Annotated in this window: 58 protein-coding genes, 2 tRNA genes and 1 pseudogene (1 of these 61 only partly in view); 30 read left to right on the forward strand and 31 right to left on the reverse strand. The window is 61.9% G+C overall.

From position 1 onward, the window contains the following. The 7 genes and pseudogenes from ACYG9Z_RS26180 to ACYG9Z_RS26210 form a co-directional block, all read left to right on the forward strand. Window positions 1-278, forward strand: the 3' portion of a protein-coding gene (locus tag ACYG9Z_RS26180; RefSeq protein WP_023715436.1) for a sugar ABC transporter substrate-binding protein. It extends 664 nt beyond the left edge of the window; only the last 278 of its 942 coding nucleotides appear in the window; its start codon lies off the left edge, out of view; its stop codon occupies window positions 276-278. Between the two features lie 61 nt (window positions 279-339). Continuing rightward, window positions 340-1,344: an ABC transporter permease gene (locus ACYG9Z_RS26185; RefSeq protein ID WP_050586906.1), complete on the forward strand. Its 1,005-nt coding sequence runs from the start codon at window positions 340-342 to the stop codon at window positions 1,342-1,344. Further along, on the forward strand, window positions 1,341-2,123 hold the full coding sequence (locus tag ACYG9Z_RS26190; protein ID WP_198020737.1) for an ATP-binding cassette domain-containing protein: 783 nt from the start codon (window positions 1,341-1,343) through the stop codon (window positions 2,121-2,123). Before ACYG9Z_RS26185 ends, ACYG9Z_RS26190 begins: the two co-directional genes overlap by 4 nt. A 10-nt stretch (window positions 2,124-2,133) precedes the next feature. Continuing rightward, window positions 2,134-3,318: an aldose 1-epimerase family protein gene (locus tag ACYG9Z_RS26195; protein WP_023753249.1), complete on the forward strand. Its 1,185-nt coding sequence runs from the start codon at window positions 2,134-2,136 to the stop codon at window positions 3,316-3,318. A 109-nt stretch (window positions 3,319-3,427) separates the two neighbouring features. Then, window positions 3,428-4,522 (forward strand): fatty acid desaturase family protein, encoded by a 1,095-nt coding sequence (locus tag ACYG9Z_RS26200; protein ID WP_460222860.1) that lies wholly within the window; start codon window positions 3,428-3,430, stop codon window positions 4,520-4,522. A gap of 27 nt (window positions 4,523-4,549) precedes the next feature. Beyond that, a pseudogene (locus ACYG9Z_RS26205) lies at window positions 4,550-4,860 on the forward strand (Rieske 2Fe-2S domain-containing protein). Window positions 4,861-5,266: 406 nt separating this feature from the next. Further along, complete coding sequence (locus tag ACYG9Z_RS26210; protein ID WP_156929821.1) at window positions 5,267-5,467, forward strand: hypothetical protein; 201 nt, start codon at window positions 5,267-5,269, stop codon at window positions 5,465-5,467. Window positions 5,468-5,721: 254 nt separating this feature from the next. Here the strand turns inward: ACYG9Z_RS26210 and ACYG9Z_RS26215 are convergent, their stop codons facing one another. The 5 genes from ACYG9Z_RS26215 to ACYG9Z_RS26235 all read right to left on the reverse strand — a co-directional run bounded on the left by ACYG9Z_RS26215 (window position 5,722) and on the right by ACYG9Z_RS26235 (window position 8,064). Continuing rightward, on the reverse strand, window positions 5,722-5,934 hold the full coding sequence (locus tag ACYG9Z_RS26215) for a DUF3606 domain-containing protein (RefSeq protein WP_031244313.1): 213 nt from the start codon (window positions 5,932-5,934) through the stop codon (window positions 5,722-5,724). 327 nt (window positions 5,935-6,261) lie between these two features. Next, on the reverse strand, window positions 6,262-6,468 hold the full coding sequence (locus tag ACYG9Z_RS26220) for a hypothetical protein (protein ID WP_023753254.1): 207 nt from the start codon (window positions 6,466-6,468) through the stop codon (window positions 6,262-6,264). Window positions 6,469-6,663: 195 nt separating this feature from the next. Further along, window positions 6,664-7,104, reverse strand: coding sequence for a hypothetical protein (locus ACYG9Z_RS26225; protein ID WP_023749387.1), 441 nt, complete (start codon window positions 7,102-7,104; stop codon window positions 6,664-6,666). 38 nt (window positions 7,105-7,142) lie between these two features. Next, entirely contained in the window at window positions 7,143-7,499 is a 357-nt protein-coding gene (locus ACYG9Z_RS26230; protein ID WP_023739471.1) for a hypothetical protein, read from the reverse strand. A gap of 52 nt (window positions 7,500-7,551) precedes the next feature. After that, window positions 7,552-8,064, reverse strand: a complete 513-nt coding sequence (locus ACYG9Z_RS26235; protein WP_023753255.1) for a DUF4142 domain-containing protein — start codon at window positions 8,062-8,064, stop codon at window positions 7,552-7,554. 648 nt (window positions 8,065-8,712) lie between these two features. Between ACYG9Z_RS26235 and ACYG9Z_RS26240 the strand changes: the two genes are divergently transcribed. From ACYG9Z_RS26240 to ACYG9Z_RS26250, 3 genes are all read left to right on the forward strand, one after another. Next, entirely contained in the window at window positions 8,713-9,210 is a 498-nt protein-coding gene (locus ACYG9Z_RS26240; RefSeq protein ID WP_031244315.1) for a hypothetical protein, read from the forward strand. 36 nt (window positions 9,211-9,246) lie between these two features. Continuing rightward, the gene (locus tag ACYG9Z_RS26245) at window positions 9,247-9,639 is read left to right on the forward strand and encodes a hypothetical protein (protein WP_023753256.1); all 393 of its coding nucleotides are present in this window, start codon (window positions 9,247-9,249) and stop codon (window positions 9,637-9,639) included. A gap of 417 nt (window positions 9,640-10,056) precedes the next feature. Further along, window positions 10,057-10,266 carry a hypothetical protein gene (locus tag ACYG9Z_RS26250; RefSeq protein WP_023753257.1) on the forward strand — a complete coding sequence of 70 codons (210 nt, stop codon included), beginning with the start codon at window positions 10,057-10,059 and terminating at the stop codon, window positions 10,264-10,266. Here ACYG9Z_RS26250 and ACYG9Z_RS26255 read toward each other — a convergent pair. From ACYG9Z_RS26255 to ACYG9Z_RS26265, 3 genes are all read right to left on the reverse strand, one after another. Then, a complete protein-coding gene (locus ACYG9Z_RS26255) occupies window positions 10,263-10,595 on the reverse strand; it encodes a hypothetical protein (protein WP_156931639.1) in 333 nt (110 codons plus the stop codon). The two genes, ACYG9Z_RS26250 and ACYG9Z_RS26255, sit on opposite strands and share 4 nt — an antisense overlap. A 472-nt stretch (window positions 10,596-11,067) precedes the next feature. After that, window positions 11,068-11,319 carry a hypothetical protein gene (locus ACYG9Z_RS26260; protein WP_023708906.1) on the reverse strand — a complete coding sequence of 84 codons (252 nt, stop codon included), beginning with the start codon at window positions 11,317-11,319 and terminating at the stop codon, window positions 11,068-11,070. Between the two features lie 421 nt (window positions 11,320-11,740). Further along, entirely contained in the window at window positions 11,741-12,202 is a 462-nt protein-coding gene (locus ACYG9Z_RS26265) for a Ros/MucR family transcriptional regulator (protein ID WP_023753259.1), read from the reverse strand. A 270-nt stretch (window positions 12,203-12,472) separates the two neighbouring features. On the opposite strand from ACYG9Z_RS26265, the gene ACYG9Z_RS26270 reads away from it, so the two are divergent. Then, window positions 12,473-13,222 (forward strand): Crp/Fnr family transcriptional regulator, encoded by a 750-nt coding sequence (locus ACYG9Z_RS26270; RefSeq protein ID WP_023708903.1) that lies wholly within the window; start codon window positions 12,473-12,475, stop codon window positions 13,220-13,222. Between the two features lie 177 nt (window positions 13,223-13,399). Here ACYG9Z_RS26270 and ACYG9Z_RS26275 read toward each other — a convergent pair whose 3' ends face one another. Both ACYG9Z_RS26275 and ACYG9Z_RS26280 read right to left on the reverse strand, forming a co-directional pair. Then, on the reverse strand, window positions 13,400-14,596 hold the full coding sequence (locus ACYG9Z_RS26275) for an IS256 family transposase (RefSeq protein WP_023700062.1): 1,197 nt from the start codon (window positions 14,594-14,596) through the stop codon (window positions 13,400-13,402). Between the two features lie 572 nt (window positions 14,597-15,168). Next, window positions 15,169-15,507 (reverse strand): hypothetical protein, encoded by a 339-nt coding sequence (locus ACYG9Z_RS26280; RefSeq protein ID WP_023751430.1) that lies wholly within the window; start codon window positions 15,505-15,507, stop codon window positions 15,169-15,171. Between the two features lie 34 nt (window positions 15,508-15,541). Here ACYG9Z_RS26280 and ACYG9Z_RS26285 point away from each other — a divergent pair, with 34 nt between their 5' ends. Continuing rightward, complete coding sequence (locus ACYG9Z_RS26285; protein WP_245259863.1) at window positions 15,542-15,718, forward strand: ATP-binding protein; 177 nt, start codon at window positions 15,542-15,544, stop codon at window positions 15,716-15,718. A 143-nt stretch (window positions 15,719-15,861) separates the two neighbouring features. On the opposite strand, the gene ACYG9Z_RS26290 is transcribed toward ACYG9Z_RS26285, so the two are convergent. From ACYG9Z_RS26290 to ACYG9Z_RS26310, 5 genes are all read right to left on the reverse strand, one after another. Then, complete coding sequence (locus ACYG9Z_RS26290; protein ID WP_084566257.1) at window positions 15,862-16,155, reverse strand: helix-turn-helix domain-containing protein; 294 nt, start codon at window positions 16,153-16,155, stop codon at window positions 15,862-15,864. 324 nt (window positions 16,156-16,479) lie between these two features. Further along, the gene (locus tag ACYG9Z_RS26295; protein WP_023669226.1) at window positions 16,480-16,779 is read right to left on the reverse strand and encodes a DUF1236 domain-containing protein; all 300 of its coding nucleotides are present in this window, start codon (window positions 16,777-16,779) and stop codon (window positions 16,480-16,482) included. A gap of 383 nt (window positions 16,780-17,162) precedes the next feature. Then, window positions 17,163-17,429 (reverse strand): hypothetical protein, encoded by a 267-nt coding sequence (locus tag ACYG9Z_RS26300; protein WP_198020701.1) that lies wholly within the window; start codon window positions 17,427-17,429, stop codon window positions 17,163-17,165. Window positions 17,430-18,072: 643 nt separating this feature from the next. Further along, entirely contained in the window at window positions 18,073-18,303 is a 231-nt protein-coding gene (locus ACYG9Z_RS26305; RefSeq protein ID WP_023751432.1) for a hypothetical protein, read from the reverse strand. Window positions 18,304-18,710: 407 nt separating this feature from the next. Beyond that, complete coding sequence (locus ACYG9Z_RS26310) at window positions 18,711-18,887, reverse strand: hypothetical protein (RefSeq protein ID WP_023708898.1); 177 nt, start codon at window positions 18,885-18,887, stop codon at window positions 18,711-18,713. Window positions 18,888-19,768: 881 nt separating this feature from the next. On the opposite strand from ACYG9Z_RS26310, the gene ACYG9Z_RS26315 reads away from it, so the two are divergent. Beyond that, a complete protein-coding gene (locus ACYG9Z_RS26315; RefSeq protein ID WP_156931494.1) occupies window positions 19,769-19,978 on the forward strand; it encodes a hypothetical protein in 210 nt (69 codons plus the stop codon). 73 nt (window positions 19,979-20,051) lie between these two features. Then, window positions 20,052-21,239, forward strand: coding sequence for a hypothetical protein (locus ACYG9Z_RS26320; RefSeq protein WP_050586818.1), 1,188 nt, complete (start codon window positions 20,052-20,054; stop codon window positions 21,237-21,239). A 45-nt stretch (window positions 21,240-21,284) separates the two neighbouring features. Here the strand turns inward: ACYG9Z_RS26320 and ACYG9Z_RS26325 are convergent. Continuing rightward, a tRNA-Asp gene (locus tag ACYG9Z_RS26325) sits at window positions 21,285-21,361 on the reverse strand. A gap of 218 nt (window positions 21,362-21,579) precedes the next feature. Here ACYG9Z_RS26325 and ACYG9Z_RS26330 point away from each other — a divergent pair. Next, window positions 21,580-21,655 (forward strand) — tRNA-Val (locus tag ACYG9Z_RS26330). 42 nt (window positions 21,656-21,697) lie between these two features. Here the strand turns inward: ACYG9Z_RS26330 and ACYG9Z_RS26335 are convergent. Together ACYG9Z_RS26335 and ACYG9Z_RS26340 are read right to left on the reverse strand one after the other, a co-directional pair. Continuing rightward, window positions 21,698-22,168, reverse strand: a complete 471-nt coding sequence (locus ACYG9Z_RS26335) for a hypothetical protein (protein ID WP_023694092.1) — start codon at window positions 22,166-22,168, stop codon at window positions 21,698-21,700. Window positions 22,169-23,078: 910 nt separating this feature from the next. Then, window positions 23,079-23,642 (reverse strand): hypothetical protein, encoded by a 564-nt coding sequence (locus ACYG9Z_RS26340; protein WP_031203220.1) that lies wholly within the window; start codon window positions 23,640-23,642, stop codon window positions 23,079-23,081. A gap of 87 nt (window positions 23,643-23,729) precedes the next feature. On the opposite strand from ACYG9Z_RS26340, the gene ACYG9Z_RS26345 reads away from it, so the two are divergent. Beyond that, window positions 23,730-24,551 carry a M15 family metallopeptidase gene (locus tag ACYG9Z_RS26345; RefSeq protein WP_198020703.1) on the forward strand — a complete coding sequence of 274 codons (822 nt, stop codon included), beginning with the start codon at window positions 23,730-23,732 and terminating at the stop codon, window positions 24,549-24,551. On the opposite strand, the gene ACYG9Z_RS26350 is transcribed toward ACYG9Z_RS26345, so the two are convergent. The 5 genes from ACYG9Z_RS26350 to ACYG9Z_RS26370 form a co-directional block, all read right to left on the reverse strand. Further along, window positions 24,552-25,322 (reverse strand): SDR family oxidoreductase, encoded by a 771-nt coding sequence (locus ACYG9Z_RS26350; protein WP_023706421.1) that lies wholly within the window; start codon window positions 25,320-25,322, stop codon window positions 24,552-24,554. It lies immediately after the preceding gene. A 12-nt stretch (window positions 25,323-25,334) separates the two neighbouring features. Continuing rightward, the gene (locus ACYG9Z_RS26355) at window positions 25,335-26,330 is read right to left on the reverse strand and encodes an ABC transporter permease (RefSeq protein ID WP_023706422.1); all 996 of its coding nucleotides are present in this window, start codon (window positions 26,328-26,330) and stop codon (window positions 25,335-25,337) included. A gap of 159 nt (window positions 26,331-26,489) precedes the next feature. Next, a complete protein-coding gene (locus ACYG9Z_RS26360; protein ID WP_023684845.1) occupies window positions 26,490-27,530 on the reverse strand; it encodes a sugar ABC transporter substrate-binding protein in 1,041 nt (346 codons plus the stop codon). 41 nt (window positions 27,531-27,571) lie between these two features. Then, window positions 27,572-28,336 (reverse strand): ATP-binding cassette domain-containing protein, encoded by a 765-nt coding sequence (locus ACYG9Z_RS26365; protein WP_023706423.1) that lies wholly within the window; start codon window positions 28,334-28,336, stop codon window positions 27,572-27,574. Continuing rightward, complete coding sequence (locus tag ACYG9Z_RS26370; protein ID WP_023697545.1) at window positions 28,333-29,499, reverse strand: ROK family transcriptional regulator; 1,167 nt, start codon at window positions 29,497-29,499, stop codon at window positions 28,333-28,335. The genes ACYG9Z_RS26365 and ACYG9Z_RS26370 overlap by 4 nt, the downstream gene beginning before the upstream one ends. A gap of 211 nt (window positions 29,500-29,710) precedes the next feature. Here ACYG9Z_RS26370 and ACYG9Z_RS26375 point away from each other — a divergent pair, with 211 nt between their 5' ends. Further along, a complete protein-coding gene (locus tag ACYG9Z_RS26375; protein WP_023706424.1) occupies window positions 29,711-30,892 on the forward strand; it encodes a M24 family metallopeptidase in 1,182 nt (393 codons plus the stop codon). Window positions 30,893-31,314: 422 nt separating this feature from the next. Here ACYG9Z_RS26375 and ACYG9Z_RS26380 read toward each other — a convergent pair whose 3' ends face one another. Further along, on the reverse strand, window positions 31,315-32,598 hold the full coding sequence (locus ACYG9Z_RS26380; RefSeq protein ID WP_023708648.1) for a M23 family metallopeptidase: 1,284 nt from the start codon (window positions 32,596-32,598) through the stop codon (window positions 31,315-31,317). Window positions 32,599-32,762: 164 nt separating this feature from the next. Next, complete coding sequence (locus tag ACYG9Z_RS26385; protein ID WP_023706427.1) at window positions 32,763-33,230, reverse strand: peroxiredoxin; 468 nt, start codon at window positions 33,228-33,230, stop codon at window positions 32,763-32,765. A gap of 184 nt (window positions 33,231-33,414) precedes the next feature. Between ACYG9Z_RS26385 and ACYG9Z_RS26390 the strand changes: the two genes are divergently transcribed. Further along, the gene (locus ACYG9Z_RS26390; RefSeq protein WP_023706428.1) at window positions 33,415-36,801 is read left to right on the forward strand and encodes a YhdP family protein; all 3,387 of its coding nucleotides are present in this window, start codon (window positions 33,415-33,417) and stop codon (window positions 36,799-36,801) included. A 17-nt stretch (window positions 36,802-36,818) separates the two neighbouring features. Here the strand turns inward: ACYG9Z_RS26390 and tyrS are convergent, their stop codons facing one another. After that, window positions 36,819-38,072 carry a tyrosine--tRNA ligase gene (tyrS, locus tag ACYG9Z_RS26395; protein WP_023706429.1) on the reverse strand — a complete coding sequence of 418 codons (1,254 nt, stop codon included), beginning with the start codon at window positions 38,070-38,072 and terminating at the stop codon, window positions 36,819-36,821. 254 nt (window positions 38,073-38,326) lie between these two features. Here tyrS and ACYG9Z_RS26400 point away from each other — a divergent pair, with 254 nt between their 5' ends. From ACYG9Z_RS26400 to ACYG9Z_RS26415, 4 genes are all read left to right on the forward strand, one after another. After that, the gene (locus ACYG9Z_RS26400; RefSeq protein WP_023751436.1) at window positions 38,327-39,061 is read left to right on the forward strand and encodes a glycosyltransferase family 2 protein; all 735 of its coding nucleotides are present in this window, start codon (window positions 38,327-38,329) and stop codon (window positions 39,059-39,061) included. Beyond that, on the forward strand, window positions 39,054-39,386 hold the full coding sequence (locus ACYG9Z_RS26405; RefSeq protein WP_023669132.1) for a lipid-A-disaccharide synthase N-terminal domain-containing protein: 333 nt from the start codon (window positions 39,054-39,056) through the stop codon (window positions 39,384-39,386). The genes ACYG9Z_RS26400 and ACYG9Z_RS26405 overlap by 8 nt, the downstream gene beginning before the upstream one ends. A 39-nt stretch (window positions 39,387-39,425) precedes the next feature. Further along, window positions 39,426-41,069 carry an ArnT family glycosyltransferase gene (locus ACYG9Z_RS26410; RefSeq protein ID WP_023751437.1) on the forward strand — a complete coding sequence of 548 codons (1,644 nt, stop codon included), beginning with the start codon at window positions 39,426-39,428 and terminating at the stop codon, window positions 41,067-41,069. Between the two features lie 201 nt (window positions 41,070-41,270). Beyond that, entirely contained in the window at window positions 41,271-41,996 is a 726-nt protein-coding gene (locus ACYG9Z_RS26415; protein ID WP_245259852.1) for a phosphatase PAP2 family protein, read from the forward strand. Between the two features lie 38 nt (window positions 41,997-42,034). Here the strand turns inward: ACYG9Z_RS26415 and ACYG9Z_RS26420 are convergent, their stop codons facing one another. Both ACYG9Z_RS26420 and ACYG9Z_RS26425 read right to left on the reverse strand, forming a co-directional pair. Continuing rightward, window positions 42,035-42,682 carry an FMN-binding negative transcriptional regulator gene (locus ACYG9Z_RS26420; RefSeq protein WP_023748557.1) on the reverse strand — a complete coding sequence of 216 codons (648 nt, stop codon included), beginning with the start codon at window positions 42,680-42,682 and terminating at the stop codon, window positions 42,035-42,037. A gap of 210 nt (window positions 42,683-42,892) precedes the next feature. Further along, window positions 42,893-43,567, reverse strand: coding sequence for an alpha/beta hydrolase (locus ACYG9Z_RS26425; protein WP_023669128.1), 675 nt, complete (start codon window positions 43,565-43,567; stop codon window positions 42,893-42,895). A gap of 256 nt (window positions 43,568-43,823) precedes the next feature. Here ACYG9Z_RS26425 and ACYG9Z_RS26430 point away from each other — a divergent pair, with 256 nt between their 5' ends. The 7 genes from ACYG9Z_RS26430 (at window position 43,824) to sufA (ending at window position 51,060) form a co-directional block, all read left to right on the forward strand. Next, window positions 43,824-44,987: a cysteine desulfurase family protein gene (locus tag ACYG9Z_RS26430; RefSeq protein WP_023751439.1), complete on the forward strand. Its 1,164-nt coding sequence runs from the start codon at window positions 43,824-43,826 to the stop codon at window positions 44,985-44,987. A gap of 188 nt (window positions 44,988-45,175) precedes the next feature. After that, window positions 45,176-46,693, forward strand: coding sequence for a Fe-S cluster assembly protein SufB (gene sufB / locus ACYG9Z_RS26435; protein WP_023743149.1), 1,518 nt, complete (start codon window positions 45,176-45,178; stop codon window positions 46,691-46,693). Between the two features lie 29 nt (window positions 46,694-46,722). Next, entirely contained in the window at window positions 46,723-47,478 is a 756-nt protein-coding gene (gene sufC, locus ACYG9Z_RS26440; protein ID WP_023751440.1) for a Fe-S cluster assembly ATPase SufC, read from the forward strand. A gap of 40 nt (window positions 47,479-47,518) precedes the next feature. Next, the gene (sufD, locus tag ACYG9Z_RS26445) at window positions 47,519-48,787 is read left to right on the forward strand and encodes a Fe-S cluster assembly protein SufD (RefSeq protein ID WP_460222861.1); all 1,269 of its coding nucleotides are present in this window, start codon (window positions 47,519-47,521) and stop codon (window positions 48,785-48,787) included. A 137-nt stretch (window positions 48,788-48,924) separates the two neighbouring features. Then, window positions 48,925-50,166 carry a cysteine desulfurase gene (locus tag ACYG9Z_RS26450; RefSeq protein ID WP_023751442.1) on the forward strand — a complete coding sequence of 414 codons (1,242 nt, stop codon included), beginning with the start codon at window positions 48,925-48,927 and terminating at the stop codon, window positions 50,164-50,166. A gap of 21 nt (window positions 50,167-50,187) precedes the next feature. Further along, window positions 50,188-50,574, forward strand: coding sequence for an SUF system Fe-S cluster assembly protein (locus ACYG9Z_RS26455; RefSeq protein ID WP_023751443.1), 387 nt, complete (start codon window positions 50,188-50,190; stop codon window positions 50,572-50,574). Window positions 50,575-50,679: 105 nt separating this feature from the next. Next, a complete protein-coding gene (sufA, locus tag ACYG9Z_RS26460; RefSeq protein ID WP_013532156.1) occupies window positions 50,680-51,060 on the forward strand; it encodes a Fe-S cluster assembly scaffold SufA in 381 nt (126 codons plus the stop codon). A gap of 149 nt (window positions 51,061-51,209) precedes the next feature. Here the strand turns inward: sufA and ACYG9Z_RS26465 are convergent, their stop codons facing one another. After that, window positions 51,210-51,707 carry a GFA family protein gene (locus ACYG9Z_RS26465; protein WP_023706439.1) on the reverse strand — a complete coding sequence of 166 codons (498 nt, stop codon included), beginning with the start codon at window positions 51,705-51,707 and terminating at the stop codon, window positions 51,210-51,212. Window positions 51,708-51,790: 83 nt separating this feature from the next. Here ACYG9Z_RS26465 and ACYG9Z_RS26470 point away from each other — a divergent pair, with 83 nt between their 5' ends. Further along, window positions 51,791-52,114, forward strand: a complete 324-nt coding sequence (locus ACYG9Z_RS26470; protein ID WP_023669120.1) for a TfoX/Sxy family protein — start codon at window positions 51,791-51,793, stop codon at window positions 52,112-52,114. 203 nt (window positions 52,115-52,317) lie between these two features. Here ACYG9Z_RS26470 and ACYG9Z_RS26475 read toward each other — a convergent pair whose 3' ends face one another. Continuing rightward, on the reverse strand, window positions 52,318-53,235 hold the full coding sequence (locus tag ACYG9Z_RS26475) for a pseudouridine-5'-phosphate glycosidase (RefSeq protein ID WP_023751444.1): 918 nt from the start codon (window positions 53,233-53,235) through the stop codon (window positions 52,318-52,320). Window positions 53,236-53,305: 70 nt separating this feature from the next. Then, complete coding sequence (locus ACYG9Z_RS26480; RefSeq protein ID WP_023669118.1) at window positions 53,306-54,250, reverse strand: carbohydrate kinase family protein; 945 nt, start codon at window positions 54,248-54,250, stop codon at window positions 53,306-53,308. Between the last annotated feature and the right edge of the window lie 215 nt (window positions 54,251-54,465).

A 54,465-nucleotide genomic window follows, 5' to 3' on the forward strand; every position in this document is an offset into this window, starting at 1 on the left:
CCGTGGCAGCAAGCATCAAACGCGTCTTCGACGGGGCCGGTGTGTCGGCCGGCAAGGTCCCGGTCGTCGGCTGGGGCAACTCAAAGGAGACGGCCGAGGCGGTCAAGTCCGGCTTAGTCAATGCTGCGGCCTGGCAGTACCCGTCGGCGCAGGGCTTCATGCCGGTGGCGCTGCTCGGGCTTGCGGCCTCTGGCGAGCCGATCGGCTACGACATTCACACATTCAGCCTCTACGACGCCTCGAGCGTCGAGCCGATCCTGAAACTCTACAACAAGTGACGACAATCAGCGCCCGCCCCGAAATGGCGGGCGCCGGACGAAACGCATGGTCCTGACAGATATGGCAATCACAGCAGACGACGACACGCAGCGAGCGAAGGGCAGGTCTGCGCTGCTGCGTTCGCCGCAATTCTCCTCGCTCATCATCCTCATCGTGCTGCTCGTGGTATTCGCCATCGCCGACGGCAACTTCCTGTCGCCGCTCAACATATCCAACATGATGGCGTTCCTGCCCGAGCTCGGCATCATCGCTCTCGGCATGACGCTGCTGCTGACGGCGGGCGAGTTCGATCTGTCGGTCGGCGCCGTGTTCGGCCTTGCGCCCGTCGTGGTGATGCTGCTGGTGCAGAATGGCGGTATCGACATCGGCGTCGCCCTCCTGGCCGGGCTTGTGCTGTGCATCGCGATCGGCGCCATCAACGGGCTGATCGTCACCAAGATCGGCATTTCCTCCTTCCTGGTCACGCTGTCGATGCTGCTCGTCGTGCGCGGCGCGGCGCTCTACATCACGCAGGGATTCCCCCTGAAGTCGTGGGACCAGCCCGGCTTCTTCGTCACGCTGCTTGCCGGCAGCTTCAATGTAGGCTCGTTCCGGTTCTACACCTCGCTCTGGTGGTTCATCGGCCTGTCGCTGCTGGCGATTTACATCCTGCGCTACGCCAAGCTCGGCAACTGGATCAGCGCCATCGGCAGCAACCGCAACGCAGCGGTGGCGCGCGGCGTGCCGGCCGACGCGGTCAAGATCTGGCTGTTCATCCTGACCTCGGTGGTGGCCGGGCTGGCCGGCATGATCAGCGCGTTCCGGATTTCGGCCGCCTCGCCGGTGGCCGGCACCGGCTACGAACTCGAAGTGATCGCCATGGTGGTGGTCGGCGGCACGGCGCTCACCGGCGGGCGCGGCACCATCCTCGGCACCATCGTCGGCGCGCTGATGCTGCGCGCCATCCGCAACGGCATCGTGCTGATCGGTGTGCCGGGCTTGGCATACAACATCTTCGTCGGCGTCATTATCCTCGCCATGCTCATCCTGCACGCTTTGCTGCAGAAGAACGCCGCAAGGAGCTGAGGATGGAAGTGCTGCGTCTGCAAGACCTGCAAAAGTCCTTCGGCAACGTGCGTGCGCTGAAGAACGCCTCGTTCACCCTCAACGAAGGCGAGGTGGTTGCCCTGCTTGGCGACAATGGCGCCGGCAAGTCGACGCTGATCAAAGCGATCTCCGGCGTCTTCCCGGCCGACCACGGCGACATCTTCGTGCGCGGCGAGAAGGCGTCGATCCGCTCGACGCGCGACGCGATGGACCTCGGCATCGAGACTATCCATCAGGACACATCGCTCGCGCCGGACCTCAGCATCGCGCGCAATCTTTTCTTGGGTCGGGAGCCGGTCAATTTCGGCTGGCTCGGCGTGTTCGCGCCCCTCGACCTCGCCAAGCTTCGCAACGCCGCCTCGGCGCTGCTGAAGCGGGTCGGCATTTCGAAAAAGCTCGATGCAGATGCGCTGGTGAGCACGCTCTCGGGCGGTGAGCGGCAATCGATCGCGATCTCGCGCGCCATGCAGTTCGCCGCCAAGGTGATCATACTCGACGAGCCGACCAACAATCTTGGCGTCGAGGAAACCCACGGCGTGCTGCGCTTCGTCAAGGAGGTGCGCGACGCCGGCCACTCGGTGCTGTTCATCACCCACAACATCCACCACGTGTTCCAGGTCGCCGACCGCATCATCGTCATGCGCGGCGGCGAAATCGTCGCGGAACAGACGGTCGCCGACACCGACCTGTTGACGGTGGAAAGCATCATCACCGGCGCCGACATGTCGGCCTTGCTCAAGGAGGCGAGGGCAAAGTGAAGGACGTCGCATGGTAGAGCTTTACGGCAAGACGCTGTCGCGAAGGCAGGTGGCCGAGCGGTCCGGCATGCTGTCGCAGTTCGCCGGCGTGCGGCTGATGACGCTCGGCGACGGCGTGGAGCGCGGCATCCGGATGCTCGAGTTCCGCACCGGCTCCGGCCTGCGCTTCACGGCGCTGGTCGACCGGGCGCTCGATATCGCCGATTGCGACTTCCGGGGCCAGGCGATCGGCTGGCATTCGCCGAGCGGCTTTCGCCACCCCGGACTGCACGAGCATGAAGGGGAGGACGGCTTCGCCTTTGGCCGGTCGTTCTCGGGGCTGCTCGTCACCTGCGGCCTCGACCATATACTGGGCCGGGAAGACGTGCCGGCCGAAAGCTACAATTATCCGGGGCGCAAGCGGGTATTGCATTCGCTGCATGGTCGCATCGGCACCGTGCCGGCGCGGCTGACCGGCTACGGCGAGGCCTGGGACGGCGACCGATGCGTGCTGTGGGCGGAAGGCATTGTCCAGCAGGCAACTGTTTTCGGCGAGGATCTCCATTTGCTGCGCCGCATCGAGGCCGATGTCGGCGGCAGCGAGATCCGCCTGTCGGACCGCGTCGTCAATCACGGTTTCAGCCGCACGCCGCATATGTATTTCTATCACGTCAATGTCAGCCATCCCTTGCTCGACGAGGGTTCGCGCTACCTGGCGCCGATCCGGGATGTCGTCTGGGCGGCGCACGCCGGCGAACGCTACGAGGCGCAGAAAGTCGGCTACCGAACCGTGCCGGCGCCGCAACTCGGATTCAGCGAGCAGGTCTGGGAGCACGAGCTTGGTGCCGATGCGGCGGGCGAGGTGCCGGTGGCCGTCGTCAATGACCACCTGGGCCTCGGCTTCGAGGTCGTTACCCGCAAGGATCAGCTGCCCTGCACCTATCAGTGGCAGAACTTCCAGGCAGGCCTATATGCGTTGGGAATCGAACCCTCGACGCATCATGTTCTCGGCAATCTCGCCGCGCGCGAACGGGGCGAGATGATCTGGCTGGACCATGGCGAAAGCCGCTCCTATGACGCCGTGTTCCGGGTGCTCGACGGTGCCGGCCAGATCGCCCAAGCGGAAGCGAGGATAGCGTCGATCGCCCGGCAGCCGCAACAGGACTACCCTGCGCTGTCGGGCGCTTTTGCGAGACTGCAGGCGGGACAGGCTTGAAACGCACGATCGGTTGCCGCGGCGGGCGAGAAGTGCGCCGGAATACGGAAGCAGGCGCGGCCCGGCCGGCCCCAGGCGGCCCTTGCGGAGCGCAGGCGGGAAAGCGGAGATGACGATGACGGCAAGCAGGAAGCGTGACTACAGCCTGGTCGGTGAAAGCACCAAGCGCGCCATCGAGACCGGATTGGCTTCGGCCGAATGGTATCACACCGATGTCCCGCGCAAGGCGATCAAGGAGTTGATGCAACGCTCCGACGGGCCGGCGATCCGCGACACGATCATCTGGGTCGCGGCGATCCTGGTGTCGGCCGCCGGCATCGTATGGTTCTGGGGCACGTGGTGGGTGGTGCCGTTCCTGTTAGTCTATGGCGTGCTTTACGGCTCGTCGAGCGACTCGCGCTGGCACGAATGCGGCCACGGCACCGCGTTCCGGACGCGCTGGATGAACGATGTCGTCTACCAGATCTCAAGCTTCATGCTGATGCGCAACCCAGTGCAATGGCGCTGGAGCCATGCCCGCCATCACACCGATACCATCATCGTCGGCCGCGATGCCGAAATCGCCGTCATGCGCCCCCCAGATCTGCTGCGGGCGGCGCTCGCCTTCACCGGTATTCTCGATTTCCGCTATTCGCTGCCGGCGCTGGTGCGCCAGGCGTTCGGCAAGCTGTCCGATGAAGAGAAGAGCTATATCCCCGAGATGGAGCAGCACAAGGCGGTGATCGCTGCGCGCTGGCATGTCGCCATCTATGCGGCGACAGTCGGGCTGGCGTTGTTCACCTGGTCACTGCTGCCGCTGGTGCTGATCGGCCTGCCGCGCCTCTATGGCAGCTGGCACATGGTGCTGACAGGGTTGCTGCAGCATATCGGCCTGGCCGACAATGTCGTCGACCACCGGCTGAACACGCGCACCGTCTACATGAACCCGGTCAGCCGCTTCATCTACTGGAACATGAATTACCATGTCGAACACCATATGTTCCCGATGGTGCCCTATCATGCGCTGCCAAGACTGCACGAGCTGATCAAGCACGACCTGCCGGTGCCGAACCCGTCGATGTGGCATGCCTATCGCGAGGTCTGGCCGGTGCTGCTTCGACAGCTGAAATATGAGGATTTTTATCTCGAGCGGAAATTGCCGCCGACAGCCAGACCCTATCGCGGCGAATTTCACCAGGTGGATATGTCGGCGGCCGCTGAATAGCGATAGCGAATTTTGCCGGAGCCGGAGATGGCTGACTGGATGAAGCGTGCGCGGTGGACGACATCTCGAAAGAGGATGTCATCTGCTTCGATCCTCGCGGCCGCAGTTTCGCGGTTTGCCGCTCGCCCAATGACGAGTTCTTCGCCACCGACGGATATTGTACGCATGAGAAGGCGCATGCGGCCGAAGGGCTGGTGATCGACGACGTCATCGAATGCCTTGAAGCATATTGGCCGCTTCAATTGCGGCCGGCCAGGCCAAGGGCGCGCCGGGTCTGCGTCAATCTCGCGATCTATCCGGTGAGAATCGAGGCCGGCAAGGTGATGCTACAGATCTGACGCTTGGTAACCGGTCCAGCACCGCGTTTAGCAAAGCAGAGTGACGTTTTCATAGCCGAAAGAGACGGACCGTGGCCGATCTGCGCCATGAAGGCTAAGCCAGCTGACCATGCTGCGCGTGCTGGTCATTGACGTGGCCGAGGGGCGCCGAGCGGGCAGGGGTCGATCGTCTCGGTACCGCTGGAGCTGTGCTGAACCCTATATCTCGATGCGGCCCCCAGCCTGTTCACCGTGCGGGCTAGAATTTCTTCGAGATCGGCACCGCCGGCGGTTTTCTTAGTTGGGCTTTCCGCCTCTGATCGACGAGGTCCTGATTCACTGCTGCTTCTTCTGATCAGCTTTGAGGTGCTGATTGTGCGGTTTGATCTGGCAGCGTTGATACTGGGCGCCACCGCGATCGAAGCGGATGGACAGCGCCTACCGCAGCGGCAAAACGACCGCTGAGCAAGATCAGTGTGAGGGAAGGAGATGGAATTTATTGGTGCGCAGCAAGCGCGGCAAAGCTGCGCAGCTGATCGTGGCTGGAAAGCGTCGCTACAAAGGCGGTGCGTTTGTCAGTTTGGAAGCCGACACGCGTCCGGCAGGCGACGGCGATCTCGCTGGCTGACTGCGGCACGGGATTATTGTTGAACGACGGCAGGAAGTAGGCTCGGTCCGCCGTGCGTCCAGGACTCGCGTTCGAGTGGATTATGGTTCGGGGTGACGATAGCCGATCTGCGCAGCCCCGAACCTCCAGCGCTTTCCGCATGTTGGGCAGGGGTAGAATTGTCACTTTCACGCTCGATCTGCTCCGCGTGTGCGTCAGGATGATGCTACACTCAAACTCTCGAAGGTTCATGATCCTCTTCGGTAGCGACGGATTCATGCCGTAAGCGAGCCGCCCCGGGAAACTGATTTCAATTCCTTCGCAGCCGCGGTCAACGAGGCGCGGTCATTCCCGGCGGCTTTGATGAGCTCCATCACCTGCTCAGGCGTGATGCCGTTCTGCTGGGCAAAATGCTCGACTTCGTTGCGTTCGTTGGACGAGACCCGGTTCCTGTGGCGAAAATCACGCTCGGTTTTATTGTCCGTCATCATCTTCTCCTTTCAACCTCAATTCGCCGGCCCCAACCGCCCGCTGGAGCAAAAGTTCCGAAACCGCCGTACGCGAAGGCCCATCGAGCCTCGCTAGGGCTGCTGTGAGTAGAAGTAAGCTCCAGCTGGCGAAAGCTGGGGGAGCTTGTCCAATGCCGGGTGGGCTCGGCGCACGCCGTGGCATCGCTCCGGCGACTTTCACCACCCGCCCAGAACACGGATGGGAGCAGCCTCGGAATGTTTGCCCGACCGCCAGGCAATGAAGATGGAACTACGCGACACCGAGTTCCTCGTCCTGTGGCATCAGCAGACGCTCTCGTGGATGTCTTACCCGGCATTCTCGCCCGAATGATCGAAGTGGATGGCGAGGCCAAAGGCGAGCGCTCGCTCGGCGATCATATTGACAAGATGGCTTTCGCCGATCGACAGCGCCGGAAGGGCCTCTTTCAACGCCTCGAGAGCATGCCGTGTCGACAAAAGACCCCGCTGCTTGCGGCTGCTCACATATTGATCGATCAGGGACTCCAGTGGCATCTGCCTGCCTCCGCTTCGGACAGGATCTCGTAGCGTGGCTGCGGAGCGACAGCATTCACATTGGTTAAGAGACGGCGGCGAACGCCATCATGCATGCCGCCAACAGACGGCGGTGGGGCTGATTTACGCCGGGTTGGAGCGCTATCCTAGGGTAAGCATGGCGCGACCGTCGCGCCGGGTTCGGACATTTCGATGCTACTGCTCCGGTACCGCGGAGGTTTGTGGATGGTTGCGTGCCGCCTCGGCGATTTCCGGAATGAACTTCGTCGCGGTGCAGCTTCGGTTTACATTGGCGCGGGCGGTAAATACCTCTTGCCCGCAGACTTGCGAAGCGAGCGCGATCGGCACATGCACCGCCAGTGGTAACTCGGTCTCAGCCACTCCTAGATGTCTTGCAACCTGTTGCTTCACCTCCGGCCGGCCGAGCGAGACGTCAACGCCGACATCATCCTTGGCGGTCGGCGACGATCCTTGCGCCGGCAGACGATCGTGCTTGCCTGTTTGCGATGAGTCGCCGGATTGTTGAGCCGGCTGACTTGTCTGCGCAGATGCCTGGGCGCCCAAAATCAGCGAGGCCCCCAGCCCCAAAAAAGCCCGGAGCCCCAAAGACACAATCCGAAGTCCGAATGTGCTCATTGTCATGTTCCTCACCGTGGGTTCAAACTTGGCGCCGCTCAGAGGTCGGTGTTGCTTCGGCCTCTTTCGAAGACAGGGATGTCTTCTTCGTCCTCATCATTGTCACCGGTTGGTATGTCCTCGGCGTAGCTGCGGGTCAGTTCCTCGGTTTCGCTTAAGCCGTCCATCGTCTCATTGGCGCCTGCCCCTTCATCATGACGACCGGTAATTTCGCTGCGGGGCCTTGCGCCGATCGACTGGTCGACATCGTCGGCTCCCACGAAACCTGGCTCCGCGCCGTGCCTGTCTTCGTGGCCCACGGGGCTGTCCAACACGGCGGCATCCTCCGGGCGAATGGGTTCATCATTGGCGAAGTCACTTCGTCTCGAATGCGAGGTCTCGTTTTGCTTTGGCATGTCAGGTCTCCTGTACAGCGCCGCGAAGAACCAATGTCGTGGCCAGATCCACTCAGCCCTGAGAACCGCTCTTGCTCAGTTGCTGGGAATGTTTGAAATGCTGCCGGATCACCGGCGCGGTCTTTTTCGCATGAGCCGCCAGATGTTTTGCCTGACCGTTTTCTGCATAGGAGGTCATCAGCGTCAGGGCTTCCTGGTGCGCTGCCACCTGGGCGTCGATATAGGCGTTATCGAACGCCCCGCTGCTGTCGTTGCTCAACGCTTCCAATTGGGCAGCATGCTTGCTTGTCATCTCCGGCGCCACTGCGACGTCGTCCTTCTTTGCCGCCGCAATGAGCCGCTTGGAAGAAGTCGTGTGGTCCTTGATCAGCATGCGAGCGAATTCCTTCACTCGTGATGTCTTCGATTTCCGCAGCGCCAACTCACTCGACTGGATCTCGAACATGTCTGAACTCGCAGCTGCTTTGACAAATTCCTGCGGGGACGTCGTCGCGGTCTGAGCCATTGCCCCCGGGCTGATGAGACCGATGGCGATCGCAGCCAAAAGCGCTTTGACGAAATGCATGTTGTGCTCCTGCAATATTGCTTAACTGGCCCAACACGGCCGAGCTGCCGTTGTTCCCCTTGTTGTGACAATAAATACGGGGCGGCAGGCGTAGACCCCGGATGGCTCCGGCTCAGGGCTTTGATCATAGATCCGGCCGTAGCCAAGACCGGTGACTGCGCGGAGCTCAGCGCGGCGGTCGGCTTGGTGGGCAGCACGTTGTGCGACATTCAAATCTCCGAAAGAAATCGTCGGCCATCGTCGCGATGCTTCAGGCAGACCAGTGCGATTTTGTAGGGTTGCGCTGACGGGATTCTGATTCCGCCCGCCGGTCGGGTTCGTCAAGAGGAGGTAATATAGCATTGTATGTCAGATCGGCGGTATTAGCCGCTTACTGATCGTCGCATGGTCCATCTCTGAATCTTGTTGCACCGCACAATATTATTGACGATGGGGTGCTTAGGCAAGGATATTGAATGACAAGTAGAGGAATCACGTCCGAGTCAAAGTAAAATTTTATTATATCTGACTCTTGCTAATTGCCAAGTAATGACCCAAGACGCATCTTTCGCGGGCCGTTAGCTTGTTTTTAAAATCTAGTGCGACACTATCGGGTCGGTAAATGCCCAAAAATGTCCCATCCTTTGAAGGGCAACAAGGAGGCGTACTATGGGAAGAATTTTTGAAATTCTTATGGGCAGTCTGACTGCCGGATCTGTTCTCGCAATTCTTTGCATGCCAGCGACTGCAGCTGGAATTAATGTCGGAGGCGTCGGCGGGGTATCCGTCGGCAGCGGAGGCGCCAGCGCTAATGTGGGCGGCAACAGCGGCGCTACGGCTAGCGTGTCCCTAGGCGGTTCTGGGGCAAATACCGCAGCCTCCGTCGGCGACACTGGCGGAGCGACTGCTTCCATCGGAACCGGCAGCGCCAATGTCGGTGTCGTCACCGGGGTTGGTACCGACGTAAATGTCGGCGTTGGAACCAATCCAGCCGCCAACCCCAGCAACCCGACCGCTTCGAGCAACCCGAATCTGGCTAGCGTTGTCGGCGATATGTCGAACGCCCAGGTCACTCGGATGAAGAAGCGCTGCGTCGAAGTGCTTAGCAACGAAGACACCTATGATCGTGACCTGCGCCGGCTCTGCCTGCTGATCTCGCGCCGCTAACCAGCGACCCCTTTCCGACCTGTCGGGGCTGTCGACATGACACTCTCCAGTTCCGACAGTGGAAGCCCGCCCGCCGAAAGGTTGGGCGGGCTTTTACAGTCAGCGTCCTTCCATCCGCAGCAGACAATCGCGCTTGGCGTCAGCGACCTGGCCGAGCAAGCGATGGATGACCGCGCGGACAAGCTGGGCATATCCTGCGCAGAGGAAGTCGGCAGCGTGTACGCGGCGATTCTCGGTGCTATCGTGCACCGCGATGCCGCTTGGCTGACTGACCGAGGCCGCGCTATATCGCGCCCGGCGGGCGTATTCAGTTCAGCGAGCCTCTGCCGGGGGGAAGCCAAGACCATCTTTCACTTGCTCGACAAGGCCGGACTTGAAGGCAAGGTGTCGAAGCGCAAGGACAGCAAATACCGTCGACCAACTGGCTGAAGGCCAAGTGCTTTGCGAACGACGAGTTCGATCTGCTCGGCGTCGAGCGTGAAGCGGGCAAGCCGGCGTTCGCTGAGGATGACACAAATCGCCGTGCCTAAGAAAGATCAGGAGCGCGCCACCTACGCCTGGATGTACGGCGCCCAAGCGCGCAAGGATGGCAAGGAGCGTGAGGTGCCATTACTGGCAGGAACATGCCGACGGGTGGCTGCAGGGTTTTGACGGTGTGCCGATGGCTGGTTTTGGATAGACCAAGACCGTCAACGACGAGATGGAAGCCGAGGTCGACGAAGCCGCCGTCGAGCGGCCCGACGAATAGCCATTTTGCCATGTGCCGTATGTTCGTTTTTGATTGAAGAAAGGGTTTCGTTGGGCCTATAAAGATTGCGTTTACCATTGCCTTTTTGGGAGGATGCGATGGTTGCAACGCCCATAGATATCGCTCAAGCGGCCACTGCGACTACGGCCACCTTGCTGAAGTGGCAGAAGTCCATGGAGGAACGCGCCACGTTTCGCCAGAACATGGATCAATCGCGCAGGGCGATCCAAGCCTCACGCGAACTGCTGAAGCGCCTTCGTCAACGTCATCGCGACGACGATAGCGGCGCGGATGCGCTAAAGGATTAGCCGCCAGGGCAGATGTGAGACGGAGGTCCGGCAACGGATTGGGGCCACGTGCGGCACCTAATGTCGCGATGGTGATGGCCGATGATGTGCTTGAACAGGAGATTGCCCATCTCCTGCATTGCCGTCATATCCGGGTAAGCCGCTAAAACGGAGCCTTCACCACCGACGCTGCCGAGCCGCGGGATCAACACGAAGCTGTCATCCCGAAACTTGCTTATGGTGGTGATCGTGAAATCGTAGTCGGGATAGGCCTCATCAAGCAGGGCGCTGATCTCGGCGAGGAATTCAGGCGTCTCGAACTGTGCGCCGATCGGCGGCACCACAATCATGTCTTTGCATACTTGCATCTCGCGCCTTCCCAAGCCGTCTCATCGTGAGCGGCTGTTCCGCCAAGGTCAAATCACGTCTTCCCTGCCGATGATCTGGAGTCAGCAAAGTTATTCACACGTCGACAAGATGGTTAGAATTGTCGCGGTTCGGTTAAGACCTCGATCATGAGGCGTGGCGCATCGTGTTGTTGGGTCTACATATTGCCTTCCTGACCCTACCCGGTAGCTCAAGCCCGTTGCCATAATTGGCAACGGGTTTTTTTACGTCTTCATCTGGCACAGTTGATCTAATGGTATGGAACCGCGACGACAACCAAGCAATTCTGCCTTAAGCGGTCGATTCCTCGGATGTAGCCGTGACTACGAAAACCCGCTGTTGCGCGCGCGGCGGGGTTTCTTGGCATCAAGCCGCTACCCCGCCCTCAGGCCCGTTGCTTAATTGCGGCGGCCTTTACAGGTCCGGCGCCGCTATCTACTGCTGAATAGGTGGAGTCACGAGACCCGGAAAGGGCAACACGTTGCCGCCCGTCCCCCGCCGGCGGCGCAGTTCAATCTCGCGATAGACCAGGGTGCCCATCACCATTTCCGCGCTGGCGATTTCCGATCTCGATGGCAACGACTTGAGCAATTGGTGCAGTTGTCGCGTTTCCATGGTCGCAATGTGGGCGGCAATGGCTTCGATGCTATCGCCCAAATTCGCCAGTAACCCTGCGGACATCTGCATCGCGCTACTCTACAGCCGGGAAAACGTGTTGAGATGCAGACGCGACCTTTGGCCTTCTGCAAAGGCCAAAGCATAGGATTCGAGCTTGAATGATCGGGTGAGTTCCTGGTCTTCCTCGACCACGCGAACAAACCACTCGCCACAGGCTTCGCCAACTTCGACACAAGGGCGTGCTTTGCGAATTGGAATGATGTCAGCCAGGGCGTTGCCTCCCAGCAATCAGGCCAAACGGGATTGTAACGTCGTAAGCGGTCTTCAACAAGAAGAGTTTGGGCAGCAATACGAAACTGAGGTGTGGGCCACAAATGGCCGGCGCCATGGGTTGGGGAACCTGGGTGGGCACCGGCCAAGAGCGGACAGGTCCGCCGCGATGCATACATCGTCGATTGGTGCCGCGGTGGTAATGGTGTGATCGCCGAAGCTACGCTTTAGCCTTAGCCGCCGGCCTTGCCTTGCCCGTTACAGTTGCCGTGGGCTGCGGTGCCTTCCTACCCAGACCGATCGACTTCGCCATGGCAGACCGTGAGGCCGCATAGTTGGGAGCGACCATCGGATAAGTGGATGGCAAGTTCCACTTTGTTCGATACGCGTCAGGAGTGAGACCGAAATCCACGCGCAGATGTCGCCGAAGGGTTTTGAACCGCTTACCATCTTCAAGACAGATGATGTAATCGGGAAATATTGACTTCTTTGGATTTACCGCAGGCACTGGTTCTTCGGTCGCGGCAGCCACGCGTTGGCCAATCCCAGACAGCGACGCGTGCACTGAGGCTATCAGGTCCGCCAAACCCGCGACCGGCACGGGATTGTTGCTGACGTACACGGATACCACATCCGCCGTGAGTTCTACCAGTTCAGGGGCGTGGTCGGGGGCGTCGGTCATGGTGTGAGTCCTCGAATTTGAGAACGATCTATTATAGCTGCTGCCGCAGCTGCGCAACTCGAGGCCCGATGATGGGCCGCTTCCCTCGTAAGCACCAATCCTGTTGAGCCTGTGTTTGCCGATGGAGGAAAGGACCATCCGAAGCAGTGCCAGACTTATCACAGGTTAAGTCGGTCCGGTGTTTATGATATAAGGTCGGGCATCATTCGCGTTCTGCTGGCCGCGGGTGACTGAGAGACCATAGCGCTCCCGCCCAAACGGAGAGCCGACATGCTTTATCAAAGCCCATTAACCGCCAAGTTCCATCGTGCCTTCACCCTCACGTCAGGTGAGCGTCAAGCTCTCGACGCGGTAAGAATAAGGATCGTTGCGATTGGCGCAAACCAGAACTTGGTTCGGGAAGGCGACCAGCCGTCCCGGTGCATAATGGTCCTGGCTGGCTTAGCCAGCACCTCGAAGGTAACAGGAGACGGGAAGCGTCAGGTCACTGCTTATCATGTGCCTGGCGACATGCCCGATCTGTTGAGCCTGCACCTCGATCTGTTGGATAGCGACGTTCGAACGGTGAGCGCTTGCAGTGTTGGCTTCATAGATCACTCGGCTATCCGGCTGCTCTGCGAACGCCACCCCAGGCTGGCGGCAAATCTTTGGCGAACGACACTGGTTGATGCATCGATTTTCCGCGAATGGGTGGTCAATGTCGGGAAGCGCCAAGCGCTTGGCCGAGTGGCCCACCTTCTCTGTGAAATCATGCTACGTATGGAAGACGCCGGACTCGCGTCCGATCAAACCTGCGCTTTTGCTGTGACTCAAGCTGACCTTGGCGAGGCGACAGGGCTGTCGGCAGTCCACATCAACCGCACGCTCAAGTCTCTTCGGGAGAAGCGCCTTACATCACTTGTGAATGGCCAATTGACCATCCATGATTGGGAAGGACTGGCCTTTCTTGCTGAGTTCCGGCACGATTACCTGCACTCAGCAAGGACCAATAAAACGGCCGAGTTCATGTCAATGCACTGATTGCTCCAGGGGAAAATCGCCAGAAATGCGGATTGGCTCCAAGGGTAGCCGGACCACTTGTTGGCCTTCGCTGACCATCAGCGGTGCGATCGCCCCCCAAACATGTTTTGCCATGGTGGCGCGGCGGAAATGGGTTGTGTGCGTCAAGTTCTGCAAAATGGGCGATCATGAAACTGGTCATGCGGCTTGGCGTAGAGCGAGCTTCTTGTGCTCGCGCAGATCATCCATGTTGATATAGCGGTTGGCCTCCATCCAGTTTTCGTTGGTTTCGACGGCCAGCGCCCTGACCAGGCGCAGGCAGCTTTCGGCGTTCGGGAAGATGCGCACGACATAGGTGCGCCGGCGGATTTCCTCGTTGAGCCGTTCAAGCATGTTGGTGGACTTGAGGTGCTTGTGATGCTGACGCGGTAGCCGGAAGAAAGTCAGCGTCTGTTCTATGGCTTCTTCCGCCCAGGTGGTCAGCCGCGGGTAGCGGGCGGACCATTTGGACAGCCACGCGGCGAGATCGGCCTTGGCCTCGGCGAGATCGCGCCGGTCGTAGAGCCAGCGCAGTTCCTGCAGACAATCGTCGCCGTGCTTCCTGGGCAGGTGATCGAGCGCGTTCCTGAGGAAGTGGACGTAGCAGCGCTGCCATGCTGCTTCCGGGATCACCTCGCCGATCGCCGCGACCAGGCCGGCATGGTCGTCGGACACGGCCAGTTCGACGCCCTTGAGACCGCGTCGTTTCAAGCCGACGAGGAAGTCCTTCCAGGCCGAGCGGCTCTCGCGATTGGCCATCTCCACGGCCAGGATCTGCCGACGCCCGTCCCAGTCGATGCCGACCGCGATCAGCACCGCCTGGCTCATCACGATGCCGGCTTCGCGCACTTTCTCGTAGCGGGCATCGAGAATGAGGTAGGGGAATGGCTCCTGAAGCGGTCGTTCGGCAAACGCCTTCAGGCTCTCGTCCAAGCGCTTGTTGATGGCCGAGATCGACGAGGCCGAGAAGGCATGGCCGCACAGTTCTTCCGTGATCGCCTTCACCTTGCGGGTCGACACGCCCTGCACATACATCTCCGCAAGCGTCGCAACCAAGGCCCGCTCCGAACGCTGGTAGCGCTCGAACAGCTCGGTGGAGAAGTGACCCGCCCGGTCCTGTGGAACCCGCAGCTCAAGCTTGCCCACCCGGGTGACCAGGGTGCGGCCGTAGTAACCCGAGCGATACCCAAGGCGCTCAGGCGTGCGTTCGCCCTTCGAAGCACCCAGCGCCTCCTCCATCTCGGCCTCGAGAACCTCCTGCATTACCGCACGGATCACTTCGTGCAGCCCCTCCGGGTTCGAAAGCAGAATGTCTTTGACGGCAGCGCTGGTCGATTTACCTTCTGTCTTGGTCATGGTGGCGTTCCTTCCAGGGAATCGGTGACGTTGAACATCACCAGCCTGCCATGACCGCCCTCTCTCAGCGAATTTGCAGAACTCTCAGCACACTACACGGAAATGATCAGCAGGTTGATACCAAGCCTGTCTGGCTTGCTTCTTTTTGATGCGGCAGGCGGGGCCGCCTTGCCCCAGGCCAAACGCAGGCCCCAAACGAACCCGGCCTCACTTGGTGCACGCTCCTTTTACCGCGCGGTCAATGCTTTGATGGCGCGTCGAAGCGTTAGCGCAAGGGGTTCACTTGCGCGCAGAGTGCATTCGAATGCTTACCGGCCCACACGGGCGTTGACTATCATGGCCGTCTGGGTCGTGGAGGTTAACTGGGACGGGACACCTGCTCTCCTTGCCAGCCTTCGGGACGTTTCCTCGCAGCGTGCGCAGGAGGAACGTCGACGTCAATCCCAGAAGCTCGGAGCAATTGGCCGCCTCGCAGCGGCATAGTTCACGATATCAACAATCTGATAGCAGCGTTCGACTCGGGCCTGCGGCTCCTGCAAAAGCAACTCGCCGAAAATCCCGGCGATCCGAAATCAGCCATCCTGATCGAAGAACTGCTCAGACGAACACAGAACGGCGGGGCACTTACGCAGCAATTGCTTGCGTTCTCTCGGCGCCAGTCGCTTACGCCCGAAAGCACTGATCTGAACGGACGGATCGAACAGCTTTCGATGCTGCTGGGATGAACGCTCGGGAGTGGAATCAGAATTGAACGCAACTTGGACGCGGCGCTTGGCCCTGTTCTGGTCGACCCCAACCAGCTCGATGTCGCCATGCTCAATCTGGCGGTGAACGCCAAGGACGCCATGGCCGGCGTGGGAACGCTCACAATCGAGACTAGCGATGTCCCGGACGACATCGACGATGTGCATTCACTGTCGGGTTCGTGCGTTCGTATGACAGATTCTGGCGCAGGTCTTCGAGCCGTTCTTCACCACCAAACCCGATGGACGCGGGACCGGACTTGGACTTAGCCAGGTTTATGGCTTCGTCAAACAATCCGGTGGGCACATTCGGATCGAGAGCGAAGCTGGTGAAGGAACAAGCGTCCATCTTTTTCTGCCGCGTGTGCAGAAGCAGTAACCAGGCTCTGCCGGTATCGCTTTGCATTGGGTATGGCGGAAGTGACGTGGCCAGTCCGCCAAAGCAATCCCGTAGAGCGACATAATGGGTGGTTAGCGGCCGCTTTAGAGATCGGGTGCAGAGGGTACACGGGCTTTTCCCCTTTATCCTTTTTTCTCCCGGCCGCGCCACCGTCTATTATCGGCGGCTAGGCCGCTATCACCTTCTGAGCGGGTTAGCGATGGAGTGCCTTGGACGGTGAAAACGATTCCGGCATCCTCAAACGCTTTGCGGATGGCGGCGATGTTGTGGGGACGCGGTTTCCTGTATCCGTTCTCAAAAGCGCTGATCACCATCTCGCTAAGATTGGCCTTGGCGGCAAGTCGCACACGCGGCCAGTTCAATAGGGCTCGTGCTGCTCTGACTTGATCTGCTGAGAGTACGGTTCGGCTGTCCATAGCCAGTCGAACATTTAGTATCGCTAAACTGTTCCTCTTGACCTTCTGCGATTTCTAACGGTGTGAGGCCGGCCTGTCGCAAGCCGTCATCGATTGTAGCTGCAACCTTTCGGACGGTTGTTACCTCGGCTCCAACAAGACGTGCTGCCTGCATTCTTGCTTGGAGATCAGCCAAGCGGGCAACCAGGGCTTGCGTCCTCTCGAGTTCAGGGTTCGTCATGTTCAGTGTCCAGCTGAGTGGCAATTTGAATTTGTCCGGCTGAGTAGCGTTTGAATGCACACACTCGCCACCCAAGGGTGGCGAGCGTGGGTTCGTTCGAAATCTCAGTCGTAAACTTTCACGATCTTGCGGGTGCCCGGATCGACCAGGACCGTGCGGTTGTCGACCACCACGTAACGGTATTTGACGTTCGGGACCTCGTGGATCTCCACAGTTTCCGGCAGAGCTGTCCCGACGTTCAATTCCACGCCGGGAAGGTTCACCGAAGCTAAGGGCTGCTTCTTGACATACTCACGGATGACCGTGTCCTGTTCCGGCTGGATGATAATGTCGTCAGCGGCGGCGGAGCCGATCCCCGCCAAGAGCAACATGGCTGCGGCGGTGTTCACAAAGTGCATCTTCATATCTTCTCTCCTGCAAGGACCGGCACACGACGATCATCGTCCCGCACTGCCCGGCAACCAACTTTGAACCGGGGTAAACGTTCCCGCCTACGCACCTTTGTCTAATCCGATTGGTCTAAAGTCCGACCGTACAACGCAATGGTCTTACCTTTGGACTAGGCGGAACGGATTAGGGCTTCAGGTTGTTGGTTCTCCACAATGGGAGAGCACAAATGGATCAAAGTGTTGGCCAGGCGCGATGGTTGCTCGCACCGATTTTTGCAACGGCCGTTACCTTTCTGGTAATGGCGGTCGTCCTTAGCTGACATGTCTTGGATCGGCGCAGCCAGGTCCCTTCCTGCGCTGATAGGATTCGCGAGTTGCTTGAGCGGCTGGCGAAACCTCTATTTTACCGTGCGCTGGGCCTGCTCCTTCAGCAGGCGGGGCGCTTCGTTCATCTCATGTAAGTTGGGAGGTTTACTATGGATCGGCGATCCTTTTTGACAGCGATATTTGGCGTTGCAGGGGCAGCAGCCTTTGCAGGCGCGGTCCGGCCTATCAACGCATTGGCCGGTGTTCCAGCGGCCAAAAGCGGCATTCTCGAAGAACTCGACGCGCCAGACGCCTTCGACAACGAAGGTACTCACGCGGAAGTGGAGCCGGTCAACCATCGGCGCTACTACGACCAAGATTACGACCCAGACTACGACCCAGATTACTACCACCGGCGCCGCCGCCGCCGGCGGGGCTGGAGAAGAGTCTGCCGTAGTTACTGGCGACACGGGCGCCGTCGGGTCCGGTGCTATCGCCGACGTGGTCCTTCGGTCGTCTTGCGATTTTAGCTAGTCGGCTGCTTCTGCCCATGGCCCGTTCCGGCTGACGTGCTGAGAACGGGCCGGTACGATTCCTTTTTCGTGGCAAACGCAATCCATCTGAGGGCACTCATCAGCAGCGCCGATGGACCTGACTTACAGCTTGGTGGTGTCGCTGTGGTGCGCCAGGAGCGGTCTGACGATCCCTCTTGTGCAGCCCTTCGGCTGCCGCCAGCCTGGGAAAGCTTTTCGGAACGTTTGGTTCTGGCCGTTAGGCCACGGGGCCAAGCTCAGCCATCAGGACACCCCGCAAGCGATGAGCAGCGGGGCCTGGTAAGGCCCGGCGACCTCCTTTTGACATACGGGGAGAAACCAAGAAGGGCGCCGAGCCTTACCGGCGCTGCTTTGAGGCAGACGACGCCGGACGAGATGAGAGTAGGCGATCATGCTAATTTCTGCGGACCATGCGAATGAGGGAAAGCCGTGTGCGATTCTTCGCTATCTAGCCACGAACCTCTGCCTTTCGGACATGGCGGTCCGTCGCTCGATCGATGATGAAGAACGCCTGATGTAGCTGCTCGACTTCGTAGAGCCCGACCCGGATCTCGAACCCTGTCTGGCCAGTGGCATCGAAGTCACCGGGACCAATGACAGGGAAGGCGACGACGATGGCGAAGCGGACGACGAGCGCGATGCCAACGATGCCGATTATGGCTCCATAGAGGGAGGGCAAGGCCTATAATTGTCCGGTCGAGAATGAATATTCCGCTGCCTCACGGTGGACTGGCTTCAGTTTTTGTGCGGCACGATGTAGCGACTGCTCACCGCACCCGCCCCTGTGCCCCGCGTGACGACAATCGTGCTATACCCGGCTGGAACGGAACCTGTAGCGGAGGGGTCGATCGAACTGCATCGCCCGACGATCTCCCCGTTGGGAGCGCCCTCGAGCCTCACGGCTAACGCCAACTGGCATGTGTCAAGGATCCGAACATGGCCGGTGATGTATCGAGTGGCTTGCAGACTCCCTGGGCGGGACTGCAAGAAAGCAAAATCATCACAGCTGCAGTTGCCGGATCCATTCGTGAAGCTCCGTTGTTCGACGAGCCTCAACGCAGAATAGCGAGCTTTGTTTCGTCGGTGCTAAAATACGAGTTTTCTGGTCTGGCTCACGGTGGCGGGCTTTTCATTGTCACAGCTTTCGCCTCTCAATTGTCCCGATCCCGAACGGTAAAACAGCCATCCGACGAGACACACCGAGGGGATTGCAATGGCCAGAAGGATGCCGCCGGCAATGTTCACCATCAACATGAAATCCATCGGACCTCTCCCTCTTATATGCCGACAGTCGGAAACTCGTGAAATCAACATGGGTGAACAGGTTGCGAACATGCTGCTACGGTTTTTGCAGAGCCACGACATGAGACGAGACGGACCAGCAGGACAGGGACTAGCTCTCGTCGCAACAAATTGACAGACAAGGACTGGACGGAGTCGAACGGCAAGGGCAGGGACGCCATCAAGCGAATTTCAAAACAGATGCCTTGGCCGACGGGTAATCGCTGATAAGATCAAGGTATGCCCTGAGGTGACGTCACAAGGCAGTGTGCTTGGGTGTCGATCGGGCGGGCGGGTCGGAGAGGAACGGCAAATTCGGTGATGTCGCAATCGTCGGCATCACGAGCCCGCTGTATGGCGCTTAGAGCTTCGAACTCCCGCTTCGGCGCGGTGTCCATTTCGTTGCCGAAGCAAGTTCGTGACCGTGAAATCAGCTAACCGGCGCCGAAGGAGCGTCAGCATGGCGACGCCGCAGGCGAGACGCCGGGCCGCCGCCCCAAACGAGGGTGCCGTTTCAAGGCTGGTGATTTGGCCAGAGCACAGGGTGCGATTCTGACTACGCACAAGCCAGACGCTGTCATGGCGATGCTGGGTGGCCGGGCGTAGCGGCTTCGAAGCCGCCGATTACAAGTATTCTCGCTCTGTGGCTGCCGATTCTGCGATTAAGGATTGGATGAATAGGCATGGGGGAGAAAGGCCGCTATTCTAAGCCTCATTCCCCCTCGATGCAGGAATAACGAGATCATGGAGTAGGAAAATCTCATGCTATGCGGCGGAGGTGCTTACACGGGCGAGATTCACACCCGCCCAACGACAAGGCGCCCATCCGCTGCCCGATGGACGGTGGATAGAGTTTTGGTGCCATGAGCCAAACCCACACATTACAACCGTCATCTATCCGCGTCCCGGTACAACCACGGCTGGTGCCGGCGATCAAGGCGGCGCGTTATCTCCACCTGACGCTGCGGGAATTCATGGAATTTCTGCCCGCGTTGCAGGATCAAGGCTTTCCCAAGGCCTGCCCAATCGCCGGCAACTACGACATGGTTGCGATCGACGCCTGGCTCGGTTAACGCTCGGGTCTTGCAGGATCAGGATCCGGCGCGCAGTCTAGCATTGACATTGCAAGAGCGAGGCTGGCGACCCTTGGGTAAGATCAAGTTGAAGCACTACGTCATCCGTAAGGGCAAATACGGCTACTGGCTGCCGACGCCGAAGATGGTCGAAGCTGGCTTCAGATGCATTTCCTGTGGAATCGACGGGCCTGAGGCTTGGACGATAGCCCGGGAGTGGGAAGACCGCTGGCAGGAACTCCGCAAGGGCAGGGAGCCGTCGCGCCTGCATGTATGGCCAAAGGATTCCATCGGAGACGCCTTTGCACGCTATCGCCGCATGGATGCATGGAAGCGCAAGCCACCGCGCACCCGCGAGGATTGGGAGCGCGGCTGGACCTTCATCGAGCCGTACTTCGCCGACCTGCCGCCAGCCGACATCACCCTCGAGCTGCTCGACGACTGGTATGGCCGTCTGCTGCGGGTCAAAGGTGTCGACATCGCCTACCGCGCCGTAAAGACGTGGCGTTCGCTCTATAATTTCATGGCCGGCATGAAGCTATGCCCGGCCGGCTCCGACCCATCGCAGGCGATCCGCCGCCAGACGCCACCACCGCGCCACCAGACCTGGACGGCAGGCGAGGCGGTGCGCATGGTCAAGTGCGCCTGGCGCTCCGGCTACCGCGGACTGGCCTGCATCATCGCCGTTTCGTGGGACACGAGCTTCTCACCCGTCGACGTGCGCACGCTCACACCGGCGCAGGCAATGCAGACAGCACAGGAATGGGGTTTTCTGATTGCACGCAGCAAGAGTGGCGAGGCGGCTTTCGGCACGCTGTCGTCACGCACGCAGCGCCTGGTGCTGGCCTATGTCGAATCACTAGGCGTCACCCTGCTTGACGATGCGCCGATCTTTCGCTCGCGCGGTTTCGCGCCGGGCCCGAAGGGCGGCCGGCCGCGCGCCGGCGTGCCTTACACGAAGGATTCTCTGGTCGACGACTTTGCCGATCTGCGCACGCTGGTGTTCGGGACATCGGAGAAGCGGCGGCTGATGGACATGCGGCGTTCCGGCGCGGTCGAGGCGAATGCCGGAGGCGCGTCGGTCGAGGCGATCTCGGCCAAGATGGGCAATTCGATCGACGGGAACAAGGCGCTGCAGAAGACCTATATGCCGGTCAATCTGGCCGCCGTCCGCTCAGCCGATGCCAGCCGCCGCAAGGGCAGAAAGCTGCTTCGCCTGGAACGGAACGAATACAGAAAGTTGAAACTCTCCGGAGAATGAGAGTTGAAACTTTTCAAGGGGCGGTAGCTAACCCCTTGAAATTAATGGCGCGAGTGACGGGGCTCGAACCCGCGACCTCCGGCGTGACAGGCCGGCACTCTAACCAACTGAGCTACACCCGCGCATTGGACGAGCACGTGTCAGCCGTGTTCGTCGTTGGGGCGGTGGATAAGGGGTTCGCCACCGGGTGTCAAGCGCAGCTGGACAGCATAAACGCAAACAGGAGAAGGTTTTTTGACGGGCGGCACTTTGCCCGCGAAAACCACTGTGCGGCTAAGCTCGCAGCTGTTCATTTGGCCTTGCGAAGCCGGTTCCGACCGCTTAAAGGTCCGGCCGGAGCGGGCGATTAGCTCAGTTGGTAGAGCGCTTCGTTTACACCGAAGATGTCGGCGGTTCGAGCCCGTCATCGCCCACCACTCAAGCTCTTGATAAATCGGTGCTTGCCTGGAGTTACGGTCTCATATCCGGTTGTATGCGTTGTCGGCATTCTGCTTCCTGGCCTTGTCGCGTTCGAAAGGGGTGACGCAGACCAAGTCGCTCTCGAACGCTTCACGCCAGACGTAGCCGTCGCGGCAGGTGCTGTCGCCGTAAGGTCCGCCGGTCGGCGAACGATTGTTGCGGGCATTGGCATTCTGCGCCTGCACCTCGCCGTAGTCGGCAGGACTCACGCACACGCTGTCGCCGAAGATCGCCGATCGCCAGACGAATCCTTCCTTGCACCCTTTGGCCTCGATCGCTGCGGGCTCGATAGGCGACGGCAAAGGGGAGGGCCTCGGCCACAACGCCACCGTTGTCCCGCCGATGCCGAGCGCGATCATTGCGACCAGCCCGTGCAGCAGCCAGAGCCTCGGCCGCCGCGCCGCTGGCTTCGCTATCGCCGACGCAATCGCCGCCATATCGTCGTTGAAGCGCTCGTGGCGGACCTCCATGGCTTGACGCTTGGCTCCTGCAGATCGGGTGGCAAGGCGCTTTTCTTTGGCATGCTGGCGCCGTTGACGAGCACGGGGATGACGCGCACCCCAGCCTGGATGCCGTACGGATCTCCTTGCGCACGAAATCGTCGGGGGACTCCAGCCGAACCTGGCCCTGCTCATCGGTAAGCGCGGCCCACTGCGGCCCCACGATCGCCAGCATGATTTTGCAGCTGGCCAAACTGCGGGCAAGCGCCACCTCAAAGTCATCGCCGGGGTTGAGCTTGTCGACCATGAAGATGGATGCATCAGGAAGCGCGCGGTTCAGATTATCGTAGACGCGGCCCGCCACGCCGGAATCGGTCTGCCGTCGGTAGTTGATGAATACGTCGCCAAGCAAGGCCTGCCTCTCCCACATCAACGCGAAGGCCCCAAAATAGCATGAGCGGTGACCTCGCAGCTAGTCTGGCGATAGACTGGCCATTACTGCGGGTGCAGTCCGTTTCATGTCTCGCCAGAGGACACATGCACCGGCCCTTCGCGTCGCACGGTGGACTAAGTACAAGAGGCCATTACGGCGCGTCGCCAAAGCGGAATATACACAAATGTCTTCCGTCTGGATGGCAGCTGCAGAGCAAGTTCGACCCACGCCCGCGACGATCGGCTCCGCCACTTCTTCCTGTTTCGGCTCGCAGATGCGGGCAAGCGTGTACTTGTCGACGTTGTTCGCATACGGCTTCGATATCGGCGTAGGTGCCGTGTCACCGTGCCGCGATAAGGGTTCACAGCGGTCGAGTTGACGATAGCGTTCTCAGCGAAGATGTCGGCGGTTCGAGCCCGTCATCGCCACCATATCCGGCCCGCATATCCCGAATGCCGGGCGCGGCCGCAATGAGCCGCACCCGCCGTTCTTTCCCGGCGCGCTAGCCTATCGTTTGACGTAGCAGTTCTTCTTCACGCGGCGGATGGGATCCTCGCCAAAGGCGTCGACGCTGCATGTGACGCCGTTCCTGAATACGCCCTGGACGTACTGGCCACGCGCCCCGTATCTCACCACTTTGCGGCCACGGAACTCGCAGAACCGCCCCTCCGAGGCGCAGGCCACCCATCTGCCGCGGCCCTGGCCGTAATCATTATCGCCGTAATTGTCATCATTGCCGTAATTGTCGTCGTCGTTGTCACCATAATCATTACCGCTATCGCGCCTCGCAATATAGCAGGCCTTGTCGCGGCCGGGCGCCGGGTCGCCGAAGACGCGATTCGAGCAAGGCACGGAACGACGATCGAAGAAGCGGGAGGTGGTCTGGCCGCGCGCGCCGTAGACCACTTCCGAGGGGTAGGGCAGGCGGCACGTGCCGCCTTCATCGGCGCATTTCTGCATGCGCTGGGCCGACGCGGTGGCGGGGAAAAGGATAGAAACTGACGAGGCCAGGCCGACCAGGCAAATGAATGTAAACGTCATCCGGATCAAAGCAGTGAAGGTTTTTGACATGATTTTGTCTCCCGTTCGATTCGACCAGCATGGTACAGCTGCCTTGTTAAATGCACGATGAATGAAAGCCCTCGCGGAGGCAGCACAATGATCGACCATCCACGGCGGCTGATGTTACAGCTGCTATTGGCATTGGCAATCTCTGGTATTGGGCGCTTCGCCTATGCGGGGAATGTGGGCGACGGCGTCGACCAGCCCGCCGCCAAGGCAGCCTTGCTCAAGGCCTATCCCGGCCTTTTCACCATTTCGGGCAATGTCCTGACCTGGACCGACGGCACCACCATGGTGTGGAACGACGACAAGGCGCGCGACGCCGACGCGCTGCTTGAGAGCCCCGACATCGAAGACATGTTTCGCTACGTCTATCCCAGAGCAGCCGAGGGCGCGCTGGTCCCGGCGGAGGATTTCGATCCCGGCCGTATCCGCAATGAACCTTTCTTCGAGAAGCTCTACGGGGCAAGTGCCGCCGAGGTGGGCAAGCACATCGCCAACGTCAAATGGTTGCCGAAGCTCGGCGAGAAGACCGTGCAGGTCACCAGGATTTTCGGCATCAACGACCGGCTGGGCAAGGTCTCCGCTGCGCTTGAGGCGATGCCCGCGGAACTGAGCCGTTACGGGCTCAAGCCCGGCGGCGGCTTTGTCTGGCGGCCGATCGCCGGCACCGACCGGTTGAGCGTTCACTCGTTCGGAGCGGCCTTCGATATCAATGTCGGCTTCTCCGACTATTGGTACAACAACAGGAACAAAACCAACCCGAAGGCCCACATTCCCTTCAAGAACCGGATTCCGCTGGAAATCGTGGAATTGTTCGAGAAAAACGGCTTCATCTGGGGCGGGCGCTGGTATCACTACGACACCATGCACTTCGAGTACCGGCCTGAGTTGCTGCTGTACAAGAAATCCGGCTGATCACGGCGGCAGCAGCCGGAAATCCTTGCCTTCGGGCAGCAACTGGCCGCCGTCGACGACGATGGTGGTGCCGGTGATGTAGCTGGCATCGTCGGAGGCGAGGAACAGGAAGGCGTTGGCGACGTCGCGCGGACTGCCGAGGCGTCCGAGCGGGATCGAATCCTCCATGTTCTTGATGTAGGCGGCGCCGCGATGCAGCTCGATCGCTTCGGTCAGGATGTTGCCGGGCTCGACGCCGTTGACGGTGATGCCGTAGCCCGAAAATTCCAGCGCCGCCGAGCGGATGAAGCCGTTGATGCCGGCCTTGCTGGCGGCATAGTGGCCGTGGCCGGGGCTGGTGACGTGCGGACCGGTGATCGACGAGGTGTAGAGCATGCGCCCGTAACCTTGCGCCTTCATCGGCGCCAGCGCCGCCAGCGTGGCGTTGAACGTGCCGCGCAGATTGACCGCCATCACCCGGTCCCAGTCGTCCGGGCTGGTGTTTTCGATCAGCTGCCAGGGATAGATGCCGGCATTCTGCACGACGATGTCGAGGCGGCCATGGCGGCTCAGCGCCAGCGCCACCGCAGCTTCTGCATCGGCCATTTGCGAGATGTCGGTGCGAATGAAATCCGCGCCGAGCTCGTCCGCGGTCGCCTGGCCGGCTTCGGCCTCGCTGTCGGCCAGGACCAGCCTTGCGCCTTCTTCGGCAAAGCGCTGGGCGATGCCCTTGCCGATGCCGCGCGCGCTGCCGACGATCAGCGCGACCTTGCTTTCGAGCCGTCCTGTCATGCCAGCCGTCTCCTATGCCAGTCTTTGGCGAATGGTTTGCTTGAAGGCGTCGAGCAGCACGGCGGCGAGCACCAAAAGGCCGTGGATCACCTGGGTGAAATTCGCCGGCAGGCCCATCAGATTGATCGCCGTGTTGATAGAGGAGAGCAGCAGCACGCCGGCATAGACCCCGGGCAAGGTGCCGACGCCGCCTTTCAGGCTGACGCCGCCGATGACGACGGCGGCAAAGGCGTTGAACAACAGCCCGGTCCCGAGATTGGCGGTGGCGCCCGAGGTGCGGATGGCGAGCAGCCAGCCGGCGAGGCCGGCGATGGCGCCAGCCAGCACGAAGGCGATGATCAGGTTGCGGTTGACGCGGATGCCGGCGCGGAAGGTCGCTGTCTCATTGCCGCCGATCATTACGAGGTGGCGGCCGAACGGCGTCTTGGCCATGAGCAGCGAGAACAGGACGAAACAGGCGACGGCGATCCAGGCGGTCAGCGGCAGGCCGGCCATTCGCTGGATGCCGAACCAGCGGATGGCCGGCGCCAGATCCTGTGCCGAGCGGCCGCCGGAAATCACCAGCACCAGGCCGCGCACCCAGATGTAGGACGCCAGCGTAATGATAAAGGCGCTCATCTTCACCTTGACCACGAGATAGCCGTTGAAGGCGCCGATGAGGCCGCCGACGGCCAGCGCAACCAGCAGCGAAACCGGAACCATCAGCCATTGCGGATTGAGCTGTATGCCCATGCCGATGCCCGATGAGCAGAACAGGATGCCGACCGCCATGGCGCTGAGTGCGGCCACCGATTCCACCGACAGGTCCATATGGCCGGCAATGATGACCAGCGACAGGCCGATCGACATCACGCCGAGAACGCTCGAGGCCTCGATGATGTTGGCGAAGATGCCGAGCTGGAAGTAGTTGGGGACGAAGACGGAAAAGACAACCAGCACAAAGATCAGCATGAACCAGACGAGGTTGTCGAGGACGAACTCCAGGGCTTTGCGGCTGCGCGGGTTCATGGGCTGATCCGGTTGGCGCCCCCGAGAAAATCAGGCTGAGAAATCAACTCGATTTCGTCGGGTTCAGGCGCGGTTTAGGTTCGCCACGGTGTCCTGGGACGCGGCGTCGTGAATGGGCAGGCTCCGGGCCGCAATGGCCCGGAGCGCTTCGCTAGGCGACTATTCGACAGACTTGATCGTGTCCGTCGGCGGCTTCTGGTTGCCCCAGAAGGCCGGATTGTCGACGTTTTCCTTGGTGATGGCGGCGCCCGGGATCTTGATGTTGGGGCCCCAGCTCTCCTTGGTCACGGTCGACTTCAAGCCGAGCACGTCATACTCGCCAGGCTTGATTTCCTGCTTGCCGGCGATCTTGTCCATGAACATCGCCACGGCCGCGGCCTGCGCGTAGAGCGGCTGCTCGACTTCGACATTGAGCCAGCCCTTGCGGATCAGGTCGAGACCGACCGGAGCGCCGTTCGAGCTCATCAGCATGACGTCGCCCGGCTTCTTGCCGGCGGCCTCGAGCGAGGCGACGGCTGCGACCGACAGGTGCGCGGCATGGCTGAAGATCAGGTCGATGTCGGGGTTGGCGAGCATCTGGTCGGCAACGATCGTGCCGGCGTTGCTGGCTTCCCATTGCATGGCCGGCAGCGAGATGATCTTGACGTCAGGAAACGCCTTCAACTTCTCCTCGAAACCCTTCTGGATGTCGAGCGTGTAGGGATCGCCGGGATCGCCGAGCACCTGCAGGATCTTGCCCTTCACAGAACCGTTCTTGGCGGTCAGAAGCTTTTGCGCCTGCTCGGCGGCGACGTAGCCGATCTCGACCGTGCCCGCCACCGAGGTGAAATCGGACGGGGTCGAGGTGATCTGGCGGTCGAACTCGACCACCGGGATGCCGGCTGCACGCGCCGCTTCGATGGACGGCTTCAGCGCGTTGAAATCGACGGCGGCCAGGATGATCGCCGCCGGCTTCAGCGCAATGACGTCGTTCATCTGCGATTGCTGCGCGTCGGTCTTGTTGTCGGCGTTGAGTGTTTTCACCTCATAGCCGACCTGCTTGAGGAACAGCTCCAGCGCGCTCACCGAGCCGGTCTGGAATTCATCGAGCAGGGTCGGGACCATATAATAGACGGTTCCCTTGGTCTGGGACATTGCCGGCGTGAGCGAGGCAAGAGCCAGTGCCAGGATACCGAAGACAAGAACCAGTATTCGCTTCATGTCGTTCGCTCCTCTTTTATACCGGACCCCTCTTTTGTCCCTCAACCAGCCGGTCCGGCACCGGCAAGCGTCTCACCGGTGATCATGTTGATCACCGCATCGGGACTTGTTTTGTTGCGTGCGACATCGCCGGCCACGACGCCTTGCCGGATCACCACGATCCGGTCGGCGACCTGGAAGGCCTGTTGCATGATGTGGGTGATGATGACGACGCCGATGCCCTGGTTGGCCACCTGGCGGATCATCTCGAGACCGCGCCGCGTCTGCTCGACGCCGAGGGCCGCGAACGGCTCGTCAAGCAGCACCAGCTTGCCGCCCCAATGGACGAAGCGGTTGAGCTCGATGGCCTGGCGTTGGCCGCCCGAGAGATGCTCGACATTGGTGCGCAGCGACGGGATGCGGGTGCCGGCACTGGCCAGCGCCTTGCCGACGACGGCCTCCATGGCGCGCTCGTCGAGGATGGGGATACCGAGAACCTTGCGGGTGATTTCGCGGCCCATGAAGAAATTGGCGACGACGTCGACATTGGTGCAGAGCGACAGGTCCTGGTAGACGGTCTCGATGCCGGCAGCCTTGGCCTCGGCCGGCGTCTTCGCCAGAAACTCCTTGCCCTCGAACAGCATGCGGCCGGAGCTCGGCTCGAGGCCGCCGGCAATGATCTTGACCAGCGTCGACTTGCCGGCGCCGTTGTCACCGAGCAGCGCCACGACTTCGCCCTTGCCGATCGAGAAGCTGATGCCCCTCAGCGCATGGATGGCGCCGTAATTCTTGGTGACGTTTTCGAGTACCAGCAGCGGTTCGGTCATGCCGCCACTCCCTTGCTGTGCATGAGGTCGGACCGGCGCTCGCGCTCGGCAATGAACATCTGGCCGAAGCGCGGCGACAGCACGCCCGAAACGGCCAATGCGGCAGCGCCGCGCAGCACCGAATGCTTGCCGCCGGTCGCCACCGTCACGCGCGGTGTCTTGCGGTCGCGCCGCGCCGAGACCGAATTGGGAAGCTGTCCCGCCGCGCCGACCAGCTTTTCGAGCAGGTCGGTGGGCGCAAGCCCGCCGAGGATGACGGTTTCCGGGTCGAACACATTCTCGATGGTGACGATGGCGTTGCGGAAGATCGGCGCGATCTCGGCCACCCAGGCGGCGTCGCTGATGTTGCGGCGGCGACGTGCTTCGAGCGAGAGATACCGTTCGAGGCAGCCGCTGTTGCCGCATGGGCAAGGCTCGCCGCCGGGAACGGCAGGGATGTGTCCGATTTCGCCGGCATTGCCCCAGGCGCCGCGCATCACCGCGCCGTCATGCACGATGACGCCGCCGAGGCCGACGCCGAAATAGAGGTAGTAGTATTCGGAATAACCGGAGCCGAGACCGTAAAGCCGTTCGCCCATGGCCGCCGCCGCCATGTCGGTTTCGAAGAAGGCCGGCAGCCCGGTCGACGCCGCCAGCCGTTCCGGCAGCGCGACATCCTTCCAGCCGGCCATGGTCGTCGGGCCGACGAAGCTCATCGACTCCACGCCGAACGGTCCAGGCAGCGCCATGCCGATGCCGAGCACGCGCCCGCCGGGCCGCAGCGCAGTCAACTCGGGCACCATCGCGCCGATCAGCTCGAAGGCATGGTCGGGCGTCGCATGCGGCGCCTCGCGATGCATGCTCTCGATGACATCGCCGCTGAGATTGATGAGCGCCGCGTCGATCCCCAGCGGGGTGAGGTGGACGCCGACGGCGTAGCCGCCCTCGGGGTTGATCCTGAGCGTCGCCGGCGGCAACCCGCGTCCGCGCGGCTCTTCGCGCAGCGACAGCACATAGCCATGCTCTTCGAGTTCGCGAACGATGGTCGATACGGTCTGGACGGTGAGGCCGACCCGGCTGGCAATGTCGCCGCGAGCTATGGGACCGTGAAGGCGGATGGACTCCAGGACGATGCGCCGGTTGTAAGGCCGCCCGAACTCCTGATTGGTCCCCCGTAGTGCCATGTCCCGCGCCCCTTAGGAAGGCCAAGACTTGCACAGGCAATTTATTCAGTCAAATGGAATTCAAAAATAATTCGCGACGGTTCCCGGGCGCGGTGCAGGACCTGTCCCATTCGTCGCGCTGGCTGATTGCAGCCGGGCTGAAACCACCGCAATGGTGAATGACGTCAGGCGGGCGTGGGGCTCGCCGGCCAACAATCCAGCAGGAAAACCGATGATCGAATTGCCTTTTGCGCGCGATGAGTACCAGCGGCGGCTCCAGAAGATCCGCGCCGAGATGGCGGCGCGTGGGCTCGAACTGCTGGTCGTCAACGATGTCGCCAACCAGCATTACATCACCGGCTATGACGGCTGGTCGTTCTACACGCCGCAGATCGTGCTTGTCCCGATCGAAAACGAGGCCGAGCCGGTCTGGATCGGCCGCGCCATGGATGCGGCAGGCGGCTTGCTGACGGCCTGGATGAAGCCGGAGAATGTGGTCGGCTTCCCCGAGGACCACGTGCAGCGCGCCGATCGCCATCCGATGGACTGGATAGCGGCCTGCATCGTCGCCAAGGGCTGGGGCGCGAGACATATCGGCATCGAGCTCGAAGCCTATTATTTCTCGCCGAAGGCGCATGCCCGGCTCGTCGCCGGCCTGCCCAATGCGAAATGGCACGACGCCGATCTGCTGGTGAACTGGATCCGCGCCGTCAAATCCGCGCCCGAAATTGCTTATCTGCGCAAGGCGTCGACACTTGCCGAATCGGCGGTTTCGCGGGCCTTCGAAGTCATCGCGCCAGGCGTGCGCGAATGCGATGCGATTGCCGCGATCCAGGCGGCGCAGATTGCCGGCAGTCCAGACTTCGCCGGCGACATCACGGCACTGCCGCCGACCATCCTCGGCGGCGAGAATGCATCGGCTCCGCACATCATGTGGAGCGATCGGCGCTTCGGCAAGGACGAAACGATTGCGCTCGAACTTGCCGGTGTCTGCCGCCGCTATGCCGCAGGCCTCGCCCGAACGATGCAGCTCGGCAAGACGCCGGCCCGTGTCGCCGACACCGCAAAGGCGGTGATCGAAGGCATGGATGCGGTGCTCGACGCGGTCAGGCCGGGGACCACAGCCGAAGCGGTCGAGGCCGCATGGCGCAAGGTTATCCAGCGCTACGGGCTGAAGAAGGAATCGCGCATCGGCTACTCCATCGGCGTCGCTTATCCCCCGGATTGGGGCGAGCACACGATCAGCCTGCGGCCCGGCGACAAGACCGCGCTGCAACCCGGCAACGTCCTGCACTCCATTCTTGGCATGTGGATGGATGGCTGGGGCATCGAGATCAGCGAGACCATTCTGGTGACCGAGACCGGCCATGAGACGCTGACCAAATTCCCGCGAGACATCCATGTCAAATCCTGACCGGTCGGCAGCACCGGGCGGTGCCGCGCCCCCGCATCGATGCCGGAATTCTCGATCGGATGGTCGAGATCCGCCGTCATCTGCACCGCCATCCCGAATTATCGAACCGAAAGATTGGGACGGGAGCTTATCTCAGGCCGATGCTGGCCGGGCACGGGATATCAGACATCCGCGACGTCGCCCGCTACGGCCTGGCCGTCGATATCGTCGGCTCCGCGAGGCCGTCAATCGCAATGTGGCGATAAGGTGATGCATGCCTGCGGCCATGACGCCCATGGCTCGATGGGCTTCGCAGTGGCCGTGCATCTGCCTCAGCCCAGGGACAGTTTTGTCGGCACGGGTCCGCGCTTGGTGCGACCCTGGATCGCGGAACCAGCGGGCAGGGCGCGGCGAAGTTGGGCAGCAACCAGCCTGGCTTGACCCTACAGATACTGCTCGACCTTCTTGCCGACGGTCAGGAAGCGCAGCGGGTCGATGGCCTCGCCATTGTGGCGGACTTCGTAGTGCAGGTGCGGGCCGGTCGAACGGCCGCTGCTGCCGGTTTTGCCAATGATGTCGCCGGCTGCGAGTTTTTGGCCGACGGCAACGTCGATCTCGCTCAGATGGCCGTAGCGCGTGGCAAAGCCGTTGCCGTGATCGACCTCGACCATGCGGCCATAGCCGCCGTTCCAGCCGGCCTTGGTAACGATTCCGGCCGCCGTGACCTTGGCTGCCATGCCGACCGGCGCGCGGAAATCCATGCCCGAGTGCAGGGCAGCGGTGCCGAGGATGGGGTCAGTGCGCACGCCGAACGGGCTGGTGACGGAGTGGCCCGGCGCCGGGTTGGCGAGCGGCAGCCGCCGCGCCTCTTTCTTCAACTGGTCGAGCGTATCCAGCGCCTCGTCCAGTTCCTTGACCTTGCTGTCGAACATCATCGAGCTGTCAAGCGGGATCAGCGGTCCGCCGACATCGCTTTCGTTTTTGCCGAAATCACTGTCGACCGGCAGACCGGCCGCTTCCAGCGCCTGGGTGATGGCATCGGCGTTCTTGTAGGCGTTGTCGGCCAGGGTTTCGATGCGGGTGAGTTGCTGGCTTTCGATAGCCTTCAGTGAATCATTGATCGAGACGAACAATTTGTCGGCACGGTCCGCAGCCGTTTCGCTGGGCAGCGGATCGGAACGTGTCGACCACAGCGAGAATGGCCTGGTGTCGCCCGAACCAAGGCTGGCGACCGAATAGGCGAGTGGCTCGCCGCCAGTCAGTTCGGCATGTTCGTCGGGTTTTGTTGTCGCTGCAGCATCAGCGGTTGGCAGCGTCCCGACTTCGTTTTCGGCCCGCTCGAGAATCGGGCCGAGGCGGCCATGGCGCTGGCTGAGCTGGCTCTGCCGCTCGATCAATTCGCTGACCTTGGTTTCCATCAGTTTTTGGTCGAGAAGCTGGCGGCTGGTGATGCGGTCGACCTGCGCGCGCAATGCGGAAATGCGATCTTCATAGGCCTGCTGCATGCGCGCCTGCCGGGCCGTGGTGGCGCCGATCAGATCGTCGCGCAGTACGAGATAGGAGGTCGCCAAGAGATAGCCGATGGCGATCGCCGCCAGTGCCGAGCCGAGAAAGGCGACGAGCCACGGCCGGATGGTGAAATGCCGTATTTCATTGCCCCGCGCAATGATGACCGTATGCGGCTCCTTGCGCCTGCCGAAGACCGCTGACTGACCGGTTAGGTTCACGGGACCAAGCTTTCGTTACGACACCAACGAAGCCCGATTACACATTATTAGGGTTAACAAAGTTTTGCCGTCGCGGGCGCTCTAGTGACCAACGGTGTCAGCCAACCGCATATATGTCTTATGCCCCTAATGCACTGCGCGGCGTTGGCCAGATCGGTGGCGCCTCAGAGCGCGCGGACCGCCTCCAGCACTGCTTCGGCATGGCCTTTCACCCGGACCTTGCGCCAGATCCCGGCGATCCGCCCGTCCTTGCCGATCAGGAACGTCGCCCGCTCGACGCCCATATAGTTGCGGCCATACATCGTCTTTTCGACCCACAGATTGTAAGCCTCGATCACCTTGCGCTCCTCGTCGGCAACCAGGTCGACGGTGAGATCGTATTTGGTTTTGAACTTGTCGTGCTTCTTCACGCTGTCCGGCGACAGGCCGATCACCACGGCGCCGGCCTTTTCGAACTCCGGCTTCAGCTGCGAAAAGCTGATCGCCTCATTGGTACAACTTGTGGTGTCGTCCTGCGGATAGAAATAAAGTACAACGGGCTTCCCCCGCATCGAGGCAAGGCTGATCGAGCCGCCGCCGTCGCGCGGAAGATCGAATTGCGGCGCAACGTCGCCAACGTCGAGATCAGCCATATCGATGCCCTTGTTTGAGGTTACGCGGCCCTAAATCAAAGAGATAGAGCATGATGTCTGGACAAACGGAAACCGTTTGTCCGAGAAAACCGCCTCACACTTTTCGGCATCATGCTCTAGCCTGCGTCGTTATAGTGTCGGGCGGGGATTCGTCCACGATCGAATTCGCACAACGGAAAATTGCGTGGATCAGGAAGAACCGCAGCACGAGAAAATCCGGTTCAGGCGTGACGAGATCACCGACCTGGGGGCTTTCCCGTCCGCTTGCCGCGTGCCGCCGCTCGGCAAGGCACGGATCGGCCGCGGCTTTCGCATCCTTGCCCGGCTGTTTGCCGGCATTGGAGCCCTTGTGCTGCTGGCGGCGGCCGCCGTCTACGTCATCGGCGCCACCGGCATCGGCAGCGAACGGCTGCGGTTGGAAGCCGAAACGGCGATCGAGAAACTGGCCGGTTTCGACGTCAAAGTCGCCGTCGGTCCTGCCAGCCTGACACTTGACGGATCGAGCTTCATTGCGCTGCAGGTCAAGGATGTCAGCGTCGAGACGGCCGACGGCAAGCCGATGGCCGATGCCGGGCGCGTCCGCTTCGGCATCCGGCTGGTCCCGCTGCTTTCGGGCGAGGTTCGGCTGACCAGCGCCAGGATTTCCGACGCCCATATCGTCACCGCGGCAATGCCGTCGGGTGGTGACTGGATAGCGCGCCTGCGCAATCAAGACGGTCTCATCGATCCGGAAAAACTGGCCGCCGTCGTCTTCAGTGACGTCAATCGTGCACTCGATGCCGTGCGCGAGGATTCGATGCGCCGCATCGATCTCAAAAATGTCGCGTTCGAGCTGCCCGAGGCCGGATCGGTCAAGCTGGTCACGATCGCCAACGCCACGGTGCTGCAGTCAGGCCCCGGCAGCATGGAGTTCTCGTCCGAGGCGGATGTCGATGGCCGCGCGCTCACCGTCACGGCCACCGCCACCCGCGATACGAGCTCGATGCGCGTTACCGCCTTGAACGCCGCCATCGACATGGCGGATGTCGCGGAGACAACGCCGGCGGCCGGCGGGCGAACCGGCGCGATGGCTTTGAAGCTCACGGGATCCGAAGGCTCGGGCGAGACCGATTCGCGGCTGACGGGCTCGCTGTCGCTAACCGGCTCGGTGCTCGACCTCGGCACACGCGGGCTGTTGCCGGCCGATGTCGATGTCGACGCCGCCCTTGTCTCCGGCTCCAACAAGATCGATGTCGGCAGGCTGGTTCTAAAGACCGGGCGCTCGGCGTTCAATTTCGCCGGCTCGATCGGGCCAAAGCCGTCGACCGGCGCGGCCGGCGAGGAGCCTTCCTATCGTTACGACCTGACCAGCGACGGCTCGACGCTGGCGCCTTCGGAATCGCCCGAGCCGGCGCTGAATTTCTTCGCCCGCATCGCCGGCGTCTATCAGATCAAGAGCCGCAAGCTTGTCGCCGACCAGATCGGCATCAGGTCGGGATCGGGGAGCGAAGTGCTGGGAACCGCTGCGGTTTCCTTCATCGACAACGGACCGCCGGGTATCTCGGTGTCGCTCAACGTCCACGACATGGCGGTCTCGCACGTCAAGCAATTGTGGCCCTGGTTCTCGGCCAAGAACGCGCGGCTGTGGGTGCTGCAGAACCTGTTTGGCGGCCGCGTCGTCGATGCCAGCCTGCAGTTCCAGGTCGTGCCGGGGCGTCTCGGCAACGGCGTGCCGCTTTCGGCCGACGAGGTGTTCGGCCGCTTCCAGGTCGAGGGCTCGCGCTTCGACACCGCCGGCCGCATCCCGCCGATACGCGATGCCGTCGGCGTCGTTTCCTTCCACGGCAACGATGTCGACGTCGCGCTGTCCTCCGGCAGCGTCTATATGCCGAGCGGCCGCACCGTGGCGGCAAGCAATGGCACACTGTCGGTAAAGGCGGCAAACCACCCGCCGGTGATTGGCGCGCTCGACATCGACGTCGCCGGCGAGGCGCCGGCCATCGCCGAACTTGCCTCCTACGAACCGATCAACGCCATGCGCCATGTCGGCATCTTGCCGGACGACCTGTCGGGCACGGTGACCGGCCACGTCAAGGCCGACATTCCGTTGCAATCCGGCGTCGACACGTCGAAGCTCGATTGGCTGGTATCGCTCGACTACAAGGACCTGTCGCTCGCCAAGCCGTTCGAAGGCCAGATGGTGACCGATGCCGACGGCTCGATCGAAGTCGGGCCCGACAAGGCGGTGATCTCTGCCAAGGCGCGGCTGAACGGCATTCCAGCCGAGCTCGATCTGGTCGAGCCGCTCAGGGATGACGGGCCGCCGCGCAGCCGCAAGGTGGCGCTTGTGCTCGACGAAAAGACGCGCGCCATGGCCATGCCTGGCCTGTCGCCGCTGATTTCCGGCACCATCAAGGTGGCAATCGACAAGAGCGGCGAAGGCGGCAGCCAGAACGTCGACGTCGACCTGACGAGCGCCAGGCTGGACATTCCCTGGGCAGGCTGGAGCAAGGGGCCGGGCATTGCCGCCAATGCCACTTTTACCATGACCAAGTCCGGCGATACCACGACGCTGTCCGACTTCGACCTCGACGGAAAGAGCTTTTCGGTCGAAGGCAATGTCGTCCTGGTCAAGGGCGCGCTGTCGTCGGCCCGCTTCAGCAAAGTCGCCTTGAACCGGGGCGACGATGTCGCCGTGACGGTGAAGCGGTCGGGCAAGGGCTTCGCAGTCGATGTCAGCGGCAACGCGCTCGATGCCCGCTCGCTGATCAAGCAGTTCACCTCCGATGTCGATACCGCCACCAAAACCACCGGCACGGACGCGGTTTCGGTTAGCGCCGACGTCAATTCGCTAAGCGGGTTCCATGACGAGGTCCTGTCCAATTTGAAGCTCGACTACAGTGCCGCCGGCTCCAGGGTGAACAGGCTCAAGGTCAGCGCCGCGGCAAGTTCCGGCGCCGCCATCACCATCAGCAATACGGCAGGCAATGGTGCTCGCGCGCTCACCATGAAGTCGGCCGACGCAGGCGCCATATTGCGCTTCCTCAACATCTACGAGCATATGGAAGGCGGATCGATCACGCTGGCGCTCAGCGGCGCAGCCGACGGCCCGATGCGTGGACAGGTCGATTCGAGCAACTTCTTCATCGTCAATGAACCGAAGCTCGCCTCGATCGTCTCGACCACGCCAACCGGCGACAGCCGCAGCCTGAACGAAGCGGTCAAGGGCAAGATCGACACTTCGCGGGTAAAGTTCGAGCGCGGCTTTACCGAGATCGACAAGGGGTCGGGCTATTTGAAATTGGCGAATGGCGTGCTGCGCGGCCCGCGCATCGGCACCACCTTCCAAGGCACGCTCTACGACCAGAACAACAATATGGACATGACCGGAACCTTCATGCCGGCCTATGGCCTCAACCGCATCTTCGGCGAGTTGCCGCTGGTCGGCGCGCTGCTCGGCAATGGCCGCGACCGCGGGCTGATCGGCGTCACCTACCGGCTTAAGGGCAACGCCAACAAGCCGGTGCTGGACATCAACCCGCTATCGGTAATCGCGCCGGGCATTTTCCGCTCGATCTTCGAATATCGCTGAGGATCCCAGAAGACGGGTCAGACCGGCCGCACCAGAACGTGTTTTTTCTTGCCCACTGAAAGCTTTGCGACGTTTTCCGGACTCAAATCCTGAGGCGTCACCATCCGCCGGTCGTCCGCCACCGGCTGGTCGTTGAGGCGCACGGCGCCGCCCTGGATATGCCGGCGCGCCTCGCCGTTCGACCCGGCAAGGCCCGCGGTGACCAGCAGCGACAGGATGCCGATGCCAGCTTCCAGCGCTGCGCCATCCACCTCGACGCTCGGCAGGGTTTCGGCCGTCACGCCTTCCTCGAACGTCTTGCGCGCGGTTTCCTCGGCCGCGAGCGCCGCCTCGCGGCCGTGCACGATGGCCGTGGTTTCTGTGGCCAGCACCTTCTTGGCCTCGTTGATCTCCGAGCCGCCAAGGGCGGCCAACCGCGCGATCTCCGAAAGCGGCAGCCGGGTGAAGATCTTCAGGAAGCGCTCGACGTCGGCATCCTCGGTGTTGCGCCAGTATTGCCAGAAATCATAGGGCGAGAAGAGGTCGCCGTTCAGCCACACCGCGCCCTTGGCCGATTTGCCCATCTTGGCGCCCGACGATGTCGTCAGCAGCGGCGTGGTCAGCGCATAAAGCTGCGGCGTGCCCATGCGGTGGCCGAGATCGACGCCGTTGATGATGTTGCCCCACTGGTCCGAACCGCCCATCTGCAGCCGGCAGTCGTGGCGGCGGCTGAGCTCGACGAAATCATAGCCTTGCAGGATCATGTAGTTGAATTCGAGGAAGGACAGCGACTGTTCGCGCTCGAGCCGCAGCCTGACGCTGTCGAAGGTCAGCATCCGGTTGACCGAAAAGTGGCGGCCGACATCGCGCAGGAACTCGACATAGTTGAGCTTCATCAGCCAGTCGGCATTGTTGACCATGATGGCGTCATTGCCAGTGTCGCCGAAGCGCAGGATGCGGCCAAAAATTCGCTTGATGCCCTCGATGTTGGTGGCGATCGCCTCGGGCGTCAAAAGGCTGCGCTGGTCGTCACGGAAGGACGGGTCGCCGATCATCGAGGTGCCGCCGCCCATCAGTGCGATCGGCCGGTGGCCGGTCTCCTGCATCCAGTAGAGCATGGTCGCCGATATCAGATTGCCGATGTGCAGGCTGGTCGCCGTGGCGTCGTAGCCGACATAGGCGGTCACGGTTTCCTTCGCGAAAAGTTGATCCAGCCCGGTCTCATCCGAAATCTGGTGGATGAAGCCGCGCTCGCTCATGACGCGCAGGAAATCGGACTTGAAGGCGGGCATTGTTTCTTCCTGAAAGCGCCGGGTCCGAACGGCCCGGCATGGCCTGAACGCGGGCGTTTAGCATCCAAGCGCGTCAAGCAAAAGTGGTTTCCGATTTTGCGCCGGCATGGACAGCCTATTCTGCACTGCCGCGCATGCTTGCTTCATCCTGTCGGCTGGCGTAATGAGGCGCCGCGCCAACGGGTTCGATCCGCTGGAACGGCACCGCACGGCATCCACCGAATGCCATATCTTGTGACAGAGCCCGACGCGATATGCCGGACGCATTGATATCCATCGTCATTCCCTGCCGCAACGAGGCGGCGAACCTGCCGCTGCTGATCGACGAGATCGAGGCGGCGATGACCGGGCGCGACTTCGAAATCATCGTTGTCAATGACGGTTCGACTGACGACACCGCTTCGGTGCTTGCCGCTGAAGCCGCCACACGTCCGTTTCCGCTTCGGCAGCTTCGGCACGAAAAATCCGCCGGCCAGTCGCTTTCGGTGCGCTCGGGCGCCTGGGCGGCGCGCGGCTCGATAATCGCCACCATCGACGGCGACGGCCAGAACGACCCGCAATATATCCCCGTGCTGGTCGATGCGCTGCGTCGGGCAGGGCCCGATTTCGGCGCCGCGCAGGGGCAGCGGTTGAAGCGCCGCGACAGCAAGATCAAGCAATTGGCATCGCGTTTCGCCAACTGGCTGCGCGGCGCGATCCTGCATGACGACACCCGCGACACTGGCTGCGGCTTAAAGGCGATCCACACCGATATCTTGCGCAAACTGCCGTTTTTCGACGGTACGCATCGTTTCGTTCCGGCGCTTGTCATCCAGGAAGGCTACCGCGTCGTCCATTGCGACGTCGTCGACCGCTCCCGCCGCCACGGCAAGTCGAATTACGGCATCTTCGATCGCGGCCTGCAGGGCGCGCTCGATCTCGCCGGCGTCTGGTGGCTTCGGCGCCGGCGCCGCAGAATGCCAAAGGTAGAGGACATCACGCATGGCTAACGTGTTTCAGGAATTGGCGACCTGGCTGCACCAGGTTTTCGTCAAGCAGTTCGACGCCTGGGTTCTGCTCGGCTTCGTTGCCCAGTTCTTCTTCACCATGCGCTTCCTGGTGCAGTGGATCGCTTCGGAAAAGGCCAAGCGCAGCGTCGTGCCGATCGCTTTCTGGTTCTTCTCGCTGTTCGGCGGCGGGCTGCTGCTGGTCTACGCCATCCAGCGTGAGGATCCGGTGTTCATCGCCGGCCAGGCCATGGGCATGGTGATCTATGTCAGAAATTTATGGCTCATCGCCAATGAGCGCAAGGCGGCGATGACCAAGGTCGACTGAGCCACCAGTCCCGCCAAATCCAGTCTGTCCGGTGTCGAAATGAGCAGGAACTACATCTTTCTCTTCCTGTTCAGCCTGATGATGACGGCGTCGGGACTGGCCTCTTTGCCGCCGCTCGACCGCGACGAGCCGCGCTTCGTCCAGGCGACCAAGCAGATGAGGGAGACCGGCGACTATGTCGACATCCGCTTCCAGGACGCGTCGCGCTACCAAAAGCCGATCGGCATCTACTGGCTGCAATCGGCGGCGGTGACGCTGAGCGGCCAGGGGGCACAGGCGCCGATCTGGATTTACCGGCTGGTCTCGGCGCTGGGCATCGCCATCGCCGTCGTCGCAATCGCCTGGACCGGGGCCAATCTGTTCGGCGCCAATGCCGGTCTTGCCGCCGGCCTGGTCATGGCGGCGATTTTCGCCACCGCCTTCGAAGGCCGCGACGCCAAGACCGACGCGATGCTGCTTGCCTGCTGCGTTCTGGCGCAAGGCGCGCTGGCGCAGATTTATCTGGCATCGCGCCGCGACGAGCCGGTCGCCGGCCATCTGCCGTGGATTTTCTGGGCGGCGCAGGGGGCGGCGATCCTCATCAAGGGGCCGATTGCACCGCTGCTGTCGGCGCTGACGGTGCTCACGCTGGTTGCCTTCGAGCGCGATTGGTGCTGGCTGGCAAAGCTGAAAGCGGCGCGAGGGCTGGCTCTGGTTCTGCTCATCGTGCTGCCCTGGCTCGCCCTTATCACCTGGAAGAGCAACGGCGCCTTCCTGCAGCAGGCCGTCGGCAAGGATATGCTCGGCAAGGTCGCGCAAGGCGAGGAGTCGCACGGCGTTCCGCCGGGCTTCTACGTGCTGACCTATTGCCTGTTCATGTGGCCGTTCGGCCTTGTGGCGCTCGGCGCCGGACTGCAGGCGCTCAACCGATTGCGCGACGATCCGCGCCTGCGTTTCTGCCTCGCCTGGTACATTCCGTTCTGGCTCGTCTTCGAATTGATCCCGACGAAACTGCCGCATTATGTGCTGCCGGCCTATCCCGGCATGGCCCTGCTCATCGGCTGGCTTGTGACGCTGACACCGCAAGAGGCAAATGCGCCGCTCAGGCGCTGGCAGACATGGCTGTGGTGGGCGACCGCATTCGGCACCGTCCTGGTGACAGTCGGTCTCGCCGTGCTTTGCGTCGGTGCGCCGATCTATCTCATGAAGACATTTTTATGGTGGAGCGTTCCGGCCGCCGCGGCAGCATTGGGCGCCGGCTACCTCGCTGTTTCGCGCCAGAAGCTGGTGCCGCTGGTCCGCATCGGCGGGGCTGCGGTTTGCGCCGGTATAACCTACGCCCTGCTGTTCGGTGTCATCGTGCCGTCACTGAAACCGATTTGGATGAGCCGGGAAATCGAGGCTGCGGTTCGCGCCGATCGTCCCTGTGAGATGAGCGTGCTCGCCTCCGCGCAATATCACGAACCGAGCCTGGTATTTCTGGTGGGCACAAAGACGGTACTGACCGATGTCGATGGGGTTGCGCAACATCTGCTTGGCGATCCGGCCTGCGCTTTGGGCCTGGCGCCGGTCGGCGATGAAAAACGGCTGGATGACCTGCTGGCGGGGCAAGGCAAGAAGGCCAGCCGCGTCGCTGAAATCGACGGCATCAACTATTCGTCAGGTGATAAACTGTCGCTCGGCCTGTACCGTGTGGCGAACTGATACCTCTTCAATGATGGCGCCGAGCTCCGCATGTTGATGAAGTCGCCAAAGCCGGCGCGTGCCGCTTTGCCTGCCATGCTCCGGCAGTCTGTCGCTAATTTCCGCGATACTTTCGGGATTGTACGGCATCGCCTGGCGACGCGCCCGGCGCGCTACCCGAAAATCCTGTGGTCGGTCTGGGTCGTGGCCTGGCTTTTGCTGATGATCGCGGTGTCGCTCCGTTTCGACCATCTTGCAGGGACCATGGCGAGGCAGTGGGCTTCAGGCTCGACCAATGTCTTTCGCATCGCCGAGTTTTTTACCTTCTTCGGCCTCGGCGGCTGGTATCTTGTCCCGTCGGTACTGGTGCTGATTGCCGCGAATCTGACGGATTGGCGCAGCCTTTCCCGGCGCGCGCGGATGACCTTCTACAACTGGACCTGCTTTGCCTTCATGGTGCTGGGTTCGATCGGGCTCTCGGCCATGGTCGTCAACGCGCTGAAATATGGCGTGGGCAGAGCCAGGCCAATGAATTTCGACAAGCTCGGCGATCTGTCGCTGCATCCTTTTTCCATGGAGGCGCGCTTTGCCAGCTTCCCGTCCGGCCATGCCACGACCATGGGTGTCATTTTCGGCATTGCGCTACTGTTGTTGCCCCGGCGCAGATGGGTGTTGCTGGCTGCAACCTTGTCGGTCGCATCGACCCGAATCTTTATCGGCGCGCACTATCCGAGCGACACTGTCGCCGGATTCGGCCTTGGCTGTGCTGTTGCCATCGTCTGTGCGATGGTGCTTGGCCGGCTGGGATGTATCTTCCGCTACACGGCGTCGGGGTTGCCGGTGGCAAAAACTACGTTCCGCCTATTCCGTCGGGCTCGCAAGCCAAACCAAAACGATGCGCCGAGACAGACGAATTTCGGCATTGGAGCAGCGCCGGCAAGCAACTGAATTGCTGACGCCTTTGGAACCATCTAAGACCACCCCAGCTAGCTGTCGATGCCACCCCAACTCCGCACCAGCCGAGCCATGTCAGGCGCGCCGGCGGCTTCCTTCTCCAGCCCTTCGGCGACACCGACGCGGTCGGCGACGGGCCGGTTCTGGCTGACTTTCCACTTGCCGCTGATTTCGGCGATCTCGATCTCAAGCCCGATGATGCCCTTGATCTGCGACTGGATGAAGGTCGGCGGCGCATCGGTCACCGCCCAGGGTGCCTCGCGGGCGCCTTCCTGTGACAGCGTCAACTCGGTGATCTGCTGTGCGATCCAGGCGGAATCCTCGATCACTCTGACGGTTCCTCGCACCTGGACAATGGCGTAGTTCCAGGTCGGCACGACCTTGCCGGTCTCGCGCTTGGTCTCGTACCAGGACGGCGTCACGTAGGCGTCGGCGCCCTGGAAGACGACCAGCACCGGCGATGTCGGATCGTCGGCCAGCTGACGCCATTGCGGGTTGGCCCTGGCCAGATGGGCGCGCAGCCGGCCATTCGGCCCAACCTCGGCATCAAGCAGGAAGGGAATGGCATTAGCGACCGGGCCATCGGCGCCGTTGGAGATCAGCAACCCCAGCGGATGCGTCCGGATCAGCCCGTGCAGGACGTCCGGCCGCGTTTCCTGGAAATGGGGAGGCTGGTACATGATCGGTCATGCTCTTCCGCTGGCTGAACCGGCATTGTGCACCGTTCAGCCGAGCCGCGCCACATGTCAGGCTGGCTTCACCGTTTGGATCAGCCGAAATGGCACAGTCGCGCCCATGATGGGCACGACTGTGCACGGCATCGGACCGGGAGTTTTTGTTTTGACGCAATTCCGGACGGAAAACCCGTTTACACTTTTCCTGGAATGCTCTTAGCGCAGCCGCTTCGGCCGCGGATCGGACAATTCGCCGGCCAGCCGCCGGTCGAGATAGTCGGCGCATTCCTCGAGCAGCAGATCGGCGTCGTTGGCGAAGAAGTGGTTGGCGCCTGGCAAGGTCTTCTGCGTGATGGTGATGCCCTTTTGCGTGTGCAGCTTGTCGACCAGGCCCTGCACATCCTTGGGCGGCGCCACTTTGTCGGCATCGCCATGGATGATCAGACCCGATGACGGGCAGGGCGCCAGGAACGAGAAATCATAGGTGTTTGGCTGCGGCGCGATCGAGATGAAGCCCTCGATCTCGGGCCGGCGCATCAGAAGCTGCATGCCGATCCAGGAGCCGAAGGAATAACCGGCCACCCAGCAGCTCTTGGAATCCGGATGCAGCGACTGCACCCAGTCGAGCGCTGCGGCGGCATCCGACAATTCGCCGGTGCCGTGGTCGAATTCGCCCTGGCTGCGGCCGATGCCGCGGAAGTTGAAGCGAAGAGTGGTGAAATCGCGCTTCTGGAACATGTAGAAGAGGTCATAGACGATCTTGTTGTTCATCGTGCCGCCGAATTGCGGGTGCGGATGCAACACGATGGCAATCGGCGCGCTCTTTTCCTTGGAAGGCTGGTAGCGGCCCTCCAGGCGGCCAGCCGGACCGGTGAAAATGACCTCAGGCATGAAATACTCCAAATGGCATACGAATGCGCGGCGCCCGGAACAACTCTTTACTCCAGCCCCAGCCCTTCCGGGCCTTGACGCAGGGCAAGCGTCTTCTTAGAAGCTAGTTTAGAATTGTTCAAAACTGGATAGCCAGCCGTGACGGCCCGGCCATCCTCGCCGCAAGCCGCGTAAATAGGACGTCTTGCCTTGCAATTTCAAGGAAATAACGCGCTATCCTTGCGGAAAGGGTCTTGACGGGATCGATTGGGTGAAAATGGCCGCAGCACGCGCCTATCTCGACTACAATGCCAGCGCGCCGCTCATTGCCGAGGCGCGCGAGGCGATGATTGCCGCGCTCGATCTCGTCGCCAATCCGTCGTCGGTGCATGCCGAGGGGCGCGCGGCGCGGCGCCTGATCGACACTGCCCGGCGCGATGTGGCGGCACTTGTCGGCGCCAAGGCCGAGCATGTCGTCTTCACCTCCGGCGCGACGGAAGCCGCATCGACGCTGCTGACACCGGATTGGCGGATGGGCCGTGGCACGGTGCGCATGAGCCGGCTCTATGTCTGCGAGGCCGACCACCCTTGCCTGTTGAACGGCGGCCGCTTCCCGGCAACACAGGTTTCGCGGATCGGCGTCGACGCCGATGGCATCGCTGACCTCGCTCAGCTGACAGCCGCTCTGGCCGCGCATGACAAGGCCGAAGGCCTGCCGTTGGTCGCGATCCATGCGGCCAACAACGAGACCGGCGTCATCCAGCCGATTGATCGCATCGCCGCGATCGTCAAGGCGGCGGGCGGCATTCTGGTGGTCGACGCGGTGCAGGCTGCGGGCCGTGTTCCCATCGATATGTCAGCGGCTTACGCCGACTATTTGATTCTGTCTTCGCACAAGATCGGCGGCCCCAAGGGTGTCGGCGCCGTCGTTGCGGCAGCCGATCTGATGATGCCGAAGCCGCTGATCAATGGCGGCGGCCAGGAAAAGGGCCATCGCGGCGGCACCGAAAACCTTGCGGCCATCGCCGGCTTTGGCGCCGCGGCGCGGCAGGCTTTGGCTGGACTGAAAGACGTCGAAGCGATCGCGCAACGCCGCGGCGAGGTCGAGAAAACACTCAAAACGCTGGTGCCGGACGCAGAAATCTTCGGAACCGGCGCGCCAAGGCTTGCCAATACGACATTCTTCGCTATTCCCGGCATCAAAGCCGAGACGGCGCAGATCGCTTTCGATCTGGCTGGCGTTGCGCTGTCGGCGGGATCGGCCTGTTCGTCGGGCAAGGTCGGGCCGAGCCATGTGCTGAAAGCCATGGGTTACGGCGACAGCCTCGGCGCTTTGCGCGTGTCCATCGGCCACGCAACGAGTGCCGGGGATATCGAACTGTTCCGTGCTGCGCTGGCTGGTATTGCCCAGCGCCGGGCGGCCAGGGAACAAGCCGCCTGAGGCGGCGACAAAGAATTCGGGCCCTCGCGGCCTGGTAGAGCCGTGCGTTTGCAAGTGGCCGGGTGAATTCCCGGCCGAGACGCACTATATGAAACTTACGCCGCCTTCGGCGCCTCATGGGCAGCCCTCGGCGATGCCATAGTTTGAAAACTGTCGGGCCTTGACCCCGGCGTGGATGGAGAACGCTTATGCCTGCTGTGCAGGACACGATCGATCGGGTCCGAAAGATCGACGTCGACCAGTACAAATATGGATTCCAGACAGAGATCGCGATGGACAAGGCCCCCAAGGGCCTGAGCGAAGACATTATTCGCTTCATCTCGGCCAAGAAGGATGAACCGTCCTGGATGCTGGAATGGCGTCTGGAAGCCTATCGGCGCTGGCTGACCCTGGAAGAGCCGACCTGGGCGCGCGTCCATTATCCGAAGATCGACTTTCAGGACCTCTATTACTACGCGGCGCCCAAGAGCACGCCCGGCCCGACCTCGCTGAGCGACGTCGATCCCGAGCTGTTGAAGGTCTACGAGAAGCTCGGCATTCCGCTGCGGGAACAAGAAATCCTCGCTGGCGTGCAGAAGACCGACGCGTCCGATCTCGAGGAGCCCAGCGACAACGTCTACAAATCGGGCCGTGTCGCGGTGGACGCGGTGTTCGATTCCGTTTCCGTCGTCACCACGTTCAAGAAGGAGCTGGCGCAGGCCGGCGTCATCTTCTGCTCGATCTCGGAGGCCATCCGCGAGCATCCGGAGCTGGTCCAGAAATATCTCGGCTCGGTCGTGCCGACCTCCGACAATTTCTACGCCACGCTGAATTCGGCTGTCTTCACCGACGGCTCGTTCGTCTTCGTGCCCAAGGGCGTGCGCTGCCCGATGGAGCTGTCGACCTATTTCCGCATGAACGAGAAGAACACCGGCCAGTTCGAGCGCACGCTGATCATCGCCGAGGAGGGGGCTTACGTCTCCTATCTCGAAGGCTGCACGGCGCCGCAGCGCGACGAGAACCAGCTGCATGCCGCCGTCGTCGAACTGGTGGCGCTCGACGATGCCGAGATCAAATATTCGACGGTGCAGAACTGGTACCCCGGCGATGCCGAGGGCAAGGGCGGCATCTACAATTTCGTCACCAAGCGCGGCGACTGCCGCGGCCACCGTTCGAAGATCTCGTGGACGCAGGTCGAGACCGGTTCGGCGATCACCTGGAAATATCCGAGCTGTATCCTGCGCGGCGACGATTCCTCCGGCGAGTTCTATTCGATCGCCGTGTCGAACGGCTACCAGCAGGTCGACAGCGGCACCAAGATGATCCATCTCGGCAAGAACACGTCGAGCCGCATCATCTCCAAGGGCATCGCCGCCGGCTTCTCGCAGAACACCTATCGCGGCCAGGTTTCGGCGCACCGCAAGGCAACCAACGCCCGCAACTTCACCAATTGCGATAGTCTCCTGATCGGCGACCAGTGCGGCGCCCACACCGTGCCCTACATGGAAGCCAAGAACTCGACGGCGCAGTTCGAGCATGAGGCGACGACGTCGAAGATTTCCGAGGACCAGAAGTTCTACGTCATGCAGCGCGGCATCCCGGAAGAGGAGGCGATCGCGCTGATCGTCAACGGCTTCGTCAAGGATGTTATCCAGCAGCTGCCGATGGAGTTCGCGGTCGAAGCGCAGAAGCTTATCGGCATCAGCCTCGAGGGCTCGGTCGGCTGACCGGACAATATATATCCAGGAAAGAAAAAATGCTTGAGATCAAGAACCTGCATGCCCGCATCGTCGATGACGGCACCGAGATCATCCGCGGCCTGAACCTGACGGTGAAAAACGGCGAGGTCGCCGCCATCATGGGCCCGAACGGCTCGGGCAAATCGACGCTGTCCTATATCCTCGCCGGCCGCGAGGACTATGAGGTCACCGAAGGCGATATCCTCTATAATGGCCAGTCGATCCTCGAAATGGATCCGGCCGAGCGCGCCACCGCGGGCATCTTCCTCGCCTTCCAGTATCCGATGGAGATACCTGGCGTCGCGACCATGGAATTCCTGAAAGTGGCGATGAACGAGCAGCGCAAGGCGCGCGGCGAGGAGCCGCTAAAAATTCCGGAATTTTTGAAGCGGGTGAAAGAGGCGGCAGCCTCGCTCTCGATGGAGATGGCGATGCTCAAGCGGCCGCTCAATGTCGGCTTTTCCGGCGGCGAGAAGAAGCGGGCCGAGATCCTGCAGATGAAGCTGCTGGAGCCAAAGCTCTGCGTGCTCGACGAGACCGATTCCGGCCTCGACATCGACGCGCTGAAGATCGTCTCTGACGGCGTCAACGCGCTGCGTTCGCCCGACCGTGCCATCATCGTCATCACCCACTACCAGCGCCTGCTTGAGCACATCGTGCCCGATAGCGTGCACGTCCTATACAAGGGCCAGGTGATCAAGTCCGGCGACAAGTCGCTGGCGCTCGATCTCGAAGCCAATGGCTATGCCGGCGTGATCGGCGACGCCGCGTGAGATGCCAGGTCATTTTGTACCAAAAGACAGGGCCAAGCTTATGAACATGCATTCGACACCCCAGCGCACCCAGGCCGAAACGGCGTTGATCGACGCTTTCGGCGAGCGGCTGTCGCTGCTGCCGGGCGACGGTGCGGTGATGCTGAAGCGCGACGACGCCATCGAGGCGATCAAGCACGGCCTGCCGACGCGGCGCATCGAATCCTGGCATTACACTGATCTGCGCCGGCTGTTGACCGCGGTGCCGGCATTCGATCCGACGGCCGCCGCCAAAACGCTAACGCCCATCGTCGAAGGTTCCGCCGTGCTGGCGGTTCTGAACGGCGTCTCGAGTGCGAAATTCCCCGCGATCGAGGGCGTGACGATCCAGCGCCTGTCGGAAAAGCTGACCGACGGCTCGATTGCACCCGGCCTCGACCCCTATGGCAGCGATGACGCCATCGGCGCGCTGAACACTGCTTTCGTCGCCGACGGCTATTTCGTCGACATCGCCGATGGCGCAGCACTGGAAAAGCCGATCGAATTGCAGAACCTGCAAGCCGGCGGACAGACCCATGTGCGCTTTCCCGTGCGTGTCGGCGCCGGCGCCAAGGCTGCGATCGTCGAGCGTCAGGCGGGCGAGGGCGCGGCTCTGGCCAGCTCCGTCAGCCAGCTGGTGTTGGGCGAGGGCGCCGAGGTGACCTGGCTGATCATCCAGGAACAGCCGGAAACGGCCACCCATCTGGCGCAGTTCAAGGCGCATCTCGGCAAGAATTCGAAGCTGACGCTGTTTTTCATGAATGCCGGTGGCAAGCTTGTGCGCCAGGAGATCGTGGTGAAGACCACGGGCGAAGGCGCCGACTTCAAACTGCGCGGCATCAACCTGCTCGCCGGCGACACCCACACCGACGTGACCATGGTGCTCGACCATGCCGTGCCGCACACGACCTCGACGGAAGTGATCCGCAACGTGGTGACCGGCAAGGCGCGGGGCGTCTTCCAGGGCCGCATCAACGTCCACCAATACGCGCAAAAAACCAACGCCAAGATGGCCTGCAACACGCTGCTTTTGTCGGATGATGGCGAGTTCTCGACCAAGCCGGAGCTCGAAATCTTCGCCGACGACGTCATCTGTGGCCATGGCGCGACCGTCACCGAGATCGACCACAAACATCTGTTCTATCTGATGGCGCGCGGCATCGACGAGAAGAGCGCCCGCGGCCTGCTGGTCAAGGCGTTCGTCGCCGAAGTGATCGAGGAACTGGACGACAAAACCATCGTCGAGGCCCTGGAAACAAGGCTCGACGACTGGTTTGTGGCGCACGGGTAAGCGCCTCTTTCCCTTCTCCCCTTGTGGGGTCCGAAGGACGGGCGAGGCAAGTGACTCGCCCCGGGCGATGGCCGAGCGAAGCTCGGTCGGATGCGGGGTGCGTGACGAAGCGAGGCGGTGCCTCAAGAGAGCTTGTAATGGACCAGAAGATCGAAACCACCCCATACGACGTCGAGGCGATCCGCCGCGACTTCCCGATCCTGTCGCGCGAAGTCTACGGCAAACCGCTGGTCTATCTCGACAATGGCGCCTCGGCGCAGAAGCCGCAGGTGGTGCTGGATACGATCCAGCACGCCTATTCCCAGGAATACGCCAACGTGCATCGCGGCCTGCATTTCCTGTCGAATGCCTCAACCGACGCCTATGAGAAGGCGCGCGAGACGGTGCGCCGTTTCCTCAATGCGCCAAGCACCGACAACATCGTCTTCACCTCCAACACGACAGCCGCCATCAACACCGTCGCTTACGGCTATGGCATGCCCAATATCGGCGCGGGCGACGAGATCGTGCTGTCGATCATGGAGCACCACTCCAACATCGTGCCGTGGCATTTCATCCGGGAACGGCAGGGCGCCAAGCTGGTCTGGGTGCCGGTCGACGATCTCGGCATCTTCCACATCGAGGAATTCGAAAAGCGCCTGACCGACAAGACCAGGCTCGTCGCCATCACGCATATGTCGAACGCGCTGGGCACGGTAACCCCGATCAAGGAGATCGTGCGCATCGCGCATTCGCGTGGAATTCCCGTACTTGTCGACGGCAGCCAGAGCGCCGTGCACATGCCGATCGACGTCCAGGACCTCGATTGCGATTTCTTCGTCTTCACCGGCCACAAGGTCTACGGGCCCTCCGGCATCGGCGTGCTCTACGGCAAGAAGGACATTCTGCAGGGCATGCGCCCCTTCATGGGCGGCGGCGAAATGATCGAGGAGGTGACTGAAGACATCGTCACCTACAACGAGCCGCCGCACCGCTTCGAGGCCGGCACGCCGCCGATCGTGCAGGCGATTGGCCTGGGTGCAGCATTGGAATACATGGAAAAGGTTGGCCGCGAGCGCATTGCCGCGCATGAGGCCGATCTCAAGACCTATGCGCATGAACGGCTGCGCGCCATCAACTCGCTGCGCATCTTCGGCGACGCGCCGGACAAGGGCGCCATCATTTCCTTCGAATTGCAGGGTATTCATGCCCATGACGTGTCGATGGTGATAGACAGGCAGGGTGTTGCCGTCCGCGCGGGCACCCATTGCGCCCAGCCGCTGTTGAAACGCTTTGGCGTAACCTCCACATGCAGGGCATCGTTCGGCATGTATAATACCATGGCCGAAGTCGACGCTTTGGCCGATGCGCTGGAAAAAGCGCGCAAGTTCTTCGGGTGACAGGTTCTTTGGATGACGACCATGGATGATGCGAGCCACACCACCGCGCCGGAAGCAGCCATCAATCCGCTGGTTTCCGCCTCGGCCATTCCCGCCGGCGAGCTGGCGCGGCTGACCGACGACATCGTCTCGGCGCTGAAGACGGTCTATGACCCGGAAATCCCGGCCGACATCTATGAGCTGGGCCTCATCTACAAGATCGACATTGAGGACAACCGCGCGGTCAAGATCGACATGACCCTGACCGCACCCGGCTGCCCGGTGGCCGGTGAAATGCCCGGCTGGGTGGAAAACGCCGTCGGCGCCGTCGAAGGCGTCTCCGGCGTCGAGGTCAACATGACCTTCGACCCGCCCTGGTCGCCCGACCGCATGTCAGAAGAGGCGCAGGTGGCGGTTGGCTGGTACTAGGTTGACTGAGGTTGGTGCACTTGCACCAGTGGTAAAACTTCACCATTTTAGGTGAGGAATCATTCGGCAGGCCTTGAACCTGCATGGAATGGAAGAGGAAAAAGAATGGGACGCTTCGCCGTCATCACGATGACCGAAAAGGCAGCCGACCGGGTGCGCGAGATCGTCGCCACGCGCGACAATGCGCATGGCATTCGCCTCGGCATCAAGAAGGGCGGTTGCGCCGGCATGGAATATACGGTGGACCTGGTGACCGAGCCCAACACCAAGGACGACCATATCGAACGCGACGGCGCGCATGTCTATGTCGCGCCCGAGGCTGCGCTTTTCCTGTTCGGCACCGAGATGGATTTCGAGCAGACGACGCTGCGCACCGGCTTCACCTTCCACAACCCGAACCAGAGTTCGGCCTGCGGCTGCGGCGAATCCGTCGAACTGAAGCCCGCCGACCTGAAGGCGCTGGCTGAGGCGCGCGCTTCGGCCTGATCTTCCTTCTCCCCGTTCACGGGGAGGTGAGGAATGGTCCGCGCAGCGGGCGAAAAGCCAATTGCTTGGCTTTTCGAATGACGAACGGCCCGAAGGGCCGGATGAGGGGCAGCGCTGACCATCGGAAGTCGCGCTCCGCGCCTCCCTGCTTACTTCACCCACATCTTCGTCCGCTTGTGCCAGTCGGCGATCGATTCCTCGGGATAGACGTCGAACGCCTTGTCCTTTTTGCCGATCACCGGCTCAACCCAACTCGCCTTGTATTTCAACATCAGATGCACCTTCTCCGGTGGCTTCGGCAGCTCGCTGTCGATTGCCGAGGCGAAGGGGTGGACCAGGTCCGGCCATGTCGGATCGTAGAGCCAGAGCGCCGAACCGCACTTCTTGCAGAAATTGCGCTCGCCCGTCGAAATCTCACACTTTGGATGCTCGTCGTCCGCGATCTCGGCCTGGTAGACGCCGAGATTGCGCTTGCCCTTGATTTTCAGCGTCTTGTAATCGGCGCCGAGATTGATGGCGAAGCCGCCGCCGCCCTGCTGCTTGCGGCAGATCGAGCAGTAGCACAGCATGAACGGCACCGGCGTGTTGCTCTCCACCTCGAAATGGACGGCATCGCAGCGGCAGGATCCCTTGAGCAGCAGCGGCATGACAGAACTCCGACGGATGGCTCTCAACTTGCCAGCATGGTTTTTGGTTGCAGCCATGGCAAGCCCGGTGACATGATTGCGGCATGGACAATGAACGCATCGAAGAGCTGTTCGAAGGCCTCGGCCCGGTCAGTATCCGAAAACTGTTCGGCGGCAAGGGTATCTATTTCGACGGCGTCATCGTCGCTATCGTGCTGCGCGGCGAATTGCTGCTCAAGGCTGACGAGCAAAGCGCGCCCGACTTCGAAGCCGCCGGCTGCAAGCAATGGACCTATACCGGCACCCGCCACGGCAAGCTGGTCGCGATGCCGTACTGGAGCATTCCCGACGACGCGTTTGATGATCCTGACGAGATGAGGGTGTGGGCGCGCCGGGCGTATGAGGCGGGACGAAGGGCGGGGAAGTGAACCGGGACCGCCGCGTTTCTTCCCACCCCCCTCTGTCCTGCCGGACATCTCCCCCGCAAGGGGGGAGATCAGTTGTCACATTGGCCTTCGCCAATCACCAACGTTGAAAATGGGAGCCTGCGGCTAAGCTGTTAATCTCCCTCCTTGCGGGGGAGATGGCCGGCAGGCCAGAGGGGGGTGCTGTCCCGCCGACGTAGGCGATCCTACAGCGCCTTGGCAATCCTCGCCGCCAGCCGCGCATTGTTCTCGACCAGCGCGATGTTGGTCTTCAAGCTCCGGCCGCCGGTCAGTTCGAGGATTTTGCCCAACAGGAACGGCGTCACCGCCTTTCCGGTCACATTCTGCACTTCCGCCGCCTTCTGCGCGGCCTCGATATAGCCGGCCATCTCGTCGGCCGGGATTTCATCGTCCTGCGGCACCGGGTTGGCGATCAGCATGCCGCCGACCAGGCCAAGTGCCGCCCTGGTCTTGTAGAAATGCGCGATCTCTTCCGGTCTGTGCAGGGTCAGCGGCGCGCGGAACGGCGAATGCCGCGACCAGAAGGCCGGCATCGTCTCGCAGCCATGGCCAATCACCGGCACGCCGCGCGTCTCCAGCACTTCAAGCGTCTTTTCGATGTCGAGGATCGCCTTGGCGCCGGCCGAGACGACGATGACCGGCGTGCGCGCCAACTCGTCGAGATCGGCCGAGATGTCGAAGCTCTTTTCCGCGCCCTTGTGGACGCCGCCGATGCCGCCGGTGGCGAACACCTTTATCCCGACCATGTCAGCGGCGATCATGGTGGCGGCGACCGTGGTGCCGCCGGTGCGGCCTTGCGAGACCGCAAAGCCGAGGTCGGCGCGCGACAGCTTCATGGCATCGCCGTTCATGGCCAGCGACTCGCGCTCGCCGTCGGACAGTCCGATCTTGATGCGGCCGGCGACCACGGCGATCGTCGCCGGCACCGCGCCATTGTCCAGGATGATCTTTTCGACATTGGCGGCCATGGCGCCATTGTCGGGGTAAGGCATGCCATGGGTGATGATGGTGCTTTCCAGCGCCACGACCGGGCGGCCAGCGGCGAGCGCCTCGGCCACGGGCGCGTGGATGTCGATGAAGGGGCGGGCGCTTTGCGGTGTCATGATGGTCTCCGATCCGGAGATCCGCGCGTCCGCTTGGACGTCGCGCTCCGGCAATGGCAATTGGCCGCCCTCATGCCATTTCCTGCGCGTCGGGCACAAGAGCCAGTGCCTCGGTGAAGATCGCGGCGGTGAAGGCCGGCACGGCATCCGAACTTTCGATGGCGAGCGTCGCCGCGGCAACGCCTTCGCGGAGGGCTTGGCGCAATGCCAGGCCGCGCAGCAGGGCAGCGATGGTGGCGCCGGCCAGCGCGTCGCCGGCGCCGGTGACGTCGGCGACTTTTCTCGGCGCCGGCGGCAGGATAGAGAAGGCGCCGGCTTCGTCGAATCCCAGCACCGGGCCGTCGCCCGCCGTCACCACGCCACTGGTGAGGCCGCTGCAGCGCAGTCCGTCGACGGTCTCGCGCTCGGTGGCATTGGCATCGACGCCGGCCAGCACCATGGCCTCGCGCCGGTTCATGAAGACCTGCGCGAGTTCCTTCAGCACCGGTATCAGCCGCACCACCTTGGCCGGCGAAATGGCGATGGCGAACACCGGCTTGCCGGCGGCGAGCCCCACCAGCCGCTCCAGCGCCGTTGATGGCAGATTGGCGTCGCAGAGCACCGCATCGGCCTCGGCGACCACCTCGCGCACCTTGGAGCGGCGGATCTGCTTGGGGAACGCCAAATCGTAGAGCGCCATATCGGCAAAGCCGGTGATCAGCTCGCCGTCGCGATCGATCAGCGCCGTGTAGCTCGGCGTCGTGCGGTCGAGGAAAACCGCCGACAGGTCGGCAATGCCGGAGTCGGCGATGGCGCGCGCAACCGTCTCGGCCGAGGCATCGCCGCCGCGCACCGACAAAAGCGAGGCCGAGACGCCGCGCCGCACCAGGCTGCGCAGCGCGTTGAATACGCCGCCGCCGACATCCTCGCGCATCGTGCCGGGGTTGGACGCCGCGGGCACGTACGTGCCCGACACCTGGCCGCGGCGATCGATATGGGCGCCGCCCACCGCCAGTATCTTTGCTGATTTCACCATGCCGGCGATATGACCTTTGTTTTTCGAACCGGACAAGCGCTAGGCTGTGCGACGGAGCTTCGCAGGCGAGCCGGCGATTCGGCCGATCGAAACAGCCGGAGCGTCTGGCCCAATGGTGGATACATCCGGAAACGAAACCATGAGACAAAAAAAGAACAAATCCGGATAAAGATTGCTTTTCAGATATTTGACCCCTCTTGCCAAACGAGAACAAA

Source organism: Mesorhizobium sp. RSR380A, from assembly GCF_054719385.1.

Excerpts from the sequence above, each read along its gene's own strand:
- ACYG9Z_RS26185 (WP_050586906.1), top strand. The coding sequence starts at position 340 with ATGGCAATCACAGCAGACGACGACACGCAGCGAGCGAAGGGCAGGTCT.
- ACYG9Z_RS26195 (WP_023753249.1), top strand. The coding sequence starts at position 2,134 with ATGGTAGAGCTTTACGGCAAGACGCTGTCGCGAAGGCAGGTGGCCGAG.
- ACYG9Z_RS26200 (WP_460222860.1), top strand. The coding sequence starts at position 3,428 with ATGACGATGACGGCAAGCAGGAAGCGTGACTACAGCCTGGTCGGTGAA.
- ACYG9Z_RS26210 (WP_156929821.1), top strand. The coding sequence starts at position 5,267 with ATGGACAGCGCCTACCGCAGCGGCAAAACGACCGCTGAGCAAGATCAG.
- ACYG9Z_RS26215 (WP_031244313.1), bottom strand. The coding sequence starts at position 5,934 with ATGACGGACAATAAAACCGAGCGTGATTTTCGCCACAGGAACCGGGTC.
- ACYG9Z_RS26220 (WP_023753254.1), bottom strand. The coding sequence starts at position 6,468 with ATGCCACTGGAGTCCCTGATCGATCAATATGTGAGCAGCCGCAAGCAG.
- ACYG9Z_RS26225 (WP_023749387.1), bottom strand. The coding sequence starts at position 7,104 with ATGAGCACATTCGGACTTCGGATTGTGTCTTTGGGGCTCCGGGCTTTT.
- ACYG9Z_RS26230 (WP_023739471.1), bottom strand. The coding sequence starts at position 7,499 with ATGCCAAAGCAAAACGAGACCTCGCATTCGAGACGAAGTGACTTCGCC.
- ACYG9Z_RS26235 (WP_023753255.1), bottom strand. The coding sequence starts at position 8,064 with ATGCATTTCGTCAAAGCGCTTTTGGCTGCGATCGCCATCGGTCTCATC.
- ACYG9Z_RS26240 (WP_031244315.1), top strand. The coding sequence starts at position 8,713 with ATGGGAAGAATTTTTGAAATTCTTATGGGCAGTCTGACTGCCGGATCT.
- ACYG9Z_RS26245 (WP_023753256.1), top strand. The coding sequence starts at position 9,247 with ATGACACTCTCCAGTTCCGACAGTGGAAGCCCGCCCGCCGAAAGGTTG.
- ACYG9Z_RS26250 (WP_023753257.1), top strand. The coding sequence starts at position 10,057 with ATGGTTGCAACGCCCATAGATATCGCTCAAGCGGCCACTGCGACTACG.
- ACYG9Z_RS26255 (WP_156931639.1), bottom strand. The coding sequence starts at position 10,595 with ATGATTGTGGTGCCGCCGATCGGCGCACAGTTCGAGACGCCTGAATTC.
- ACYG9Z_RS26260 (WP_023708906.1), bottom strand. The coding sequence starts at position 11,319 with ATGCAGATGTCCGCAGGGTTACTGGCGAATTTGGGCGATAGCATCGAA.
- ACYG9Z_RS26265 (WP_023753259.1), bottom strand. The coding sequence starts at position 12,202 with ATGACCGACGCCCCCGACCACGCCCCTGAACTGGTAGAACTCACGGCG.
- ACYG9Z_RS26270 (WP_023708903.1), top strand. The coding sequence starts at position 12,473 with ATGCTTTATCAAAGCCCATTAACCGCCAAGTTCCATCGTGCCTTCACC.
- ACYG9Z_RS26275 (WP_023700062.1), bottom strand. The coding sequence starts at position 14,596 with ATGACCAAGACAGAAGGTAAATCGACCAGCGCTGCCGTCAAAGACATT.
- ACYG9Z_RS26280 (WP_023751430.1), bottom strand. The coding sequence starts at position 15,507 with ATGCACATCGTCGATGTCGTCCGGGACATCGCTAGTCTCGATTGTGAG.
- ACYG9Z_RS26290 (WP_084566257.1), bottom strand. The coding sequence starts at position 16,155 with ATGGACAGCCGAACCGTACTCTCAGCAGATCAAGTCAGAGCAGCACGA.
- ACYG9Z_RS26295 (WP_023669226.1), bottom strand. The coding sequence starts at position 16,779 with ATGAAGATGCACTTTGTGAACACCGCCGCAGCCATGTTGCTCTTGGCG.
- ACYG9Z_RS26300 (WP_198020701.1), bottom strand. The coding sequence starts at position 17,429 with ATGGTTGACCGGCTCCACTTCCGCGTGAGTACCTTCGTTGTCGAAGGC.
- ACYG9Z_RS26310 (WP_023708898.1), bottom strand. The coding sequence starts at position 18,887 with ATGGATTTCATGTTGATGGTGAACATTGCCGGCGGCATCCTTCTGGCC.
- ACYG9Z_RS26315 (WP_156931494.1), top strand. The coding sequence starts at position 19,769 with ATGAGCCAAACCCACACATTACAACCGTCATCTATCCGCGTCCCGGTA.
- ACYG9Z_RS26335 (WP_023694092.1), bottom strand. The coding sequence starts at position 22,168 with ATGGAGGTCCGCCACGAGCGCTTCAACGACGATATGGCGGCGATTGCG.
- ACYG9Z_RS26340 (WP_031203220.1), bottom strand. The coding sequence starts at position 23,642 with ATGTCAAAAACCTTCACTGCTTTGATCCGGATGACGTTTACATTCATT.
- ACYG9Z_RS26345 (WP_198020703.1), top strand. The coding sequence starts at position 23,730 with ATGATCGACCATCCACGGCGGCTGATGTTACAGCTGCTATTGGCATTG.
- ACYG9Z_RS26350 (WP_023706421.1), bottom strand. The coding sequence starts at position 25,322 with ATGACAGGACGGCTCGAAAGCAAGGTCGCGCTGATCGTCGGCAGCGCG.
- ACYG9Z_RS26355 (WP_023706422.1), bottom strand. The coding sequence starts at position 26,330 with ATGAACCCGCGCAGCCGCAAAGCCCTGGAGTTCGTCCTCGACAACCTC.
- ACYG9Z_RS26360 (WP_023684845.1), bottom strand. The coding sequence starts at position 27,530 with ATGAAGCGAATACTGGTTCTTGTCTTCGGTATCCTGGCACTGGCTCTT.
- ACYG9Z_RS26365 (WP_023706423.1), bottom strand. The coding sequence starts at position 28,336 with ATGACCGAACCGCTGCTGGTACTCGAAAACGTCACCAAGAATTACGGC.
- ACYG9Z_RS26370 (WP_023697545.1), bottom strand. The coding sequence starts at position 29,499 with ATGGCACTACGGGGGACCAATCAGGAGTTCGGGCGGCCTTACAACCGG.
- ACYG9Z_RS26375 (WP_023706424.1), top strand. The coding sequence starts at position 29,711 with ATGATCGAATTGCCTTTTGCGCGCGATGAGTACCAGCGGCGGCTCCAG.
- ACYG9Z_RS26385 (WP_023706427.1), bottom strand. The coding sequence starts at position 33,230 with ATGGCTGATCTCGACGTTGGCGACGTTGCGCCGCAATTCGATCTTCCG.
- tyrS (WP_023706429.1), bottom strand. The coding sequence starts at position 38,072 with ATGCCCGCCTTCAAGTCCGATTTCCTGCGCGTCATGAGCGAGCGCGGC.
- ACYG9Z_RS26400 (WP_023751436.1), top strand. The coding sequence starts at position 38,327 with ATGCCGGACGCATTGATATCCATCGTCATTCCCTGCCGCAACGAGGCG.
- ACYG9Z_RS26405 (WP_023669132.1), top strand. The coding sequence starts at position 39,054 with ATGGCTAACGTGTTTCAGGAATTGGCGACCTGGCTGCACCAGGTTTTC.
- ACYG9Z_RS26410 (WP_023751437.1), top strand. The coding sequence starts at position 39,426 with ATGAGCAGGAACTACATCTTTCTCTTCCTGTTCAGCCTGATGATGACG.
- ACYG9Z_RS26415 (WP_245259852.1), top strand. The coding sequence starts at position 41,271 with ATGATCGCGGTGTCGCTCCGTTTCGACCATCTTGCAGGGACCATGGCG.
- ACYG9Z_RS26420 (WP_023748557.1), bottom strand. The coding sequence starts at position 42,682 with ATGTACCAGCCTCCCCATTTCCAGGAAACGCGGCCGGACGTCCTGCAC.
- ACYG9Z_RS26425 (WP_023669128.1), bottom strand. The coding sequence starts at position 43,567 with ATGCCTGAGGTCATTTTCACCGGTCCGGCTGGCCGCCTGGAGGGCCGC.
- ACYG9Z_RS26430 (WP_023751439.1), top strand. The coding sequence starts at position 43,824 with ATGGCCGCAGCACGCGCCTATCTCGACTACAATGCCAGCGCGCCGCTC.
- sufB (WP_023743149.1), top strand. The coding sequence starts at position 45,176 with ATGCCTGCTGTGCAGGACACGATCGATCGGGTCCGAAAGATCGACGTC.
- sufC (WP_023751440.1), top strand. The coding sequence starts at position 46,723 with ATGCTTGAGATCAAGAACCTGCATGCCCGCATCGTCGATGACGGCACC.
- sufD (WP_460222861.1), top strand. The coding sequence starts at position 47,519 with ATGAACATGCATTCGACACCCCAGCGCACCCAGGCCGAAACGGCGTTG.
- ACYG9Z_RS26450 (WP_023751442.1), top strand. The coding sequence starts at position 48,925 with ATGGACCAGAAGATCGAAACCACCCCATACGACGTCGAGGCGATCCGC.
- ACYG9Z_RS26455 (WP_023751443.1), top strand. The coding sequence starts at position 50,188 with ATGGATGATGCGAGCCACACCACCGCGCCGGAAGCAGCCATCAATCCG.
- sufA (WP_013532156.1), top strand. The coding sequence starts at position 50,680 with ATGGGACGCTTCGCCGTCATCACGATGACCGAAAAGGCAGCCGACCGG.
- ACYG9Z_RS26465 (WP_023706439.1), bottom strand. The coding sequence starts at position 51,707 with ATGCCGCTGCTGCTCAAGGGATCCTGCCGCTGCGATGCCGTCCATTTC.
- ACYG9Z_RS26470 (WP_023669120.1), top strand. The coding sequence starts at position 51,791 with ATGGACAATGAACGCATCGAAGAGCTGTTCGAAGGCCTCGGCCCGGTC.
- ACYG9Z_RS26475 (WP_023751444.1), bottom strand. The coding sequence starts at position 53,235 with ATGACACCGCAAAGCGCCCGCCCCTTCATCGACATCCACGCGCCCGTG.
- ACYG9Z_RS26480 (WP_023669118.1), bottom strand. The coding sequence starts at position 54,250 with ATGGTGAAATCAGCAAAGATACTGGCGGTGGGCGGCGCCCATATCGAT.